Genomic DNA, 57,671 nt, shown 5'->3' with positions numbered 1-57,671 from the left:
GGGTGTCCGGCTGGACGACACCCCGGCCTCCCTGGAGGCCCTGGACCAGATGGTGCCGCGCTGGCGCGACGACGCCGAGACGCTGCCCTGGCTGGGCAACGACGCGGGGCTGTATCTGGGCACGGTCGTGGTGCGGACCGTGCCCGGCGCCGTGTGGGCGATCCGCGCGGACGGCGAGCCCGTCGTACGCCTCGCCTCCGGCCGGGAGGCCGAGGTGGTGCCGGCCGGGCAGGAGTGGGCCGCGAGCGGTGTTCCCGAGCTGTCCCAGCTGTACGCGGAGATCGCCGAATCCTGAGACCGCGGGTCCACGACAGTCTCCCGATGGCGTAAATACGGCTAATGCCCGAAAAGTGCGTGTCGTCCACCTGCTCCACTGTTGTCTGGATAGTTTGCGGCAACCACGACACAGCTGAGAGCGAGTAGGGCTGCGGATGGCCGTCGATCCGTTGATCGAACTGCGGAACGTCAACAAGTACTACGGGAAACTGCATGTCCTCAGGGACATCGACCTCACCGTCGGCAAGGGGGAGGTGGTCGTGGTCATCGGCCCTTCGGGGTCGGGCAAGTCGACGCTGTGCAGGGCGGTCAACCGGCTGGAGACCATCGCCTCCGGCACCATCACGCTCGAAGGGCGGCCGCTGCCCGAGGAGGGCAAGGCCCTCGCCCGGCTCCGGGCCGAGGTCGGCATGGTCTTCCAGTCCTTCAACCTCTTCGCCCACAAGACGGTCCTGCAGAACGTCTCTCTCGCCCAGGTCAAGGTCCGCGGCCGCAAGAGGGACGACGCCGACCGCCGTTCCCGCGAACTCCTGGACCGGGTCGGTCTGCTGAACCAGGCCGACAAGTACCCGGCACAGCTGTCCGGCGGCCAGCAGCAGCGCGTGGCGATCGCCCGCGCCCTCGCCATGGGCCCCAAGGTGATGCTCTTCGACGAGCCCACCTCCGCCCTCGACCCGGAGATGATCAACGAGGTGCTGGAGGTCATGCGGCAGCTCGCCCGGGACGGCATGACCATGGTCGTCGTCACCCACGAGATGGGCTTCGCCCGCGCCTCCGCCAACCGCGTCGTCTTCATGGCCGACGGACGGATCGTGGAGGACCGCAGCCCGGAGGAGTTCTTCACCAACCCGAGCAGCGACCGGGCCAAGGACTTCCTCTCCAAGATCCTCAAGCACTGACCGGGAGTACGACCCATGTTCCGTACCACCCGTGTGCCGGCCGCCCCGACCACCCGTGTGCGCCGGCCCCTGTGCGCCGCCCTGCTCGGCGCCTGTGCCCTGCTCGCGGCCGGCTGCGGCAAGGACGGCAGCCCGCCCGCCAAGGGACCGGCGGCCGACGAACTCCCCGACTACCGGGTGGCGCGGGACTTCCGCCTGCCCGGCTCCAGGACCTGGACCCGCGCCGAGAAGCGCGGCCACCTCGTCGTCGGCACCAAGGAGGACCAGCCCTACCTCGCCGAGAAGGACCCGGCGACCGGCGGCTACTCCGGCTTCGACGTCGAGATCGCCAAGATGATGTCCGCCTCCCTCGGCTTTCCGCCGAAGACGATCCGATTCCGCACCATCGCCTCGGCCAACCGCGAGACCGCCCTGCAGAACGGCCAGATCGACTACTACGTCGGCACCTACACCATCAACGCCAACCGAAAGAAGCTCGTCGGGTTCGCCGGCCCCTACTACATGGCCGGCCAGTCCCTGCTGGTCCGCAAGGACGAGAAGGACATCCACGGCCCCCAGGACCTCGCCGGCAGACGCGTCTGCTCGGCGGCCGGCTCGACGCCGTACCAGCGCATCAAGGACGACTACCCGAGGGCGGTCCTGGTCGCCTACGACACCTACTCCGTCTGCGTCGACAACCTGCTCACCTACCAGGTCGACGCCGTCACCACCGACGACGCCATCCTCATCGGCTACGCGGCCAAGGCCCCCGACGAACTGAAGGTGGTCGGACGGCCGTTCTCGAAGGAGCCGTACGGCATCGGCGTCCCGCACGGCGACAACGCCCTGCGCTTCGCTCTGGACGACGCGACTCAGGCACGGGAGAGGAACGGCGACTGGAAGAAGGCGTACGACGCCACGCTCGGCCTCTCGGGCGTGCCCGCCCCCCACCCGCCCGCGATCGACCGCTACCCGGCGAGCTGAGCGAGGACGGCATGAACGTACTGAAAGACAACTTCCCGACCTACTGGGAAGGTTTCCTCGGCACGGTCGAACTGACCGTCTACGCCTCCCTGCTGGCGCTGGTACTGGGATTCCTGATGGCGTCCTTCCGGGTCGCCCCGGTCGGCTCCCTGCGGGTCTTCGGCACGGTCTGGGTCACCGTCCTGCGCAACACCCCGCTCACCCTGCTCTTCTTCGCGGTGCTGCTCGGTCTGCCCAGGTTCGGACTCGTGCTGCCCTTCCAGGTGTTCGCGGTGCTCGCCCTCGGCTGCTACACCTCGGCGTTCATCTGCGAGGCACTGCGCTCCGGCATCAACACGGTCCCCACGGGGCAGGGCGAGGCGGCCCGCAGTCTCGGCATGACCTTCGCGCAGACGCTGAACCTGGTCGTGCTGCCGCAGGCTTTCCGGTCCGTGATCCCACCGGTCGGCTCCACGCTCATCGCGCTCGCCAAGAACTCCGCGATCGCGGGCGCCTTCAGCGTCACCGAACTGCTCGGCACCTACAAGACCATCAACGAACTGGGCTACAACATCGTCTGGACCTTCGTCTGGATCGCCGTCGGCTACCTGATCATCACACTCGCCATCAGCGCCCTGTTCAACCTGCTGGAGCGCAAGTGGGGAGCGGCCCGATGACCGAGGCCACCGCCCTCTACGACGTCCCGGGCCCGCGCACCCGGCATCGGCACCTCCTCTACGGCGTCCTGTCCACCGCGGTCATCCTCGCCCTCGTCGCCTGGATCCTGTACCTCCTCTTCAGCACCGGCCAGTTCACCTACACCAAGTGGATGCCGTTCGAGTACAAAGGCATCCAGGAACTGCTGCTGCGCGGTCTCGGCAACACCCTGAAGGCGTTCGCGCTCGCCGCCGTCCTCTCCCTCGCCCTCGGCGGGGTGCTGGCCGCCGGGCGGCTGTCGGACCACCGATGGGTACGCCGGCCGGCCACGCTCGTCGTGGAGTTCTTCCGGGCCATGCCCGTCCTGGTGATGATCTTCTTCATCTTCGTGGCGCTCAAGGTGCAGCCGCTGCCCGCGCTGGTCGCGGGCCTCACCCTCTACAACGGCTCGGTGCTCGCCGAGGTCTTCCGCTCCGGGGTGAACGCCGTCGAACGCGGCCAGCACGAAGCCGCGTTCGCGCTCGGCATGCGCAAGACCCAGGTCATGGTGCACGTCCTGGCCCCGCAGGCGCTGCGGGCCATGCTGCCCGCCATCATCAGCCAGTTGGTGGTCGCTCTGAAGGACACCTCCCTGGGCTTTCTCATCACCTACGAGGAGTTCCTCCACGCCGGGAAGCTCATCGCCTCGAACCTCGACTACGATTTGCCGTTCATCCCCGTGGTGATGGTGATCTCGCCGATCTACATCGGGATGTGCATGCTGCTCTCGTGGTTCGCCGGCTGGGTGTCCCGCCGTGAGCAGCGCAGTCCCAAGACCGAGGCCGTGGCGGTGGCCCCGGCCGGTCCTGGGGCGCTGCTGCCGGGTGGGGAGCCCCCCACGGCCCCGGGACCGTAAGGGGGGCGGCAGTTCAACGGGCCAGGCTCGTCCGGCGGCAGCCGGTGATCACTGCTCGCGCAGCGGGACCGACACGTACGACGGGTCGCCCGGGGGTGAGGAGAAGGTCAGCTGCGCGCCGGACGGGTTGTGCTCGGTGTACAAGGGGTCGACCGTGTCGACCACCAGCGCGAGACGGTGCCCGGCGGGGACGTCGTAGGCCGTGGAGAACAGGTCCAGGTCCAGGCCGAACGGCTCGCCGGGCGTTCGCCCGTACCAGGTGAGGGGCGCGTGCGTGACCAGCTTGCCGAGGCCGAGCGGGCCCACGTCGTACAGGTAGGCGACGAGGGTGCCGCTCTCACTGTTCGGGGTGAGCGTGGTGTGGAGTGTCGCCGTGCCGCGCACCCGCTGGGCCGTGCCGTACCGCTCCGACTGCCACACGGCCGCCCAGCGCCGCGGCAGCAGCGGTATCGAGGCGATCGGCGGCAGCTGGGCCACCTGGTCGAGGATGCTGGAGAGGAAGACGAGCCCGCCGTCCGCCCCGGAGTCGATGTTCGCGTGGATGGTGGTGGAGCCCGCGAGCGCGATCTTCCGCCGCGTGGCGGCGACCGACTTCCAGTCCGGGTAGCCCTCGTATCCCCCCGCGCTACGGGACTTCAGCTGGACCGGCTGCTCCCGGTCGATGCCGTTGGCGGCGCCCTTGAGGTAGTGGTCGAACCAGCGCCGGGTGTCCGTCCACACGTCGTTGGGCAGCCCGAACAGGCCGGTCAGCTCGGCCGTCGCGTGGTCGCCGGGGCGCATCTCGAGCCGCTTGGGGCCGGTCAGCTTCTCGTAGAAGTCGGTGTACTGGTTCGCCGGGAAGACCGTGTCGCCCCAGGCGTTGGCGAGCATGACGGCGGCGCCGTTGCCGTTGAGCTGGTCGACGTAGGTGGTGGCCGAGCGTTTACGGCCCCAGTCGATCATCTCCTGCTCCTTGGCCAGGTTCGAGGAGTACAGGTTGTCGAAGATCTCCCGCAGTTCCGGGCTCTCACGGCCGGTGAGGGTGGCCGCGCCGTCCAGGACGCCGAGGGCCTGTACGTGCTGGGTGCGCCCCGAGTAGATCGAGGCCACCAGGTCCGCCCAGCCGCTGAGCGCGGCCACGACCTTGACGCGCTTGTCGTGGGCGGCGGTCAGCAGGCTGATCCCGGCGCCGTACGACACCCCGGCCATGCCGATGTGCCCCGGGTCGGCCGGGGTGTGCGCGAGGGCCCAGTCGATGACCTTGGAGGCGTCCGCTATGTCCGGCGGACCGGCCACTTCTATCTGGCCGCCGGACTGCCAGAAACCGCGCACGTTGTAGCTGAGCACCACATAGCCGGAGTCGGCGAGCTGCTGTGCCTGGGCGAGGTACTCGACCTGGGGCAGGCCCCAGCTGGTGGGCAGCACGATGAGCGGGTAGGCGTGCGAGCCGTCGGCGCCCGCCGGCGTCAGGACGTTCGCCTTCAGTATCGTGCCGCCGTCGCCCGTGATGTCGACGAAGCGGACGGACGGCGCGGCCTGCGCGACCGGTGCCAGGCCGACGACGGTGCCGGCGACCAGCGCCGCCGAGACGGCTCCCGCGGCCGAGGCGCGCAGAGCGGTGCGACCGTGTCCCATGGGTCACTCCTCACTTGGTTGAGTGCAAAGTGACCCGACGGTAACCGGCCTGCCTTACCGCAAGTAACCCGTCGGTAAGTTACGTGCCGGTAAAGGTTGTTGGTCTTTCACTCGGTTCCGGCGGCGGCGGGTTCGGGCAGCGGGGTCCGCGCCGCGCGCGTCACGTCCGCCACCAGCTCCACCACATCGGGGCCGTAGGCCTCGGAGTTGACCACCTTCAGCAGCAGCGCGAAGGAGCCGGTCCCGTACTTGCGGGCCAGCCGCTCGTGGTGCCGGGCGAGATGGCGGGCGGCGGCCTGGTTGCTGACGGCGGTCTGGCCGCAGAAGAGGAAGACCGGGCGGGCGTCGCGCCGCTCGCCCGCGGTGAGCCGGGCGAGCAGCGCGTACTCGCTCCGGCCGCCGTCCAGGGGGTAGTCGGTGCCGTCGATCCGGAAGGCCCACCGGTCCTGCGCGGCGTCGGCCTCCATGTTCACGCGCACACCCGGCAGCAAGGAGGAGAGATGGGCGGCCATCCGGCGGTTCGAGGCGGGCCCGCCGAGGCAGAACTCCGTGCGCTCGCCGAAGCCCTGCCGGGCGGCGTCGTGCGCCACGACCTGCGCGTGCGCGTGGCAGTCCTTGATGAGCGCGGACAGTTCGAGCAGGGCGAACACGTCGTGCCGCATCACCGACAGCTCCGGTCCGCCCGCGTTGCGGTTGACCACCAGCAGCGACTCGGAATGGTCGGGCAGCCCGAAGAACGCCTGCTGGCGCCGCAGTCCGCGCCGCCACAGGGAGGTGCGGGCGAGCCAGCCGAGTGCGGCGGAGACGCCCGCCGCTATGACCCCCAGCACGATGTTGCGCACGTCGTCGTTCATGGCCGCGCATGCTAGCGGGCCCGGGTGGCGGCTACGTACCCGTGTTCGATGTGTGACGGTCGTGTGGCGGGGAGCCGAGGCGTACTGTCGGTAGGGCACCGATCTGGTTACGCTGCGCGGACTGTCCCGACGGGAGGTACGCATGGGTCGCCCAGGTACGCGGAGACTGGCGGTTCTGGCGGTCTCGGCCGCCGTGGTGTCGGTGGGGGCCGCGGCGCCGCCCGCCGCGACGACGACGAGCCGGCCGGCCGGCAAGGCTCCCGTGGCCGTCGGCTACGGCGGGGCCGTCGCCAGCGTCGACGCGGACGCCTCCGCAGCCGGTATCGAGGTGCTGAAGCACGGCGGCAACGCCGTCGACGCGGCCGTCGCCACCGCCGCCGCGCTCGGGGTCACAGAGCCCTACTCCGCGGGCGTCGGCGGAGGCGGCTACTTCGTCTACTACGACGCGAAGACCCGTACGGTGCACACGATCGACGGCCGGGAGACCGCACCGCTGTCCGCCGACGCCGACCTGTTCACGGAGAAGGGCAAGCCGCTCGCGTTCGCCGACGCCGTCAGCAGCGGGCTGAGCGTCGGCACCCCGGGCACGCCGGCCACCTGGCAGAAGGCGCTGGACGAGTGGGGCAGCAAGCGGCTCGGCACCGTCCTCGGGCCGGCCGAGCGGATCGCCCGCGACGGCTTCACCGTGGACGACACCTTCCGCTCGCAGACCGCGTCCAACGAGACCCGGTTCCGCTACTTCCCCGACACCGCGAAGCTGTTCCTGCCGGGCGGCGGGCTCCCCGTGGTCGGCACCACCCTGAAGAACCCCGAACTCGCCCGCACCTATGAGGAACTGGGCCGCAAGGGCATCGACGCGATCTACCGCGGAGACATCGGCGACGACATCGTCGACACGGTCGAACACCCGCCCGTGGACCCCGCCTCCGGCTGGAACGCCCGCCCCGGCAAGCTCGCCGAGAAGGACCTCGCCGTCTACCGCGCCAAACTGCAGGCGCCCACCAGGACGTCGTACCGCGGCCTGGGCGTGTACTCCATCGCGCCCTCCTCCTCCGGTGGTACGACGGTCGGTGAGGCCCTCAACATCCTGGAGCGGACGAACCTCTCGAAGGCGAGCGAGGTGCAGTACCTGCACCACTTCATCGAGGCGAGCCGGATCGGCTTCGCCGACCGCGGGCGCTGGGTCGGCGACCCCGCCTTCGAGAACGTCCCGACGCGGCAGCTGCTGTCGCAGCGGTTCGCCGACTCGCGCGCCTGTCTGATCAAGGACGACGCGGTGCTCGCCAGCCCGCTCGCCCCGGCGGACCCGCGCCACCCCGCGGCCTGCGGCAAGGGCGGCACGGCGGCTCCGACGACGTACGAGGGTGAGAACACCACCCATCTGACGGCGGCCGACAAGTGGGGCAACGTCGTCTCCTACACGCTCACGATCGAGCAGACCGGCGGCAGCGGCATCACCGTGCCCGGCCGCGGCTTCCTGCTCAACAACGAGCTGACCGACTTCTCCTTCACCCCGGCCAACCCGGCCGTCCACGACCCCAACCTGCCCGGCCCGGGCAAGCGGCCGCGCTCGTCGATCTCACCGACGATCGTCCTGGACCGTCAGAACAAGCCCGTGGTGGCGCTCGGTTCGCCCGGCGGGGCGACCATCATCACCACCGTGCTGCAGACCCTGACCGGGTTCCTCGACCGGCGTCTGCCGCTGGTCGACGCCATCGCCGCACCCCGAGCCAGCCAGCGCAACGCGGCGAAGACGGAGCTGGAACCGGCTCTCTACGACAGCGGCCTGCGGGCGAAACTGGAGGCCATCGGTCACTCCTTCTCGCTGAACCCCGAGATCGGCGCGGCGACCGGTGTGCAGCGGCTGCCGAACGGCAAGTGGCTGGCCGCCGCCGAGAAGACACGGCGTGGCGGCGGCGCGGCGATGGTGGTGGACCCGGCGCCCTAGGCGTCATGACGGCTGCCGCGGTCGCCGTGACGGCTGCCGCGGTCGCCGTGACGGCTGTCTCGGGCGCCGTGAGGGGCTGTCTCGGGCGTCGTGACAGGTACGGCCGGCTGCTCGTCGTGACACGTACGGCTGGGCGTCGTGACGGGTACGGCGAGGCGGTCGTGGGATCCGGCGGCCCGGGCCTCATGACGGAGGTGCGGGCGGCCGGTCCTCCCCGGTGCCTTCCCCCGGGACCTCCCCGGTGCGTTCGCCCCCGCGGTCGCCTCCGCGTTCGCCGGTACCGCTGTCCCCGGCGGCGGGCCCCGGGTGTTCGGCGCCTTGCCCCGTGTGGGCATCGGTGCCGCGCCCGGTGCGTTCGCCGGTGGCCGCCTCGGTGCGGAAGTCCAGCCGTCCTTCCCGCACGTCCACCGTGACCCGGCTGCCCTCGGAGATCGTGCCGTTCAGCAGCAGCCGGGACAGCTGGTTGTCCACCTCCCGCTGGATGGTGCGGCGCAACGGCCGGGCACCGTACTCCGGCTGGTAGCCGCGCTCGGCGAGCCAGTCGACGGCGGCGTCCGTGAACTCGACGCGTACGCCCTGCCCGTCCAGCAGCCGGCGGGTGCTCTCCAGCAACAGGTCGGTGATCTGCCGCAGTTGCTCGCTGCTCAGCTGCCGGAAGACCACGATCTCGTCGATGCGGTTGAGGAACTCCGGCCGGAAGTGCTCGCGCAGCGGCCGGAGGATCTGCTCGCGCCGCGCCTCCTCGTCCGCCTCGGCGCCGCCCGGCCCGAACCCGATCCCGGCACCGCGCCGGGTGATCGCCTCGGAGCCGAGATTGCTGGTCATCACGATGACCGTGTTGGTGAAGTCCACCGTCCGGCCCTGGGAGTCGGTCAGCCGGCCGTCGTCCAGCACCTGGAGCAGGATGTTGAAGACGTCGGGGTGCGCCTTCTCCACCTCGTCGAGCAGGAGCAGCGAGTACGGGTGCCTGCGCACGACCTCGGTGAGCTGCCCGGCCTCCTCGTGGCCGACATAGCCGGGCGGGGCACCGACCAGCCGGGAGACCGTGTGCCGCTCCTGGTACTCGCTCATGTCCAGCCGGACCATGCGGTCCTCGCTGCCGAACAGGGCTTCGGCGAGTGCCCGGGCCAGCTCCGTCTTGCCCACACCGGTCGGGCCGAGGAAGAGGAAGCTGCCGATCGGCCGGTTCGGGCTCGCGAGCCCCGCGCGGGAGCGCAGCACCGCCTCGGTGACCACGGCGACGGCCTCCTCTTGGCCGACCACCCGCTGGTGCAGGTGTTCCTCCAGACCCAGCAGGCGCTCCTTCTCCTCCTGGGTCAGCCGGCTGACCGGGATGCCGGTCTGCCGGGACACCACCTCGGCGATGGCCTCCGCGGTCACCTCCAGCTGCCCCTCGTCCGCCTTGTCCTCCTCGCCCGCCTCCACGATCTGCCGCTTCAGCTCGCCGATCCGGTCGCGCAGCTGCTTGGCCTGCTCGTAGTCCTCGTCCGCGACCGCCTGGTCCTTGTCCCGCACCAGCTGCTCGACCGAGCGCTCCAGCGCGCGGACGTCCGTGCCCTTCGTCCCGGCGCCCAGCCGGACCCGGGCGCCCGCCTGGTCGATCAGGTCGATCGCCTTGTCCGGCAGCCGCCGGTCGGTGAGGTAGCGGTCCGACAGCTCCACGGCGGCGACCAGCGCTTCGTCGGTGTACTGGACCTGGTGGTGCGCCTCGTACCGGTCGCGCAGCCCCCGCAGGATCTCGATCGTGTCCTCGACGGTCGGCTCGGGCACCAGGACCGGCTGGAACCTGCGGGCCAGCGCCGCGTCCTTCTCGATCCGGCGGAACTCCTCCAGCGTCGTCGCGCCCACGATGTGGAGTTCGCCGCGGGCGAGCGCGGGCTTGAGGATGTTGCCGGCGTCCATCGCGCCGCCCTCGCCGCCGGTGCCCGCGCCCACGACCGTGTGCAGTTCGTCGATGAACACGATCAGCCGGTCGGAGTGGGCGCGGATCTCCTCCACGATGTTGTTCAGGCGCTCCTCGAAGTCGCCCCGGTACCGGGTGCCGGCCACGACCCCGGTCAGGTCCAGCGCGACCACCCGCCGCCCGGACAGCACGTCCGGCACGTCACCGTCGGCGATCCGCTGCGCGAGGCCCTCCACGATCGCCGTCTTGCCGACGCCGGCGTCACCGATCAGCACCGGGTTGTTCTTGCCGCGCCGCGACAGCACCTCCACGGTCTGCTCGATCTCCGAGTCCCGGCCGATGACCGGGTCGATACGGCCCTGCCGGGCCAGCTCGGTCAGATCGCGGCCGTACTTGTCCAGGGTGGGCGTGCCCGTGGGCCGCTGCCGCTCCGGGCGGGCCTGCGTGCTGCTCTCCGGAGCCTCGGCCGGCGTGGCGCCTCCGGAGAAGCGGGCCGCGTGCAGGATGTGCCCCGCCGCGGAGTCCGGGTTCGAGGCCAGGGCACTGAGCACGTGCTCCGGGCCGATGTACCCGGCGCCGCTCGCCCGTGCCATGTCGTGGGCGTCCAGCAGGGCCCGCTTGACGGCAGGCGTCAGCGACAGCGAGGTCGGCGGCGGTACCTCGCCGGGCGGGTGCTGGACCGGTCCGGCCCGGCCGTCGATCTCCGTCGCGAGCGAGTCGGGATCCGCCCCGGCCCGGCTCAGCAGGCTGCGGGTGGGCTCGGTGGACAGCGCCGCGCGCAGCAGGTGCTGGGTGTCCAGATCCCGGCTGCCGTGTTCGGCGGCGTACTGGGCGGCCCCTCTGACCAGCTCCCGGGCCGGCTGGCTGAGCAGGCGCCCCATGTCGATGTGGCGGGGCCCCTGCGCTCCGCTCGGGAGCCCGCCGAAGAAGCGGGCCATGAAATCACCGAAGGGGTCAGGAGGGTAGCCGTTGGTCATGGCGTCGAGTTCCTTCGCTGACGATTGGCTTCGCCGGGTGGCCCGATCGGAGCCCACTCATGCCACGATGTCACGATCCATGGGGGCGGGCATGTCGCCTGCTCGGCACCCACCCGACGGCCGCCGGGCGACACGGACCGGCGCGCACGGGTGTGGGCGGCCCAGGGCGGTGTCTCCCGGGCCCCCTCAGGCCCGCGCGCGTCCCGTCGGGATCCGGGCCCCCCTCAGGCCCGCGCGCGTGCCGTCAGGATTCGCGGGCCCTGCTCCGTGATCGCCACCGTGTGCTCGACGTGGGCCGCTCGGGAGCCGTCGATCGTGCGGAGTGTCCAGCCGTCGCTCGCCGTGCAGTACGCGTCGCTGCCGCTCGCGATCAGCATGGGCTCGATGGCGATGACCATGCCCGGCCGGAGCGGGATGCCGCGCCCGGGACGGCCCTCGTTGGGTACCTCGGGCTCCTCGTGCATGCGCCGGCCCACCCCGTGGCCGCCGAAACCGCCCATGATCCCGTACCCGGCGCTACGGCACACGCGGCCCACGGCGTGCGCGATGTCCCCGATGCGGTTGCCGGCCACCGCCGCCTCGATGCCCGCCGCCAGCGCCCGCTCGGCGGTGTCGATCAGCCGGAGGTCCGCCGGGCGCGGGCGGCCCACCACGAAGCTGATCGCCGAGTCGCCGACCCAGCCGTCCAGTTCGGCGCCGCAGTCGACGGAGAGCAGGTCGCCGTCCCGCAGTTGCCGGCCGGTCGGGATGCCGTGCACGATCGCGTCGTTGACCGAGGTGCAGATCACCGCCGGGAAGGGGACCGGTGCGAAGGCGGGGCGGTAGCCGAGGAACGGGGAGGACGCCCCTGCCTCGCGCAGCACCTCTCGTGCCACCTCGTCCAGCTCGCTCAGTGTGACGCCGACGCGCGCGGCCTCCTGTACGGCGGTCAGCGCCCGCCCCACCACCCGGCCGGCAGCGTGCATGGCGTCGATCGACGCGTCCGTCTTGAGTTCCATCATGCCAATTACTATACCGGTATTTGAATGGGGTTGCCGACGCCGGTCGCGCCGACGGCCGGAACGCGGCCGTGGCCCGGTATTAGAATGGGTGCCATGGTGCGCACCCCCCTCACTCCGGAAGAGCACGAACGCGGCGAGCGCCTCGGGCGGCTGCTGCGTGCGGCGCGCGGCGACCGGAGCATGGTCGAGATCGCCGCCGAGGCCGGCATCTCGGCGGAGACGCTGCGCAAGATCGAGACGGGGCGTGCGCCGACGCCGGCCTTCTTCACGGTCGCCGCGCTGGCCCGGGTGCTCGGCCTGTCCATGGACGAACTCGTCACCCGGTGCGCGCTGGTGCCCGTCTGAGGCGCCGGCCCGGCCGCCGGAGACGCTCCGCCGTGGGCGTCCCGAACCGGCCACGGTCCACGACCGGGCGTCCGCGTGCTGCCGGAAAACTGTGCGTAGCAGCCCCGTAACACAAGTGGTGTTGCCTACCCACCGGAGTGCTGGCGGTCGGGCGGGAGCTGGGCGATGGCTGTGGATCGACTCCCCGGCGGGGCAAGGGAGTTCGCGAGCTACCTGGACGGGCTCCTGGCGCGTCTCGACCAGGGCTGCGGCTGGTCCGGGGTCTTCTGGCGGCGCGACCCCGAGGGCATGCGCGCCTGCCTCGACGGGCGCGAGGTGCCGCCGTGGGACGTCGTCGAGGCGCTCCTGCAGGATTTCGGAGCGGCCCGCGGTCCCGCGGCCGCGACGGCCGAGCGGCGGCGGGCCCGTACGCTGCACGCCGCCGCGCTCACGGCCCACGACGCCCGGCCGGGCGCCCGGGACGACGTGGCCGGCCGTCTCGGCGCCATGCTCCGCGAGCAGCGGTACGCCGCCGAGCGCCGGGACGAACTGAGCCGCCTGCTGTCGGCGCCGGCCTCCCGTGAAGACGTCGAGTCTCTCCGCCTCGACCTCGCCTGGGCTCATGACGACCACGAGCGGGCGACGGCGCGCTGCACCGAACTCCGGGCCAGACTGCGCGAGTTGGACTCCCGGGCGATGGCTCGCACCACCGGCGCCGCACCACCGCCCGGTCCGGCCGCGGCTCACCCCGCCACGTACCCGCCTCCGGTCCCGGCGCCCCCCACCGCGAACACGCTCTCCGACCCAGGTCACCCCACCGCGAACACGCTCTCCGACTCAGGCCACCCCACCGCGAACACGTCCTCGGGCCCGGCCGGGCCCCGTAGACGTCGCCGTGGCAGTGCCCGGTTCGCCGGGCTGGCCGAGGACGAGGCCGGCGTGGTCGTGCGGCGGGCGCCGGTGGACGTGCCGGCCGACGACGACGGCGGCGGGCTCAGCGCGCCGCGCGGGGCCCGGTTCGCCGGCGCCGCCGCGCCGGACCGGCCGGTACCGGTCCCCGTGGAGTCGCCGGACGCCGGGGCGGCCGAGGCGGTCGGCGAGCTGGTGGACCGGCTCGCCCGGCTGCGGGCCGCGGGGCGCAGTGGGGAGGCGCACGTGCTCCTGGTGGAGGCCACACACTGGCCCACGTCCCGGTTACCGCTGCTCGCCGATGCCCTGCACCGGGCGGGGCTCGGCGCCGACTGGGCCACGCTGCTGTGGGAGGCCGCCGCGCTGCCCGCCGACCGGCTGGTGACCGCCGCCGACGCGCTGGCCGCGGCGGGACGGGCCCACGACGGACGGCAGCTGCTGCGGCAGGGCGTGGCCCGCCCGGCCGAGCAGATCGGCGTGGCCGTGCTGCGGCTGGCCGACGAGGCCCGCGGGCGCGAGGCGCGGGCGCTGCTGGACGCCTGTGTGCGCGTCCGCACCCCGGAGGAGGCCGCCCTCAGTGCGGCCGCCGCCCCCGACCGGCTCGTGCCGCTGCTGCTGGAGGCCGCGCAGGCCGTCTCCGACGAACGGCACTGGGACCTCGTGCACGCCCTGCGGGTCGCGGGACACACCTGGTGACCACGCCGTGCGGGTCGCGGGACACACCTGGTGACCACGCCGTGCGGGTCGCGGGACACACCTGGTGACCGCGCCGTGCGACCGGAACGCCCCGTGGCGCAGCCGCGGGACACGCCTGGTGCCGGCCGGTGTACGAGGGCCGTGCGGGGCCGGAACGCACCCGTGGCGCGGTCGCGGACCGGCTCGTAGGCTCGCAGCGGGTCCGGGCTCACGGTCCGCGGGAGGCCGCGGGCGTGCTCGTCCCGATGTGCCCCGGTCCGCCCCGCGACCGGTGTCCGACGCTCACCCACAGGAGTGTGAAACGTGATCGACTCCGCGGCTTGACGACGATGGTCTTGGCAAGGGCCCCGCGGAGGCTTACTTTCGTCCCTCTACGACCCTGCTCTACGGGCGTAGAGGCTCTGAGGTCGCGTCGAAGGAGCAGCTCATGGCCAACGTCGTCCGCGCCGCTCTGGTCCAGGCCACCTGGACCGGCGACACCGAGTCCATGGTGGCGAAACACGAGGAGCACGCCCGGGAGGCGGCCCGTCGGGGTGCGAAGATCATCGGCTTCCAGGAAGTCTTCAACGCCCCCTACTTCTGCCAGGTCCAGGATCCGGAGCACTACCGCTGGTCCGAGCCGGTGCCCGGCGGGCCGACCGTCCGCCGGATGCGGGACCTCGCCCGCGAGACCGGCATGGTGGTCGTCGTCCCGGTCTTCGAGATCGAGCAGTCCGGGTTCTACTACAACACCGCCGCCGTGATCGACGCCGACGGCACCTACCTCGGCAAGTACCGCAAGCACCACATCCCGCAGGTCAAGGGCTTCTGGGAGAAGTACTACTTCAAGCCGGGCAACCTCGGCTGGCCCGTCTTCGACACCGCCGTCGGCAAGGTCGGCGTCTACATCTGCTACGACCGGCACTTCCCGGAGGGCTGGCGGCAGCTGGGGCTCAACGGGGCGCAGCTGGTCTACAACCCGTCCGCCACGCACCGCGGACTGTCCTCCCACCTCTGGCAGTTGGAGCAGCCCGCCGCAGCCGTCGCCAACGAGTACTTCGTCGCCGCCATCAACCGGGTGGGGCAGGAGGAGTACGGCGACAACGACTTCTACGGCACGAGCTACTTCGTCGACCCGCGGGGACGGTTCGTCGGTGAGACCGGGAGCGACAAGGGCGAGGAACTCCTGGTCCGCGACCTCGACTTCGACCTGATCGAGGAAGTGCGGCAGCAGTGGGCCTTCTACCGTGACCGCCGCCCCGACGCCTACGAAGGGCTGGTACAGCCGTGAACGACCTCTACTCACGCCACCGCAAGGCCCTGCCCGACTGGCTCGCCCTCTACTACGACGACCCGCTGGAGATCACCCACGGCGAGGGACGGCACGTCTGGGACTCGGCCGGCAACCGCTACCTGGACTTCTTCGGCGGCATCCTGACCACGATGACCGCGCACGCACTGCCCGAGGTGACCAAGGCGGTCAGCGAACAGGCCGGCCGGATCATCCACTCCTCGACCCTCTACCTCAACCGGCCGATGGTCGAACTCGCCGAGCGCATCGCCCAGGTGAGCGGAATCCCGGACGCCCGGGTGTTCTTCACCACCTCCGGCACCGAGGCCAACGACACCGCCCTGCTGCTGGCCACCGCCCACCGGCGCAGCAACACCGTGCTGGCCATGCGCAACAGCTACCACGGGCGCTCCTTCAGCACGGTCGGCATCACCGGCAACCGCAGCTGGTCCCCGACCTCGCTGTCCCCGCTGCAGACCCTGTACGTGCACGGCGGCGTCCGCACCCGCGGCCCGTACGCCCATCTCGACGACCGCGCGTTCATCGACGCCTGCGTGGCCGATCTGAGGGACATCCTCGGGCACACCCGGCCGCCCGCCGCGCTGATCGCCGAACCCGTCCAGGGCGTCGGCGGGTTCACGTCCCCGCCCGACGGGCTCTACGCCGCCTTCCGCGAGGTCCTGAAGGAGCACGGCATCCTGTGGATCGCCGACGAGGTGCAGACCGGCTGGGGCCGCACCGGCGAGCACTTCTGGGGATGGCAGGCGCACGACCGCAGCGGTCCGCCCGACCTCGTCACCTTCGCCAAGGGGATCGGCAACGGCATGTCCGTCGGGGGGGTGATCGCCCGCGCCGAGATCATGAACTGCCTGGACGCCAACAGCATCTCGACCTTCGGCGGCACCCAGGTCACCATGGCCGCCGGGCTCGCCAACCTCACCTACCTCCTCGAACACGACCTGCAGGGCAACGCCCGGCGGGTCGGCGGTCTGCTCATCGAGCGGCTGCGGGCCGTCGCCGCCCAGCTGCCCGGTGTGCGCGAGGTGCGCGGACGCGGGCTCATGATCGGCGTCGAGCTGGTGAGACCCGGGACGGACGAGGCCGATCCGCGGGCGGCCGGCACCGTGCTGGAGGCGGCTCGCGAGGGCGGACTGCTCATCGGCAAGGGCGGCGGCCACGACACCAGCGTCCTGCGCGTCGCGCCCCCGCTGTCGCTCACCGTCGCGGAGGCCGAGGAGGGCGCGGCCATCCTCGAAAGCGCGCTGCGGAGCGTGTGACCGCACAGCGAGCCGGCACCACCGAGCGAGGGACACGGCCATGACGACCATCTCGACCGACACGTGGCAGCCGCACGAGCCCGCGCTCTCCGTTCGGCAGGTGCTCAACCTGGAGCGGGTGCTCGCCGGCGAGCCCGAGGTGGTGGCCGGGGCCGGGCAGCTGGACCGGCCTGTGCGCTGGGTGCACGTCGCCGAGGCCGCCGACGTCGGCGTGATGCTCAGCGGCGGCGAGATGGTGCTCACCACCGGAGTCCTCCTCGCCGGGGACGAGGCCAAGCAGGCCGAGTACATCCGCTCCCTGTACCGGGCCGAGGCCGCGGCCGTGGTCCTCGGTCTCGGGCGGGCCTTTCCCACCCCGCCCGCGGTGATGCGGCGGGCCGCCGACCGGTGCGGGCTGCCCATGGTCGTCCTGCACCGGCCCTTCCCCTTCGCCGAGTTGACGGAGGAGGTGCAGTGCCGTCTGGTCCGGCGCAGGTTCGCCGCCGTCAGCCTGTCGGAGACCGTACGCACCGCACTCACCGGGCTGATCACGGCCGGTGCCCCGCTGCAAGGGCTGCTCGACGAGGTCGCCCGGCACAGCGGCTGCCCGGTGGTGGTCACCAACCTCGCCCACCGCGTCCTCGCCACCGCGGGGGAGCGGTCGGCCGCGGACGACGTACTGCGCGACTGGGAGCGGATCGCCCGGCAGGCCGGGGGCAGCGCGGGCGACGGCTGGATCCGCGCCGAACTGGGCGGGCACGGGGAACGGTGGGGCCGGCTGATGCTGTGCGGTTACCGGGGCGACGCGGCCACCGGACGGCTGCTCGCCGACCGCGCCGCCGAGGCCCTGGTGCTGCACCGCATGCTCGGCGGCGGATCCGCGCACACCTGGGAGGAAGAGTCCGCGCAGAGCCTGCTGTCCGACCTGATCTCCGGGATCGTACCGGCCCGTCACCTGCTGCCGCGGGCGCGGGCGGCCGGGCTGCCGGTCAACCGGCGGACCTTCGTCCCGCTCGTGGTACCGGGTGGCGAGCCCGGCCCGCTCGGCCGCGTGCTGCGCATCCTGGGGCTGCCCGGGCTGGTCGCCGAGTCGGCCGGCGGGGCCGCCGCCGTCCTGCTCAGCCTCGCCCGCGACCAGCACGCCGAGGCACTGACCGCGCACTTCGCCACCCGGCTGCGGGCCGAGACCGGTGCGCCGGACACGGTGGTCGCCGCCGCCGACCCGCGCACCGCCTGGGACGACGTACCCGCGGGCCTGCGCGAGGCCCGGCACGTCGCCGACGCCGTGACCGACGCCACCGCCGTCCTCGACCTGCCGGCCGTCGTCCGGCTCAAGGACGTCCACCTGCGCGGGCTGATCCGGCTGCTGCGCGACGACCCGCAGGTGCAGTCCTTCGCCGAACGGGAGCTGGACGGGCTGCTGTGCGACGCCGAACCGGAGCTGCTGGACGTCCTGCGCACCTATCTCGCCACCGGCCGCAACAAGTCCCGTACCGCCCAGCTCCACCACGTCTCCCGGCCCGCCCTCTATCGCCGCCTCGAGGCCATACAGGCCCGCCTCGGCATCGACCTGGACGACTTCGAACAGGCGGCCTCCGTGCACATCGCACTCCTCGCGCACGACGTGCAACAGGGGTGAAACCCGAGACGACCAGCGACAACGGCGGTGAAACATGGGCCCGCACACACGTGACACGGTGGCACGCCCACGGCCCGCAGACGTGACACGCTGCCACTCAAAGGGGACGTGCGGGCTTTCTAGGCTCACGGCACACCGAGCTACCGGAGGCCCCGATGAGCCGAGTGATCCGTGCCGCCCTCTTCCAGACCGCCTGGACCGGCGACAAGGAATCCATGATCCAGGTGCACGAGCAGGCGGCCCGCGACGCCGCCGCACAGGGCGCCCAAGTCCTCTGCTTCCAGGAGCTGTTCTACGGCCCCTACTTCTGCCAGGTGCAGGACAAAGCGTTCTACGAGTACGCCGAGCGGATCCCCGACGGCCCGACCGTCCGGCGCTTCCAGACCCTCGCCCGCGAACTGGGCATCGTCCTGGTCCTGCCCATGTACGAGGAGGAACAGCCGGGCGTGCTCTACAACACCGCCGCGGTGATCGACGCGGACGGCTCCTACCTCGGCAAGTACCGCAAGACCCACATCCCCCAAGTGCAGGGGTTCTGGGAGAAGTTCTACTTCCGGCCGGGCAACAGCGGCTGGCCCGTCTTCGACACGGCCGTCGGCCGGATCGGCGTCTACATCTGCTACGACCGGCACTTCCCGGAAGGCTGGCGGGCGTTGGGCCTGGCCGGTGCCGAGATCGTCTTCAACCCCTCGGCCACCTCGCGCGGGCTGTCCCGCTACCTGTGGCAGCTGGAGCAGCCGGCGGCGGCCGTCGCCAACGAGTACTTCGTCGGAGCGATCAACCGGGTCGGCGTGGAGGACCTCGGCGACAACGACTTCTACGGCACCACCTACTTCGTGGACCCGGAGGCCCGGTTCGTCGGCGAGGTGGCGAGCGACAAGGAGACCGAACTCGTCGTACGCGACCTGGACCTGGCCCGACTCCGCGAGGTCCGCGACCGCTGGCAGTTCTACCGGGACCGGGCGCCCGGGGCGTACGGGCCGCTGACGGCGCCGTAGGAACGCCGGCTCGTACAAGCGCCCTGAAAGGGCGCGGGACCGCATTCGACGTGCGGCCACCGCCGAGCGGGCGCGACCGGCCACACCCGACCCGCACCCACCCAGGAGAGGGACCATGAGCAGTCGTACCGTCATCCGCGGTGGTCTCGTCATCACCGCGTCCGACGAGATCCACGCCGACGTGCTGATCGAGGACGGCCGCATCGCCGCCCTCGCCGCCTCCGGCACCCCCGCCGCCGAGGCGTTCACCGCCGAGCAGGTCATCGACGCCACCGGGAAGTACGTCATCCCGGGCGGCGTCGACGCCCACACCCACATGGAACTGCCGTTCGGCGGCACCTTCGCCTCGGACACCTTCGAGACCGGCACCCGGGCCGCCGCGTGGGGCGGTACGACGACGATCGTCGACTTCGCCGTCCAGAGCGTCGGCCACACCCTGCGCGAGGGCCTGGACGCCTGGCACGGCAAGGCCGAGGGCAACTGCGCCATCGACTACGCCTTCCACATGATCGTCTCCGATGTGAACCAGGAGACCCTCAAGGAGATGGACCTGCTGGTCGAGGAGGGCGTCACCTCGTTCAAGCAGTTCATGGCCTATCCCGGTGTCTTCTACTCCGACGACGGCCAGATCCTGCGCGCCATGCAGCGCTCCGCCGAGAACGGCGGCCTGATCATGATGCACGCCGAGAACGGCATCGCGATCGACGTGCTCGTGGAACAGGCGCTGGCCCGTGGCGAGACCGACCCGCGCTATCACGGCGAGGTCCGCAAGGCCCTGCTGGAGGCGGAGGCCACCCACCGCGCCATCCGGCTGGCCCAGGTGGCCGGAGCCCCCCTGTACGTCGTGCACGTCTCCGCGACGGAGGCGGTGGCCGAGCTGGCACGGGCCCGCGACGAAGGGCTGAACGTCTTCGGCGAGACCTGCCCGCAGTACCTGTTCCTGTCCACCGACAACCTCGCCGAGCCCGGTTTCGAAGGTGCCAAGTACGTGTGCAGCACACCGCTGCGGCCCAAGGAGCACCAGGCCGCCCTCTGGCGGGGACTGCGCACCAACGACCTGCAGGTGGTCTCGACCGACCACTGCCCCTTCTGCTTCACCGGCCAGAAGGAACTGGGACGCGGCGACTTCTCCAAGATTCCCAACGGCCTGCCCGGCGTGGAGAACCGGATGGACCTGCTCCACCAGGCCGTCGTCGACGGGCGCATCTCCCGCCGCCGCTGGATCGAGATCGCCTGCGCCACCCCGGCGCGCATGTTCGGCCTGTACCCGAAGAAGGGCACCATCGCTCCGGGGGCCGACGCGGACGTCGTCGTCTACGACCCGCACGCCGAGCAGCTGATCTCCGCCGAGACCCACCACATGAACGTCGACTACTCGGCCTACGAGGGCAGGCGCGTCACCGGCCGGGTCGAGACCGTGCTCTCGCGCGGTGAGCACGTCATCGACCAGCGGGAGTACACCGGGCGCCCGGGCCACGGCGTGTACACCCCGCGTTCCACCTGTCAGTACCTCAACTAGGAGCGACGCCCATGGACTTCGGACTCGTTCTGCAGACCGACCCGCCCGCCTCCCGCGTCGTCAGCCTGATGAAGCGGGCCGAACGCAACGGCTTCGGCTACGGCTGGACCTTCGACTCCTCCGTGCTGTGGCAGGAACCGTTCGTGATCTACAGCCAGGTCCTCGCCAACACCACGAGGCTGAAGGTCGGCCCGATGGTCACCAACCCCGGCACCCGCACGTGGGAGGTCACCGCCTCCACCTTCGCCACCCTCAACGACATGTTCGGCAACCGCACGGTCTGCGGCATCGGCCGCGGCGACTCCGCGATGCGTGTCGCCGGCCGCGCGCCCAACACCCTCGCCCGGATCAGCGAGGCCATGAAGGTCATCCGTGCCCTCGGCAGCGGCGAGGAGGCCGACCTCGGCGGCACGAAGATCCGGTTCCCCTGGATCAAGGAGGGCGCCGAACTCCCGGTCTGGATGGCCGCCTACGGTCCGAAGGCGCTGAAGATGACAGGTGAGGAGGCCGACGGGTTCATCCTCCAGCTCGCCGACCCGTATCTGACGGAGTACATGGTGAAGGCCGTCAGGGAGGCGGCGGTCGCCGCCGGCCGGGACCCGGCGGAGGTGACGGTCTGCGTCGCGGCTCCCGCCTACGTCACCGACGACGACTCGCCCGAGGCCATCGCCCACGCCCGCGAAGAGTGCCGCTGGTTCGGCGGCATGGTCGGCAACCACGTCGCCGACCTGGTCGCCAAGTACGGCGAGCACTCCGACCGGATCCCCGCGGAACTCACCGACTACATCAAGGCACGGCAGGGCTACGACTACGCCCATCACGGACGCAGCGGCAACCCGGACACCCGGTTCGTGCCCGACGAGATCGTGGACCGGTTCTGCGTCATCGGCCCCGTCGAGAAGCACGTCGAGAAACTGAAGGCGCTGCGCGCGCTGGGCGTCGACCAGTTCGCGGTGTACGACATGCACGACGCGCAGGAGGCCACGATCGACGCCTACGGCCGGCACGTCATCCCCGCCCTCAACGCCTGACCCCCCTCCCGGGTCCGAGTTCCCCCCCCCACGCCCCTCTTGGTCTCCCCTCCCCGCCGTCCCGGGGAGGGGGCTGGTGCCCGCGCGGCCTGTCCCGAACCCTCTCCCCGATTGGCCAGCCCATGACCGACACCGCTCCCACGGCCATACCGACATCCGGCCAAGTCACCCTGCCCGACGGGCGCGTGGAACTCGCCCCCGGCACTCCGCCGCCCAGCGGCCCGTACGCCAACGAGGACCTCCTCCCGGTCCCCGCGGCGGGGCGCACGTGGACGACGTACAACTTCTCCGCCCTGTGGGTCGGCATGGCCCACAACACCGCCTCGTGGACCCTGGCCTCCGGGCTGATCGCGGTGGGCATGGACTGGAAACAGGCCGTGTTCACCATCGCCCTCGCCAATCTGATCGTGCTGGTGCCGATGCTGCTGACCGGGCACGCGGGCCCCAAGTACGGCATCCCCTTCCCGGTGTTCGCCCGCGCCTCCTTCGGCGTGCGCGGCGCCAACCTGCCCGCGGTGGTGCGGGCGTTGGTGGCCTGCGGCTGGTTCGGCATCCAGACCTGGATCGGCGGCGAGGCGATCTACTTCCTCGCCGGCAAGCTGATCGGCGACGGCTGGGCGAACGCCTCGCACATCGGCGGCCACGCGTGGACCATGTGGCTGTCCTTCGCGATCTTCTGGGCCCTCCAGGTCGCGATCATCCACCGGGGCATGGAGACGATCCGCCGCTTCGAGAACTGGGCGGCGCCCTTCGTGATCCTCGGCGCGCTGGTCATGCTGTGGTGGATGAGCAGCAAGGCCGGCGGCGTCGGCCCGCTCTTCGGCCAGCCGTCGGCACTGGGCTGGGGCGCCGACTTCTGGAAGCTGTTCTGGCCCGCCCTGATGGGCATGATCGGCTTCTGGTCCACGCTGTCGCTGAACATCCCCGACTTCACCCGGTACGGAAAGAGCCAGAAGGCGCAGACCTGGGGCCAGGCGCTCGGCCTGCCGACCACGATGACCCTGTTCGCGTTCCTCTCCGTGCTCGTCACGTCCGGTTCGCAGGCGGTGTACGGCAAGCCGGTCTGGGACCCGGTCCAGCTCGCCGCCAAGACGGACAACGTGGTCGGCCTGCTCTACGCCCTGGTCACCGTGCTGGTCGCCACCCTGTCCGTGAACATCGCGGCCAACCTGGTCTCGCCGGCCTTCGACTTCTCCAACCTCGCGCCCAGGAAGGTGAGTTTCCGCGGCGGGGCACTGATCACCGCCGTTCTCGCCGTGCTGATCTTCCCCTGGAAGCTGTACTCCGACCCGCAGGGCTACATCTTCACCTGGCTCGGGCTGGTCGGCGGCCTGCTCGGCACGGTGGCGGGCATCCTCGTCGCCGACTACTGGCTGCTGCGCCGCACCCGCCTCGATCTCGCCGACCTGTACCGCACGGGCGGCCGCTACTGGTACACGGGCGGCTGGAACTGGCGGGCGGTGGCGGCCTTCCTGGTGGGCGGCGTGCTCGCGATCGGCGGCGCCGACTTCGAGCCCCTGATCGACGGCCGTCCCGTTCCCGCGCTGTCCGCGCTCGCCGACTACGGCTGGGCGGTGGGACTCGGCACCTCCCTGGTGCTGTACCTGGCGCTCACCCGGCTCACCGGCGGCAGGACGGCGACAGACTGAAGGGCGGCGGCCTGAGGCCGGTGGCCCGAGGGCCGCGGTCCTTCGGGCGGCGATCCGGGTGCCATGGTCCGCCGTGGTCCGAGGGCCCGTGTCCGCGTCACGGGGGGGGGTCAGCTCGGCTGTCCGCTCCCCAGCGCGCCGACCGCGGCCTTCGCCGCCTTGATGGCCCCCTTGTTGATCTCGTCCGTGCTCGGGGCCTTCTTCGTCTCGAAGTCGCTGCCGTTGAAGGTGACGATCACCAGGGCGTTGGCGGCCCGCACCATCACCACGCCCTCGCGGGTCTGCTGCCTGTCCTCCGTGGTGAGGTCGACGACGGAGTACGCGGAGTCCCCGAGTCCCGGAACGGCCCCGCCGCCGCTCTTCTCGCCGACCCGCTGCTCGTACTCCCGCTTCGCCTCCGGTGCCGAGTCGCTGATCTCGAACGACACGTCCAGCCAGCGGTAGTCGTAGCCCTGGAGCGCGTTCCATGAACAGGTGCGGCGCAGGGCGGTGTCCGTCGAGGGGATCTCCTTACCCGCCGTCTTCGCCCCGGGCACCAGCGACTTGACGGTGCCCGCGGGCACGCTGGAGCACGGGGCGGGCGCGGAGGCGTACACCTTGGCCGCCGCGGTGGACGACGGGGCGGCGGAGGAGGAGCCGGCCGGCTTCTCCTGGGACGCCGGCCGGTGTGCGGCGGCGGGCGGCGCGGCCGGGCCGGACGTCAGCGCCCAGCCGGCGCAGGCCAGGACCGCGACCGGCGTGAGACGCGCGGTGAGGGCGAGCGGCAGAGGAAGAGAACGCACGGCGCACTTCTCGTGGGGGAGGGGGTGGGGAAGGGGTCCGCGGGGTGGACGGGGACGACAGTGTCACACGACTGCCTGTGCGGCGGAAGGGCGAACTCGCTGCGTGCCCGGGCGATCACGACAGCGCGTTCACGAGGTACCGCTCTGCCCCTTATGCCGTCGCGATGCCGTCGAAACGGCGACGCGACGCCGTCGGACGGACGGCCGTCACGGCACTCTCGCCGTCCACTGCGCGGAGGTGAACTTGGTCCGCGCCAGCTCCTCGGCCCGGGCCAGCTCGGCATCGGTGATCTCGCCCTGCGCCAGTCCGTACCGCGCGCGGAACGATTCGATCATCCGGTCGATGACCGCCTCGCGCGGCAGTCCGGTCTGCCGGCGCAGCGGATCGACCCGCTTCTTCGCGCTCCCGGTGCCCTTGTCGGACAGCTTCTCCCGCCCGATCCGCAGCACCTCGACCATCTTGCCGGCGTCGATGTCGTACGACATGGTCACGTGGTGCAGCACGGCACCCGGTGCGCCACCGGGGCCGACGATCCGCTTCTGCGCCGCGCCCGCGATCTTGCCCTGGTCGGTGGCGATGTCGTTCAGCGGCTGGTACCAGGCCCGGATGCCCATGTCGCCCAGGGCGCCCAGCACCCAGTCGTCCAGGTAGGCGTAACTGTCCTGGAACGACAGGCCCTGCACCAGGGACTCGGGCACCGACAGCGAGTAGGTGATCGTGTTGCCGGGCTCCACGAACATCGCCCCGCCGCCGGAGATCCGGCGCACCACCTCGACGCCGTGCCGCGCGGCGCCCTGCGGGTCGACCTCGTTGCGCAGGGACTGGAAGCTGCCGATGATCACCGAGGGGGCGGCCCACTCCCACACCCGCAGCGTCGGCGGCCGGCGGCCCGCGGCGACCTCCGCGGTCAGCACCTCGTCCAGCGCCATGTGCAGGGCCGGGGACTGCGGGCCCTCGTGGATCAGCTGCCAGGCGTAGTCCGTCCAGTCCGTGGCGTGCGCGAGGGCCCGGCGCACCGCGATCGCCACGCCCTCGGCGGTCAGGCCGTACATCACCGTCCCGGTGGGCAGCGCCGCCTCGACGCGTGCGGCGAGCCCCGCCGCGTCGGTGTCCGCCGGAGCACCCTCCAGCGCGCCGTTCATCGCGTCCAGCGCCTCGTCCGGCTCCAGGAAGAAGTCCCCCGCCACCCGCACGCGCCGCAGCACACCGTCCTCGGCGTCCACGTCCACGACGACGAGCTTGCCGCCCGGCACCTTGTACTCACCGTGCACCCTCTGGGCCTCCGTTCCCGCTGTACGAGATCAACGTGGGGCGCGGCGGGGGTGTTCCCGGGCGGCGGCCATGTCCGTACGATCACCCGAAGGACGTACCCGAGCCGAGGAGCGCGCTGTTGTTCACCACCCGGCCGACCCTCCAGGGGACCTTCGGCATGGCGTCCTCCACCCACTGGCTCGCCTCGCAGTCGGCGATGGCGGTCCTGGAGGACGGCGGCAACGCCTTCGACGCCGCGGTGGCCGGGGCGTTCGTGCTGCACGTGGTGGAGCCGCATCTGAACGGGCCCGCCGGCGAGGTGCCGATCCTGCTCGCCCCGGCGGGCGGTGCGGTGCGCGTGCTGTGCGGGCAGGGCGTGGCCCCGGCGGGCGCCACGGCCGCGCACTACCGCGGACTCGGCCTCGACCTCGTCCCCGGCACCGGACCGCTCGCGGCCGCCGTGCCCGGCGCCTTCGACGCCTGGCTGACGCTCCTGCGCGACCACGGCACCAAGTCCCTCGACGACGTCCTGAAGTACGCCGTCGGCTACGCCGAGCACGGGCACCCGCCCGTGGAGAACGTCGGTGCGACGGTGGAGGCCGTACGGGAGCTGTTCGAGACGGAGTGGACGTCGTCGGCGGAGGTCTACCTGCCCGGCGGCCGGGCACCCCGGCCCGGCGAGCTGCTGCGCAACCCCGCCCTGGCGGCCACCTGGAAGCGGCTGCTCGCCGAGACCGCCGGGGCCGGTGGCCGGGAGGCCAGGATCGACGCCGCGCGCGAGGTGTGGCGTTGCGGCTTCATCGCCGAGGCCCTGGTACGGCAGTCCGGGCGGCCCACTCTGGACACCAGCGGCGCACGGCACACCGGCACCCTCACCGAGGCCGACCTGGCCGGCTGGACGGCGGCCTACGAGACGCCGGTGACGTACGACTGGAACGGCTGGACCGTGTGCAAGGCGGGCCCCTGGAGCCAGGGCCCCGCTCTGCTGCAGCAGCTCGCCCTGCTCCCGTCCGAGCTGCCCGCCCACGGCTCCGCCGACTACGTGCACCTGCTGATCGAGGGCTGCAAGCTCGCCATGGCCGACCGCGAGGCCTGGTACGGCGACGCGGCCGACGTTCCGCTCGCCGGCCTCCTCTCGGACGACTACAACGCCGCACGACGGGCCCTGATCGGCGCGCAGGCATCCTACGAGCTGCGCCCCGGCAGTCCCGGAGGGCGCACCCCGCGCCTGCCGGCACTGGCCCACACGCGCGTGGAGCCCGCCGCCGGATTCGACCCGATGGGCGCGGGGGAGCCGACCGTCGCCGAGATCCCCGGCGAGCCGTACGTGGCGGTCGACGGCGCCACCCGCGGCGACACCTGTCATCTCGACGTGGTGGACCGCTGGGGCAACATGATCGCGGCCACCCCGAGCGGCGGCTGGCTCCAGTCCAACCCGGTCGTGCCCGAGCTGGGCTTCCCGCTCGGCACCAGGCTGCAGATGACCTGGCTGGAGGAGGGGTTGCCGAACACCCTCACCCCCGGCCGCCGCCCCCGTACGACCCTCACGCCGTCCCTCGCGCTGCGCGACGGGGTGCCGGTCATGGCGTTCGGCACGCCCGGCGGCGACCAGCAGGACCAGTGGCAGCTGCACTTCCTCCTCGCCGCCGCCCTGCGCGCCCCCGTCCGCGGCGGCCTGGACCTGCAGGGCGCCATCGACGCCCCGAACTGGCACAACGACAGCTTCCCCAGCTCCTTCCACCCTCGCGGCCGCCGCCCCGGCAGCGTGACCCTGGAGTCCCGTACGGACGCAGCCGTGATCGAGGAACTGCGGCGACGCGGCCACGACGTCACCGTCGGTCCAGCCTGGTCGGAAGGCCGCCTGTGCGTGGTCGCGCGGGACCCGGAGACCGGCGTCCTGTCGGCGGCGGCCAACCCGCGCGGGATGCAGGGGTACGCGGTGGGCCGCTGACGCTGCCCGGTTTCTCATGCCGCCGGGCTTCTGAGGAGAGGGCTGCCGGCCAGGCCGGGCTGCGGACGAGGCCGGGCGCTGACGAGGCCGCGCCTTCGATGAGGCCCGGCCCGCGCGGGTCACGTCCGGCCCCGGTCCTTCATCCCGATTCCACCTCGCGTGCACCGGGCGGGCGGGTGTTGTCAGTGCCGCATGTTCTCATGGAGAAATGATCGAAGACATGGAAACCATCGACGAGTTTCTCACCCGCTGCCCGCACGACGTGGAAGAAGCGGTCCGCAAGGCGGCCGCGGCCGAGATCCTGCCCCGCTTCCGCCGCCTCGCCGAGCACGAGGTGGACCAGAAGAGCGGACCGCACGACCTGGTGACGGACGCCGACCGGCTCGCCGAGCTGCGGCTCACCGAGGACCTCCGGTCACTGCTGCCCGGTTCCGTCGTGGTCGGCGAGGAGGCGGTGCACGCCAACCCCGCGACCTACGACGCGCTCCAGGGCGACGCCCCGGTGTGGATCGTGGACCCGGTCGACGGCACCCGCCAGTTCGTGCACGGCGACGACGGCTTCTGCACGCTGGTCGCCCTCGCCCACCGCGGCGTCGTCGTCGCCTCATGGACCTATGCGGCGGCACGCGACCGGTTCGCCACCGCCCTCCGTGGCCGGGGCGCCTTCCTCGACGGCGAGCGGCTGTTCGCGGGCCCGCCCGCGCCCGGCCGGGACCTGGCCGTCGCCACCTCCCACCCCGACTACACGACCGACGAGCAGAAGCGCTCCCTGCGCGCGCTGTGGACCGACGGCGTCGCCCCCCGGCCCTGCGGATCCGCGGGCCTCGAATACCTCGCCGTGGCCCGGGGCGAGTTGGACGCCGTGGCCTTCTCCTGGGAGGCCGCCTGGGACCACGCGGCCGGCCTGCTCCTGGTCGAGGAGGCGGGCGGTGCGCACAGCACGCTCAGCGGCGAGCCGTTCCGGGTGACCGGCGGCAACGCACTGCCGTTCACCGCCGCCCGCGACGCCGCCACCGCCCGCCGGCTGGCCGACCTGCTGCGCACGGCGGTCTGAGGGCATCGGCGCGCCCCCCCCGGGGCGGGAGCCGACGCTCCGGGCGGGCATTCCGCTGGGCCCGTCGGCCGGCCGGGGCGCCGGCCGCGGGCCACCCGGGCCGGGGAGTGCCGGCCCCGCGGCATATCCTGACCGGACTGGCCATCGGCTGACGAAGGGGTCCGAAGGTGCCGTCGATGCTCGATGCGGTCGTGGTGGGAGCGGGACCGAACGGACTGACGGCTGCCGTGGAGCTGGCCCGCCGCGGGTTCTCGGTCGCCCTCTTCGAGGCGAAGCCGACCGTGGGTGGCGGCGCCCGCACCGAGGAGCTGACCCTGCCCGGCTTCCGGCACGACCCGTGCTCGGCCGCCCACCCCCTCGGCATCAACTCGCCCGCCTTCCGCGCCCTGCCCCTGGAGCGCTACGGCCTGGAGTGGCTGCACGCCGAGCTGCCGATGGCACACCCGTTCCTCGACGGCAGCGCGGCCGTGCTGTCCCGGTCGGTGGCCCAGACCGCGGCGTCCTTCGGGCCGCGGGACGCGGGCGCGTACCGCAGACTCGTCGAGCCGTTCCTGCCCCACTGGGACACCCTGGTACGCGACTTCATGTCCCTGCCGCTGACCGCGCTCCCGCGCGATCCCGTCACCCTCGCGCGCTTCGGCCTGGCCGGGCTGCCGCCGTCCACCTGGCTGATGCGCCGATTCAGGGACGACCGGGCCAAGACCCTCTTCGCCGGCCTGGTCGCGCACGTGATGGCTCCGCTCGGCGGCCTGGCCACCGGCGCCATCGGCCTGGTGTTCGCCCTGGCCGCGCACGCGCGCGGCTGGCCGGTGCCCCGCGGCGGCTCGCAGGCGATCTCCGACGCCCTCGCCGCCCACTTCAGGGACCTCGGCGGTGCCGTGCACACCGATTACGAGGTCAAGCGACTGGACGACCTGCCACCGGCCCGCGCCTACGTCTTCGACACCTCACCCACCGCGCTCGCCCGCATCGCCGGCCTCGGCGACCACTACGCGAACTACCGGTACGGCCCCAGCGTCTTCAAGATCGACTACGCGCTGGACGGCCCGGTGCCCTGGACCGCGCCCGAGGCCCGCGCCGCCGGAACCGTCCAGATCGGCGCGAGCAGTGCCGAGATCGGCACCGCCCTGCGCGCCGCCTCCCGCGAGGGCCGCGCCCCGGGCCGCCCCTTCATGATCACCGTGCAGCCCAGCGTCGTCGACCCCGGCCGGGCCCCCGAGGGCAAGCACGTCTTCTGGGCCTACGGCCACGTCCCGAACGGCTGGTCCGGCGACCTCACCGACGCCATGGAACGCCAGCTGGAGCGCTTCGCCCCCGGCTTCCGCGACCGGGTACTCGCCCGCGCCGTGGCCGGCCCCGCCGAGATGGCCGCCCGCAACGCCAACTACGTCGGCGGCGACATCGCCTGCGGCGCGGCCTCCGGACTCCAGCTCCTGCTGCGCCCCAAGCTGTCCCCGTTCCCGTACCACACCCCCCACCCGGCAGTGTTCATCTGCTCCTCGGCCACCCCGCCGGGGCCGGGCGTGCACGGCATGTCGGGGCACAACGCGGCCAAGGCCGTCTGGCGGAGGCTGAGGCAGACATGACCATCACCATCACGCTCGTGCGGGGCGACATCACCCGCCAGCACGCCGACGCGATCGTCAACGCCGCCAACTCCTCCCTCCTCGGCGGCGGGGGAGTGGACGGCGCGATCCACCGCCGGGGCGGCCCCGCCCTCCTCGAGGACTGCCGCAGGCTGCGTGCCTCCCGGTACGGCGGCGGGCTGCCCACCGGGCAGGCGGTCGCCACCACGGCGGGCGAGCTCGACGCCCGCTGGGTGATCCACACGGTGGGCCCGGTCTGGTCCGCCACCGAGGACCGCTCCGACCTGCTCGCCGCCTGCTACCGGGAGTCCCTCCGGGTGGCCGACGAACTCGGCGCCCGCACGGTCGCGTTCCCGGCCGTCTCCACCGGTGTGTACCGGTGGCCCATGGACGACGCGGCACGCATCGCCGTGGGCACGGTCCGTAACACACCGACGGCCGTCGAGGAGGCACGCTTCGTCCTCTTCGACGAGCGGGCGTACGAGGCGTTCGCCCGGGAGGCCGGCGACGGGGCCGGCTGACGGCGCCGCGACCGCTCGCCCCTCACCGGGGTGGACAACAGCCTCAGGCAAAGCCCCGGTTCACCGGATTCAATGTGCCGCGCCGGCACCGGTTTCGGCCCGGGTGGTGTACACGGCGGAGCGCGGGACGCTGTCCGCCGCGGCTTCGGCACCGGTTGCGTGGAACACATCGAAGGAGAGTCCGCAAGACGCGGCCCGGACGCCCTCCGCATGCCGGAACCGCATGAGCAAGCCATCGTCGCCCGCGCAGGGGCCCCGGCTGCCGCGGGCCCCGGGGGACTCCCGCGCGACGCCGCTCGTACCGGGATCCCACGGTTGCAGCACCTATGAGGCGGTATGAGGATGAAAACGTCCGATGCTGGAGGTGCCCCATGTCTGTACACGGTCCGGCCCTCACCGAGCGTGGGCGCGTCATCGAGGAGCGCGGTCCGGGCCCGGTGAGGGTCACCTTGACGGTGAACGGCGCCGAACGCTCCGTGGAGATCGAGCCCCGGGTCAGCCTGCTCGACGCTCTGCGCGAGCACCTCGCCCTCACCGGCGCCAAGAAGGGGTGCGACCAGGGCACCTGCGGCGCCTGCACCGTCTGGGTGGACGGCAGGCGCGTGCTGGCCTGCCTGACGCTCGCTGTGACGTGCGAGGGGCACGAGGTGACCACGATCGAGGGACTCACCGAAGCCGAAGGGGGCGAACTGCACGCCGTACAAGAGGCGTTCATCACCGAGGACGCCTTCCAGTGCGGCTACTGCACACCCGGCCAGATCATGTCGGCCGTGGCACTGCTGAAGGAGGGCCACGCGAACGACGACGCCGAGATCAAGGAGTGGATGAGCGGCAACATCTGCCGCTGCGCCGCCTACCCCCACATACGGGCCGCGATCCGCGCTGTCCGCGACAACGGATCCTAGGAGCTCTGCCGTGCGGCCGATCAGCTACTCCCGAGCCACCGACACCGCGACCGCGGTCGCCGCCGTCAGCGCCGATCCCACCAGCGACTTCCTCGCCGGCGGCACCACCGAGATCGATCTGCTCCGGCAGAACGTCCTGCACCCTCGGCGCCTTGTCGACATCAACGGCCTTCCGCTGACCGGCATCGAGACGACCCCCGAGGGGGGCCTGCGGATCGGTGCCCTCGCCCGGATGAGCGAGGTCGCGGCGTCACCCACGGTGCGCGAACGGTTCCCGCTGATCAGCCAGGCCCTGGAACTCGGCGCCTCGGCACAGTTGCGTCACATGGCGTCCATGGGAGGTAACCTGCTGCAACGGGCGCGGTGTTCGTACTACCGGGACGCGGTGTCACCCTGCAACAAGCGCGATCCGGGCACCGGCTGCTCGGCCGTCGAGGGGTTCAGCCGTGGCCACGCCGTGCTGGGCACCAGTGAGCACTGCATCGCCACCCACCCCTCGGACGTGGCCGTGGCGCTGATGGCCGTCGACGCCCGGGTGCACACGCTGGGACCGCAGGGCGAGCGGGCCTACGAGTTCGACGACTTCTTCCTGCCGCCCGGGGACTCCCCGCACCGTGAGCACCCGATGGAGCACGGCGAACTGATCACCGCGATCGAGGTGCCCGCGATGCCCCTGGCGCGCCACTCGCTCTATCTGAAGGTGCGGGACCGCGAGAGCTACGAGTTCGCGCTCGTCTCGGTGGCGGCGGCGGTGTCCGTGGTGGACGGCACCATCGCGGACGTACGGGTGGCGCTGGGAGGGGTGGCCACGAAACCCTGGCGGGCCCGGCGGGTCGAGGACTTCCTGATCGGGGCGCGGGTGAACCGGGGCAACTTCGCCCAGGCGGCCCGGGTGGAGCTGATCGAAGCCCGGCCGACCCGCATGAACGCGTTCAAGATCGAACTCGCCCAGCGTGCCGTCGTGCGTGCCCTGGAGACCCTGACCGACGGCGACGGCGACGGCGACGGCGACGGCGGCGTCCACGGCGATGCCCACGGCGATGGCGACGGCAGTGGCAGGAGCCCGGCATGACGACCGCGACGGCAATAGGACAGCCCCTCGACCGCGTCGACGGCCGCTCCAAGGTCACCGGCAGCGCCCGCTACTCCGCCGAGATACCGGTCCCCGGCATGGTGTACGCCTGTCTGGTCGGGTCCCGCATCGCGAACGGCCGCGTCACCGGCATCGACACGACCGCCGCCCTGGAGGAGGAGGGCGTGCTCGCCGTCCTCACCCACCAGAACCTGCCGAGGATCGCCGAGCAGCCGCCACTGATCCCCTCGCTGGCCGGCACCGCGGCGCCCGGGCAGACCTTCTTCCCCATGCAGGACGACGTGATCCACTACGCGGGCCAGCACCTCGCGATCGTCGTGGCCGACACCTGGGAGCGGGCCCAGCACGCGGCGAGCGCGGTGCGCGTCCACTACGCGGAGACGCGGCCGGTCACCACGCTGGAGCAGGGCCGTGACCAGGCGTACGTGCCCGATCGCATCTTCGGCGGCTGGCTGCCGGGCCGGGTCGGGCGCGGGGACGTCGAGGCGGGCCTCGCCGAGGCGGACGTACGGGTGGAGGCGACCTTCACGTACGCCGCGAACAACCACAACCCCCTGGAGGCCTCCGGAACCACGGCCGAGTGGGACGGCGACGAGCTGGTGCTGTACGACTCGACCCAAGGGGTCAACGCCACCCAGATCACCGTCGCCCGGCTGCTCGGCGTCCCGCTGTCGAAGGTCCGGGTCGTCAGCCACTTCGTGGGCGGCAGCTTCGGCTCCAAGGCCATGATCCACAACCATGCGGCTCTGGCCGCGATGGCCGCACGGGAGGTCGGCAGGCCGGTCAGACTGGTGCTGACCCGCGAGCAGATGTTCACGTCGGTCGGGCATCGCGAGGAGCAGGAGCAGCACATCGCCCTGGGTGCGACGCGCGACGGCCGGCTGACCGCGATCAGGCATCACAAGCTGTCGCCGACCTCGCACTTCGACGACTGGGCCGAGCCCTCGATCGGTGTCACGTCGGAGATCTACGCCTGCCCGAACTTCGACGGCGTCTACCGGATCTTCCGGGCCAACACGATGACCCCGACGTTCATGCGGGCCCCCGGCGAGGCGACCGGCATGCTCGCGCTGGAGTGCGCGATGGATGAACTCGCCCACGAACTCGGCCTGGATCCCATCGAGTTGCGGCTGCGCAACCACGCCGACGTGAGCCCCTCGTCCGGCCTGCCCTGGTCCAGCAGCGGCCTGCGGGAGTGCTACCGGCGCGGCGCCGCGCGCTTCGGCTGGGAGGGCCGTGACCCTCGGCCGGGCGTGCGGCGCGAGGGTGACTGGCTGATCGGCACGGGTATGGCCAGCGCCGGCTATCCGGTGGCCCCGCCCGCCAATCCGCAGCGCGCGCGGGCCCGCGTGTACGCCGACGGCACCGCCGTCGTCCAGGCCGCCACGCCCGACTTCGGCACGGGTGTCGCCACGGTCATGACCCAGGTCGCCGCCGACGCCCTCGGGCTGCCGGTGGACCGCTGCCGGTTCGAGAACGGCGACACGGACCTGCCGAACATCGCGGCCGCGGTGGGCTCCGCGGGCGCGGGCATGATCAGCGCGGCCGTGCACAGTGCCGGGACCGCTCTGCGCAACCAGCTCATCGGCCGTGCCGTCGCGGACGCGAACTCCCCGCTCCACGGGGCCGACCCGCTCGACGTGGTCGCGCGGGACGGGCTGCTGACCGCCGGGACCGCCGCGGACTCCTACGCCGATCTGCTGCAGCGCAACTTCCAGCCCGACGCCGAGGCGTCCGGGGCGTGGAGTCCGCCGGGCCGGGACCCGGAATTCGCGATGATGACCTTCGGGGCGCAGTTCGCCGAGGTGGCCGTGGACGCGGAGCTCGGACTGGTCCGGGTACGGCGGATGGCCGGGGCTTTCGCCCCCGGCCGGGTGCTCAACCCCAAGACCGCGCGGAGCCAGCTGATGGGCGGCATGCTCTGGGGTCTGGGACAGGCACTGCTGGAGGCCAACCACACCCATCCGCGCACCGGCCACTGGGCCAGCGCCAGCCTGGGGGAGTACCTCGTCGCCGTCAACGCCGACGCCCCCGACGTCGACGTCGACCTGATCGAGGTCGAGGACGACGTGGTGAATCCGCTGGGCGTCAAGGGCGTGGGCGAGATCGGTCAGGTCGGTGCCGCGGCGGCGATCGTGAACGCCGTCCACCACGCGACCGGCAGGCGGATGCGGACCATACCGATCACCATCGAGGACCTGCTGTGAGCTCCGGCGGTCCCGGCGTCCCGGTTCCGCCCGCCCGGTCCCGGTAGCTCCTGCGTTCCGCCCGCCCGGTGACGGTGGCCCCTGCGTTCCGCCTGCCCGGTGACGGTGGCCCCTGCGTTCCGCCTGCCCGGTGACGGTGGCCCCTGCGTTCCGCCTGCCCGGTGACGGTGGCTCCTGCGTTCCGCCTGCCCGGTGACGGTGGCCCCGGGGGCGGGCCGATGCGCACCCCCGGGCCGGGGCGGTCGCGGACCTGGCGCGTGCCCCCTGAACCGGGGCGGCTGCGGACCCTGCCCGCCCCCCCGGCCGGGACGGCAGCCGATCCCGTGCGCCCCGGCCGGGACGGCAGCCGATCCCGTCGCCCCCGGCCGGGACGGCAGCCGATCCCGTCGCCCCCGGCCGGGACGGCGGCGAACCGGTGCCCACCCCTGGGCCGGGGCGTCGGCGGTCCGCGTGGCATCATCGGCCGGGGTCAGGACCACCGTCGTACGAGGAGCACGATGAACCCCGCTCTCACCGCCCCGCCCGACGGGGACACCCCCGGCAGGAACGGAGCCGAGAGCCCGCACCGGACCACCTCCACCTCCTCTGCGCCTGCCGGCCCGCCGCTGTCCACCGGGTTCTCCCTGCTCGACGACTTCTCCCTGGAGATGACCGGCAAGGACGTGCCCCGGCTGGAGGAGGCATGCGACGGCATTCCGCCCGGCACCCGGATCAACATCACCTTCCTCGCCGGTGAGGACCTCGGCACACGGCTGGTGGCGGCCCGCGCGGTCAAACGCCTCGGTTTCGTCCCCGTACCGCACATCTCCGCGCGCCGGCTGCCCTCGCGCTCCGCCCTGGAGGACTTCCTGTCCGGGCTGGCGGCGGACGGCACGGCCGAGAACGTGTTCGTGGTCGGCGGCGACCCGGCTCGCCCCGAGGGCCCGTACGAGGACGCCCTCGCCCTGCTGCGCACCGGCCTGCTGCGGCACCACGGCGTCCGCCACATCGGTGTCGCCGGCTATCCGGAGGGCCACCCGGCGATACCCGCCCCCACCCTGTGGTCGGCGCTCACCGACAAGGCGGCCGCCATCGACGCCGAGCGGTTCGGCGGCGACGTCATCACCCAGTTCGGTTTCGACGCCGACCCCGTCCTCACCTGGCTGGAGGCCGTCCGCGCCCGCGGTGTGCACCTGCCGGTCCGCATCGGCGTCCCCGGCCCGGCGGGCGTACGCCGGCTGCTCGGCTACGCCACCAGGTTCGGCGTCGCCACCAGCACCTCCGTCGCCCGCAAGTACGGCTTCTCGCTGACCAACCTGATGGGGGCGACCGGTCCGGACCGTTTCCTGCACACCCTGGCCCGCCGCTACGACCCCGCGCGGCACGGGCGGGTGAAGGTGCACTTCTACACGTTCGGCGGGCTGCGGACCACCGCCGAGTGGGTCACCCGGTTCCGGCGGGAGGGCCCCGCCTAGGAGCCCCCTTCCCGGGCGCGACCCGGCCCAGCTCACCCCCACGTACGTGTCGGATTCCCGCCAGCGAACGGGGTGGGCGGTGGTCGATGCTGGACGTATGCAGACAGGGATGCACCTCGACCGGGAGCACTGCGTACACGCTGTGCGGTCCAAGGACGCGCGGTTCGACGGATGGTTCTTCACGGCGGTCCTGACCACGCGGATCTACTGCCGGCCCAGCTGCCCGGTGGTTCCGCCCAAGGCCGAGAACATGACGTTCTACCCGAGCGCGGCCGCCTGCCAGCAGGCCGGCTTCCGGGCCTGCAAGCGCTGCCGCCCCGACACCAGCCCCGGCTCCCCGGAATGGAACCGGCGCGCCGACCTGGTCGCCCGGGCCATGCGGCTGATCGCCGACGGCGTCGTGGACCGCGAGGGCGTGCCCGGCCTCGCCGGCCGCCTCGGCTACAGCACCCGGCAGGTGGAGCGGCAACTGCTCGCCGAGCTGGGCGCGGGGCCCCTCGCATTGGCCCGCGCCCAGCGCGCCCAGACCGCACGGCTGCTCATCGAGACCACGCCGCTGCCGATGGCGGAGATCGCCTTCGCGGCCGGCTTCTCCTCCATCCGCGCCTTCAACGACACCGTCCGCGAGGTCTTCGCCCTGTCCCCGAGCGCGCTGCGCGCCCGAGTCCCCGGCGACCGCGTGGCGAACACCCCGGGCAGCCTCTCCCTGCGCCTGCCGTTCCGGGCCCCGCTCAACCCCGGCAACCTCTTCGGGCACCTCGCCGCCACGGCCGTACCCGGCGTCGAGGAGTGGCGCGACGGCGCCTACCGGCGCACGCTCCGGCTGCCCTACGGACACGGCATCGTCGCCCTCACCCCGCGGCCCGACCACATCGCCTGCCGGCTCACCCTGAGCGACCTGCGCGATCTGACCGTGGCGATCAGCCGCTGCCGCCGCATGCTCGACCTGGACGCCGACCCGGTCGCCGTCGACGGCCGGCTGCGCACCGACCCGGTGCTGGCGCCGCTGGTCGACCGGGCCCCGGGCCGCCGGGTGCCGCGCACGGTCGACGAGGCCGAGTTCGCCGTCCGCGCCGTGCTGGGACAGCAGGTGTCCACGGCCGCCGCCCGCACCCATGCCGCCCGCCTGGTCACCGCGCACGGCAAGCCGCTCGACGATCCCGAGGGCGGCCTCACCCACCTCTTCCCGGCCCCTGATGCCCTGGCCGCCGTGGACCCAGGGACCCTGGCCATGCCCCGCACCCGGCGCACCACCCTCACCACCCTCGTCCGGCAACTCGCCGACGGCACCCTGCACCTGGGTGTCGAATCGGACTGGGCCGAGACCCGCGCCCGGCTGCTCGCCCTGCCGGGCTTCGGGCCCTGGACCGTCGACGTCATCGCCATGCGCGCGCTCGGCGACCCCGACGCCTTCCTCCCGACCGACCTCGGCATCCGCCGAGCCGCGGGAGAGCTGGGCCTGCCGTCCACGCCGGCCGCGCTCACCGCGCGCGCCGAGGCCTGGCGCCCGTGGCGGGCGTACGCGGTCCAGTACCTGTGGGCGACCGACAGCCACCCGATCAACTTCCTCCCCGTCTAGGAAGGTTCAGCAGTGAACAGCCACACCGTCATCGACAGTCCGTACGGACCGCTCACCCTCGTCGCCGACGCCGACGGCGCCCTGTGCGGCCTGTACATGGCCGGTCAGCGGCACCGGCCGCCCGAGGAGAGCTTCGGACCGCGCACGAGCGGTCTGCGCTGCTTCGCCCGGGCGGAGGAGCAGCTGTCCGCCTACTTCGCGGGTGAGCTGACCCGGTTCAGCCTCGAACCGGCCCTGCACGGAACCCCGTTCCAGCGCAGGGTCTGGGAACAGCTCACCCGCATCCCCTACGGCGGGACCCTCACCTACGGGGAACTCGCGGACGCCCTCGGCAGTCCCCGGGCCTCCCGCGCGGTCGGGCTGGCCAACGGCCGCAACCCGGTCGGCATCATCGTGCCCTGCCACCGGGTGATCGGCGCCGACGGCGGCCTGACGGGGTACGGCGGCGGCCTGGACCGCAAGCGCCGGCTGCTGGACTTCGAGCGGGGGGCGGCCCTCTTCTAGCGCGCCGGCACGGTTCGGGAGCGCTCAGTCGGCCGTGCCGGTGACACCCTTGCAGGCGTCGGTGCCGTCGGCGGTGCCGGGGACCGCGGCGGCCTTCACGGCGTCGAAGTTGCCGACATAGGCGTCGTGGTAGGCCGAGTCGTCCACCTTGAGCAGCGCCTCGTCGTTCTCCCGGAGCGAGGGGCCCGAGTAGTTGTGGCTCCCGGTCCACAGCACCTTGTTGACCGCACCGTCGTACTTGCCGTCGATCAGCAGGTACTTGGAGTGCACGACCGAGTTGGTGGTGCCGGGGTCGCCGTCCTCGTCCCAGTTGTAGCAGCGCACGGAGGGGCCGCCGGAGGCGTGCAGCGCCTCCCAGGTGCCCGGCGCGCCCGTGCTCGCGGCGCTGTCGGTCTCGGCGTAGACGACGTCGACCGAGCAGCCGGCCTTCTGCAGGGCCGTCAGCTTCTCGGCGACACCCTGCCGGGTCAGCCGGAGCACGGCGACGCGTACCTTGGTCTGCCTGGTGACGCCGCCCGAGGTGTAGCTGCAGGTCACCTTGTCGAGGATGTTCCAGATGGTGTCCTTGCCGTTCCCCGAACCCGGATAGGGGAAGAAGTACACCTTGAACGGGCTCGCCGTGGTCGAACTGTAGGTCCAGGCCCGCCAGTCCATCGCCTTCAGATCGGCGAAGTAGTTCGTGTACGCCGTGTACAGCGGCACGTTGAACGGCAGCAGGAACGCGTTGTTCCACATGCGGCTGTACGCCGAGGGCGACATGTTCGAGGAACTCTGCACCACGAGGTCGGACGCCCCGTCGACCTGGGAGAACAGCCAGAACTTGTTGTGGTTCAGGCCGTTGCTGGGCAGGACGTCCGGGTCACCGAGGCAGGACTGCTTCGGCGGACAGGTGCCGACGAAGGACGACTGGGACCGGTCGGTGCCCAGGGCGTCCTCGAGAATGCCGTACGAGCCGTCGGTGGTCGAGGTGGAGCTCGAGTTGTCCAGCATCACCTGGACGTCGACCCCCCGGGCCGTGTGTGCGTCGGCGAGCGCGCGGGCGACCTCCTCGTCCCACAGGTGGTACATCGCCACCTTGATGTCCGACCCGGGTGCCGCGGTGCCGATGAACGTCAGCAGCCGGGTGCGGATGGCCTGCTGCTCCTCCACGGTGCCGGTCGGCTTGTTGAAGACCGGGCCCTCGGACACGGCGGCGGCGGCCTCCGGAGCGGTGCCCAACTGCAGTCCGGCGGCCAGGACCACGGCGCTGAGCAGCGCGGCGGTCCTGGACGCCCTGAACCGGGACGCGAATCGCATCGAACTTTCCTCCCCAGGTGGACTGACGGCCCTGACCTGGGCATTGGTCCACTGTTCCGGTGTGTCACGGGTGACGCGGAGGGATCTTGTCAGAAGTTCCACGATTACGACAGTGGACGGAACTTGACCTTCCTTTGAACTGGACAGGACATTCCGATGACGCTTAGGGTCCGTCCGCTGTAGCGATTGGTGTACAGCGAACACACAGCCGGCACACCAGCCGCCACCCGGCGCGAGTGGCCGACGTGCGTCGACTCTCGAAGAAAGCTGAGCTGAAGTCTGTGAGACGATTGCGCTCGCGCGGCACTGCCGCGCTGGTCGGGAACGGGCTGCTGGCGGGTCTGCTGTCCGCCCTGGTGCTGGCACCGGCGGCCACGGCGGTCGCCGTGCCCAGGGGTGACGAACCGAGCGTGCGGGCCCGGGCGTTGGACGCTCCGGTCCCGCAGGCCGCGGAACCGACCCTGAAGAAGGCGCCCGAGGCCTCCTGGCCCAAGGCCGTGAAGGCCACGCTCGACCTGCCGACGGGAAGCAAGGGCGCGACGGCGTCCGTGGTGACCGTACGGCCGTCGAAGCCGGGCGGCGCCGACGCGCGGAAGACGCGGGCCGCCGCGGTGGCCAAGCCGGCGGACCGCGCCCCGCGCAAGGTCGAACTACAGGTCCTGGACCGCAAGAAGGCCGAGGCGGCGGGGGGTCTCGGGCTCGCCGTGCGCGTGGCCCGCAGGGACGGTGGCGCGCTGACGGGCGACGTCGACGTGTCCATCGACTACTCCGGCTTCGCCCACGCCTACGGCGGCAACTTCGCCGACCGGCTTCGACTGATCAGGCTGCCCGCCTGTGCCGCGACCACCCCCGGGGCCGAGGCGTGCCGGAAGGCCACGTACGTGCCGGCCCGCAACGACGGCGGCCGGCAGACGCTGACCGCGACGGTCCAGGCGGCGCCGCAGGTCCAGCAGTTGTCCGGCATGTACGCCGCCCCCGAGCCGGCCGTGTACACCCTGACCTCCGGCTCCTCCTCCGACAAGGGTGACTACCGGGCGAGCACCCTGTCGCCGACGGGCACCTGGGACGTGTCGCTGGGCTCGGGCGCCTTCACCTACGCCGTGCCCATCGACATACCGGCACCTCCGATGGGCCAGGCGCCGGAGGTCTCGCTGGGCTACAACTCCCAGGCCATCGACGGCCGTACGTCGGCCTCGAACAACCAGGCCTCCTGGGTGGGCATGGGCTGGGACCTCGACGTCGGCTACATCGAACGGCGTTACAAGAACTGCACCCAGGACGGCCACCCGACCTTCGGCGACCTGTGCTGGGACTCGCCGAACTCCGGCGCCGACCCCAACGGCGCCAACTACGTCATCAACCTCGGCGGCACCACGTCGGAGCTGGTCCAGGACAACACCGGCACGGGCTCCTTCCATCTGAAGGACGACCAGGGCTGGCGGGTCCAGAAGCTCAACGGCGGCTACGGCAGCGACAACACCGACGAGTTCTGGGTCATCACGCACCAGGACGGCACGCGCTACTACTTCGGGTGGGGCCGCACCGAGCGCCTCAACTCCCAGAAGGAGCACGAGAAGACGGGCTCGGTCCTCACCGTGCCCGTGGTCGGTGACGACGAGGGCGAGCCGTGCCACGCCTCCTACCCGAACCCCTGCAAGCAGGCCTACCGGTGGAACCTCGACCGGGTGGTGACCCCGAACGAGGTGGAGAACTCCTACTTCTACAAGAAGGAGACGAACTTCTACCGGTCGGTGGCGGCGGCCGACAAGGCCCGCTCCTACGACTCCGCCTCCTACCTCGAACGCATCGACTACGGCTGGTCCTCCCAGATCCCCGGCGCACAGCTGCCGGGGCAGGTCGACTTCCAGCACGTCAACCGGTGCGTCGAGCGGATGAGCGAGAAGGATCCGCTGGACCACGTCGCCCCGGACTGCCCGACGATCGACGCGAAGCCGGCGTCGTACCCGGACGTGCCCGTCGACCTGATCTGCGACGGCCCGGAGGACGGTGAGACGTGCGTGGGCAAGACGTACTTCCCCACGTTCTTCCAGCGCGGCATGCTCTGGGACATCCTGGTCAAGGTGCGCGACACCGACGCCGCGCCCTGGGACACCGTGCGGCAGTACCAGATGAAGTACGCCCTGATGGACCCGTCCGGAGCCGTCGGCGACCAGCTGTGGCTCGACTACATCCAGCGCCGCGGCTACGCCGGTGACGACGTCACCCTGCCCACACTGAACTTCAACGGCGAGTGGCAGGACAACAAGGTCGGCGACGGCGGGCTGAACTTCCGCCGGCTGAACAAGGTGTTCACCGACACCGGAGCGACGATCAGCGCCACCTACGGGCACGCCACGGACGACGGCGGTGCGATCGACCGCCAGTGCGACCCCGACAGCCTTCCCTCGCAGTCGGACAACCACTACGAATGCTTCTGGCAGAAGTGGACTCCCGAGGGCTCGGAGACCGAACGGTCCGGCTGGTTCAAGAAGTTCGTCGTGACCAGAATGACCGTCGACCCCGGCGACCTGGCCGACGGCGACCCTTCGATGACCACGACCTACCAGTACGACGGCGCCCCGGGCTGGCGCTTCACGGCCGACCCCATCGCCAAGGACGAGGACGAGTCCTGGTCCGAATGGCGGGGCTACGGCAAGGTCCTGGTCACCACCGGCGCCGGCACCAACCGGCATTCCACCTACTACTGGCTGTACCGCGGCCTCGACGGGGACCGGACGGTCAAGACGGACGCGGCGAAGACCCGGACGGCGAAGATCGCCGATTCGGACGGCAAGGAGTGGACCGACTCCCCGTGGCTGGCGGGACGGACGCTGGAGACGTCGAGCCGCGACCAGGAGGACAAGGCGCAGTCCCGGCAGTGGCACGAGTACTGGACACACAACACCGCGCAGTACACGGGCCTGCCGGACGCGCGGTTCGTCCGCGAGGACAGGACCCGCAGCCTGGAGAAGCTGGCGACGTCCTCCGACGACCCGGCGACCTGGCGTGAGCACATCGTCGAGAACGAGTACGACGACGGCGAGACGGCGTCGACGGCGTTCGGCCTGCCGATGCGCATCGACGACTGGGGTGCGACGGACGTCTCCGACAACACCTGCACCGAGTACGGCCGCGCCTACAACACCGACACCCTCGACGGCACCGGAACCAAGCGCTGGATGGTGTACCAGGACGACGAACGGCACTACAGCGTCTCCTGCACCACCCAGGCGGAGGACCAGGCCGCCGGGCAGGACACCCTGCACCAGGACAAGCGCACCGTCACGTTCTACGACCACGCGACCTCGTTCACCGAGAACGACACGAACCTGACCGACGGCAACGCCACGGAGCTGCGCGTCTACACCGACGCCGCGGCCTACCGCACCGCGAGGAGCGACTACGACGACGCGGGACGCCGCACCAAGGCGTGGGACGGGAAGAACAACCTGACCACGACCGCCTACAACCCGCCCACCTCCTGGCCGCTCGAGGGCATCGCGACCACGACCCCCGACCCGGACGGCACGACCGGTCCGGGCACGGCGATGACCAGCACGGAGTACGACTCCCGGTTCTTCGGCCGGCCCTGGAAGACGGTGGACGCCAACGGCAACACCACCCGTGTCGTCTACGACGCCGCCGGACGCCTGTCCAAGGTGTTCAAGCCGACCGAGTCGGCGAACTACCCCGACGGCAGTCCCACGATGAGGTTCGGCTACGAGGTTCCGGTCGCCGCCTCCGCGACGGGCGTGCCCGACGTGGCCACCGGCGCCGACATGAAGACCAGCGGCGAGACACTCCGGTCCGGCGCGACCTACGCCAAGTCCGTCGTCTACAGCGACGGGCTCGGCCGGGAGCGGGAGAAGCAGGAGCCGGCGGCCACCGGCACGGGCCGCACCGTGACGGTGACCCGCTACGACTCCTCGGGCAACGTGGCCGGCACCTCGGCGCCGTTCTACAACTCCGGTGCGACCGGCTCGGGACCGGTGAACCCGGCGGTCGCCGACCTGCCGTCGTACACGGACGCCGAGGCCGACTGGGCCGGGCGCACCACGCTGAGCCAGATCCAGGCCGGCGGCGTGGTGCAGCCGGTCGACAAGACGGTCACCCGATACGGCGGTGCCGACCTGACCACGGTCTTCCCGCCCACCGGCGGGCCCGTCGACACCTACACGGATGTCTTCGGCCGGACCGTCAAGGTGGTCGAGCACATCGGCGCCGAGTCGTACACGACGTCGTACGAGTACACGCGCAGCGGCAACCTCAAGTACATCCACGACTCACGGGGCAACACCACCCACTACACCTACAACCAGGCGGGCGACCGGCTCACCACCGAGGACCCCGACGCCGGCGCCAGTTCCACGACGTACGACGCCAACGGCCAGGTGGAGACCACCCAGGACGCCAACAACACCGTCCTCACGTACGAGTACGACAACCTGATGCGGTCCACCAGGACCAAGCAGGGCAGCACCGTCCTCACCAGCCGGACCTACGACACCGTGACCGGCGGCAAGGGCCTGCCGGCCGCGGCCACCACCTACTCCGGCGGGCAGGCGTACACGACCAGGGTGAACGGCTACGACGCCGGCGGACGGCCGACCTCGAAGTCGGTCACCGTGCCGGACGACGGCGCAGGGCTCCAGGGCTCGTACACCTTCGGTTACGGCTACGACTCCGCCGACCACGTCACCTCGGTGGACTACCCGGCGATCGGTGGCCTGCCCAAGGAGACCGTCACCACCGAGTACACCGCGCAGGGCCGGCTCTCCAAGGTCTCGGGCCTGACCACGTATCTCTCCGGGACCGGGTACGACGCCATCGGCAGGCTCACCTCACGCAGCCTCGGCACCGCGGGCACGGGCACCTCCCTCACCCGCACCTTCGCCTACGACGACGCGAGCGGCACCGGCTGGCTGAGGAACGTCGTCACCGACACCGTGAAGAACGGCACCAGCACCAAGGTGCAGGACGACACCTACGCGCGCGACGCCGCCGGTTCGGTGACCGCTCTGCGTGCCGCGACCGACAACCAGCAGGAGTGCTACCGCTACGACGACCTGAACCGGCTCACGGACGCCTGGACCACCGCGGCGACGAGCTGCGGCGGCACGCCGCAGTCCGACTTCGCGGGACCGGCCCCGTACCAGACGAAGTACAGCTATGACCGGCTGGGGAACATCCAGTCCGTCGTCGACACCACCCAGAGCGGATCGACGACCGAGGACTACGCCTACGCCGGCTACAGCGCCGACGAGTCCTCCTACACGCCGGACCAGCCGCACCCGCACGCCGTCGCCTCGGTGACCTCGCCCTCGGGCAAGGACACCTACGGCTACGACGCCGCGGGCCAGCTGAAGACCCGTACCCGGGGCGGAGTCGCCTCCACGCTCGACTGGAACCCGCAGCGGCAGCTTGCCTCGGTCACCCAGAAGAAGACCGGCGGCGACGAGACCACCCGGTACGTCTACGACCCGGAGGGCAACGTCCTGCTGCGTGCCTCGAAGCAGGAGAACGTCCTCTACCTCGACGGCCACGAGCTGCACAAGGCGGGCACCGCGGCGGCGAAGGCGACCCGCTACTACACCGCGGGCGACGCGAGTCTCGCCATGCGTACCGCCGACGGCTCCGCGAACGGCTTGCTGACCTGGCTGCTCGGCGACGGGCAGGCGTCCACCCAGCTCGCGGTGAGCGTGGCCGGTGTCGTCACCAGGCGCCGGTACACGCCGTTCGGGGCGCAGCGCGGGGCCACCGGCCTGGCGGGCGGCAGCGATCGCGGCTTCCTCGGCAAGGAGGAGGACGACTCGACCGGCTTCTCGCTGCTCGGCGCCCGGATCTACGACCCGGGGCTGGGGCGGTTCCTGTCCACGGACCCCGTGCAGTCACCGTACGAACCGCAGAAGCTCAGCTCCTACAGCTACTCCGCGAACGACCCCGTCAACTACAGCGACCCCACCGGTCTCGACCGGGCATGCCGCTGCGGCCACCGCCCGCCGCTGGTGGTGAACGGCCGGCCGACCGGGCAGCACACGAGCGGCGGCATCCCCAACACCCCGCGTGGCCCGGCGACGGCTCCCGCACCCGGGTGCGACCAGGCGTGCCGTAACGCCCTCAACGCCCTCGTGGTCAACCAGAAGGGGATCAACAAGAGGCTGGCCATCGAGCTGCGCAACTACGTGTACGTCCTCGGCGGCAACATGAAGCCGTGCGTGGAGGGCGCGGAGGTCAGTTCCGGTGTGGCGGCCGGATGCGCCGACCTGCAGGGTCAGACGTCGAACGTCGTCTGGCAGGACGTGCTGCAGAGGTGGCTCGACGGCAAGGGCGGCGCCCTCTCCTTCGGAGCGGGAGCCAAGATCACACAGCAGCTCTCGAACGGCCCGCACAATCGGGAACTCCTCAAGTACGTGTCCAGGGCCGTCGACGCGGACTGGGACCTGCCGCCCTCCATGCTCGGGGGTGACGCTTCCTATAGTGACCCGAAGACGAACATCGCCAAGGACATCTGGGGGATGTACACGGACGGTCAAGGGGGCACGGACACCCCGGACGCCTTCCTCGGGTCGTTCAACGAGGTCTACCAGGTGGTGAACATCGACAAGAAGAAACGTGAGTTCACCGTGGCCGTCGCGGCCTTCAACGACACCGGGACCAAGTCCCTGTTCCATCTGCCGGACTGGACCGGGATCGGCATGGAGCGAGGCCAGGGCAAGCAGATGGCCAGCGTGCACCAGACCTACTACTACACGATGACCGTCCGTGAGTGAGGAGAGCTGACAGAGTGAAGACGACATCCCCGCCGAGCCGGCCGGCCCGGCACATACCGGACCGGGTCCTGCGGGCAGTGGCCCTGCTGGTCCTGCTCGCCGGGATGCTCAGCGGGATGTCGTCCCTGCTGCCCGCCCAGGTCGGCGTGTCCGACCTGGTGCGGGACGCCGGACGCGACGGATCCCCCGTCGTGCACGTCCGGCAGACCGGTCTCCTCGAGGTCCGGGCGAGCTGGTCCACCGGCTTCCTCGGCGACAAGGAGATCACCCACCGCTTCACCGGACTCCCGCCCAGCCCCGGCGGCGTCCGGATCTTCGAGGGCACGGTGCGACGCCAGGCCCGCGCGCAGGGCAGGACGGTCACCTTCGCCGAGGACGACCCCCTGGCGGATCTGGGCGGTCTCTCCCTTCTCCTCCCCGTCCTCCACTGGCAGTTCATCCCGCAGGCGTGGCTTCGCTGGAGCGTGATCGCGTGCGGTCTCGCCGTCCTCGCGGCCATCGCGATGCGTGACCGCCCCCGGGCCAACCCGGGATACTGGTATGTGTCGTGCCTCGTCACGGGGGCCGGATTCCTGACGTACCTGTGGTGCGAACCCCGGCCGCTGTGGCCGCGCACCACCGAAGACCCCCGCCCGCTCGGCGGCGTCCGGGTCACCGTGTACACCCTCGCCACCTCCGCGGCCGTCGCACTGACCATCATCGGCTTGGCGGCACTTCGGGCATGACGGCGAAGCCGGCGGGTGTCCCGGCGACGTCCGGCCGGGCGTCCCGCGTCCGTGGGCGGGAAGGATGCCGCCTCGCCCGTCCGGCGCCCGGCCGTCGTGGTCCGGCTCAGGCCTCCTGACCGCGCAGACGGCCCAGAATCCGGGGCAGGGCGGTGCCGATGGGCTCACGGACCACCTCGTCGGCGATCTCGTCGTACGGCGTCGGTTCGGCGTTGACGATGATCAGCCGGGCGCCGTGGTCGGAGGCGACGCCGACCAGGCCCGCGGCGGGCTGGACCTGCAGACTGCTGCCGACCGCGATGAACACGGTGCACGCCTTGCTGACCGCGAGAGCCTCGCCCAGGACCACCGGGTCCAGCCGTTCGCCGAACATCACGGTGGCGGACTTGAGGATTCCGCCGCACTCGGCACACGCCGGATCCCCTTCGCCGGCCTCCACCCGGGCGAGGGCGTCCTCCATCGGGCTGCGCACATCGCAGCCGGTGCACACCACGCTGCGGGCGCTGCCGTGCAGTTCGAGGACCTTGCGGGCGGGCATCCCGCCGAGCTGGTGCAGCCCGTCCACGTTCTGTGTGATCACCCGGACCGGGACGCCGGACTTCTCCAGGTCGGCGACGGCCACGTGCGCGGCGTTCGGCCGGGCCTCCAGCGTGCGGTGCTCGCGCCGCATCCGCCAGGACCTGCGCCGGATCTCGGAGTCGGCCATGTAGTACTCGTACGTCACGAGCTTTTCGGCCTCGGGATCCCGTCGCCACAGTCCGTCGGGACCGCGGTAGTCCGGGATTCCGGAGTCGGTGGAGATACCGGCCCCGCTGAGCACGGCGACGAGCGGCTTGGTCATGCGGTCGAGGGTAGGCCGGGCCTCCCGGCTCCGGCGAACGGATATCGCCGCGCCCCGCAACGAGCGTCGGGCGGCTGGTCGCGGGTCGAGGGGGACGGGCACGGCTGTCGGCTACGCCGCGGGGTGGCCGTTCTCCAGTTCCAGGGGGCCGATGCCGGTCGTGAGGGCGTCCAGGGCGGCGAGGACGCGGCGGCCGAGGGCGCCGGGCAGGTGGCCGGCGATGTCCTCACGGGAAACCAGCCGCCAGGACAGCAGTTCCTCCTCCTGCAGCCGGATGGCCTTGAGGTCGGCGTCCGCGAGCACACCGCCGTCGTACAGGTACGCCACCAGCGGCGGCCGGCCATCGCCGCGCACCCAGTCCACGGCCAGCAGACGTCCGAGTTCCCTGTCGAGCCCGATCTCCTCCAGCGTCTCCCGGCGGGCGCCCTCGCGCGGGGTCTCCCCGTCGTCGGACTCGATGGTGCCGCCCGGAAGCGCCCAGCCCTCGCGGTAGTTGGGCTCGACGAGCAGCACGCGTCCCTCGGCGTCCCGGAACAGCGCGGCCGCGCCGGCGAGGACACGGGGCAGGCCGGCGATGTACGTGGCGAAGTCAGGCGTCGTGGTCATTGAGAAAGGGTAACCAGCCGCCGGGCGGCTACGGGCCGGCCGTCGCCAGGCGCAGGGTGCGTTCGGCCAGCGCACTGATCCGTACGCCGTCGAAGCCGAACACCGCGCTGCGGACGGTGTCCTCCAGCGGGTCCCTCCACTGGGCCGGGATCGCGGCCGCGCCGTTGCGGACCCCGGCCACCGAGCCGGCCGTCGCCCCGTTGGAGTCGGTGTCCAGGCCGCCGCGCACGGTCAGGGCGATGGTCCGGGTGAAGTCGCCGTCGCCGTACAGCAGCCCGGCGGTGAGCACGGCAACGTTCGGCACCGTGTGGATCCAGCCGAGCCCGGCGGTCTCCGCGGACACCGTGGCCAGGGTCTCCTCCCAGGGCAGCCGTGTCTCGTGCAGAGTGGCCACCCGCCGCACGGTACGGGCCAGGCGGCTGCTCGCCGGGATCAGGCCGAGCGCGCTCTCCAGCGCGTCCCGCACGGTCGGCGCGGTGAAGGCCGCGGAGATCAGCGCGGCCGCGAACATCGCGCCGTACACGCCGTTGCCGGTGTGCGACAGCACCGCGTCCCGGCGGGCCAGGCCGGCGGCGCGGGACGGATCCCCGGGACAGGCCCAGCCGTAGACGTCCGCGCGGATCAAGGCCCCGATCCACTCCTGGTACGGGTTCTCGTACGTCGCCGTCAGCGGCGGCTTCAGTCCGTTCGCGAGGTTGCGGTACGCCGCCCGTTCGGCCGTGAACGTCTGCAGGTACGGCAGCCGGAGCAGCCACAGGTCACCGACCTGCTCGGTGCTGAAGGCGAAGCCGTGGGTCTCCAGCAGGTGCAGCCCGAGGATCGCGTAGTCCACGTCGTCGTCCCGGCAGCTGCCGTGGATCCGGCCGCGTACACACGCGCGCCACTCCGGGCGCAGTACGGCGGTCTCGGCCGCGTCGGCGGGTTCGGGCAGGTAGTCGGTGAGCGGCAGGGCGGCGGCCCGCCGCAGATAGCGGTCGATGCGGGCGCGGGTCCACACCTCGCCCTGCTCGACCGGCTTGCCGAGCATGTTGCCCGCGATCCGGCCGATCCAGCCGCCGTGGATGCGGTCGGCGAGATCGGGCTCGATGTGCCGGAGGGCCGGGGGCGGGGTGGTCATGGCTGGGGTCTACCCGTTTTCACCGGCCCCCTCCCCGCGGCCCGCCGGCGGCTTTCCAGGGTTCGGTCGGGGCATGACGGCGAGGGTGTCCTGAGGTTATGGTCACAGCGGCGCGACTGGCCCTGACGTGCGCGGGGCCCGGAGAGCAAGGGGAAAGCAAGGTGGCGGACGCTGCAGGGGACGAGACCCGTCGGGTGCTCATCGCCGCGGACAAGTTCAAGGGCTCGCTGACGGCCGTGCAGGTCGCCGAGCGGGTGACGGCCGGGCTGCGCCGGGTCGTGCCCGGCCTCCGGGTCGAGGCGCTGCCCGTGGCCGACGGAGGCGACGGAACCGTGGACGCGGCGGTCGCGGCCGGCTTCGAGCGGCGGGAGGTCCGGGTCGCCGGACCGCTCGGCGAGGAGGTCACCGCCGCCTTCGCGCTGCGCGCGGGCACCGCGGTCGTGGAGATGGCCGAGGCCAGCGGGCTCCAGCGGCTCCCGGCCGGTGTCTTCGCGCCGCTGGCCGCCTCCACGTACGGCTCCGGTGAGCTGCTGCGCGCCGCGCTGGACGCGGGCGCGCGGACGATCGTGTTCGGCGTCGGCGGCAGCGCCACGACGGACGGCGGCGCCGGCATGCTGTCGGCGCTGGGAGCGCGGTTCCTGGACGGGAACGGCGAGCCGGTGGCCCCGGGCGGCGGCGGGCTGGCCGGACTGGCCCGCGCGGACCTGACCGGTCTGGACCCCCGGCTGTCCTCGGTCGAACTGGTGCTGGCCAGCGACGTCGACAATCCGCTGACCGGGCCGAAGGGTGCGCCGGCGGTGTACGGCCCGCAGAAGGGGGCATCGCCGCAGGACGTGGAGACCCTGGACGCGGCGCTCGCGCACTACGCCGAGGTCCTTCAGGCCGAGGTCGGGCCGAGGGCGGCGGAGTACGCGGCGTCGCCGGGGGCCGGCGCGGCGGGCGGCATCGGCTACGGCGCCCTGCTGCTGGGCGCCCGCTTCCGGCCCGGAATCGAGGTCATGCTGGACGTCCTGGGCTTCGCGCCCGCCCTGGAGCGGGCCTCGATGGTCATCACCGGGGAGGGCTCGCTGGACGAGCAGACGCTGCACGGGAAGGCGCCGGCGGGAGTGGCCGCGGCGGCGCGTGCGGCGGGCAAGGACGTGGTGGCCGTGTGCGGGCGGCTCGCGCTGCCGGAGGAGGCGTTGCGCGGGGCCGGGATCGGCCGGGCGTATCCGTTGACGTCGGTCGAGCCGGACGTGGCCAAGTGCATCGCCGATGCCGGGCCGATCCTGGAGCGGGTCGCCGCCCGCATCGCGCAGGACCGCTTCAGCTGACGCCCCTGGGGGCTCCGCCCCCAGCCCCCCGGGTTCCCCCGCCCACCCACCGCCCGACCCGGTAGGCCGAACAGCCCCCGCCCAGCCGGCCTGGACGCACCGTCCGGCCAGCTTCCCGCCCGGCCGACCACGAGCGCTACGATGCCTTCGCACCCGGCCGACCACGAGCGCTTCGGTGTCTTCGTGCCCGGCCGGGGCGGACCGGTGATTCGGTGCCCTCGCAACCGACCGGGATGGGCGGGTGGGTGGGTGGGTGAGCGAGGGGGGCCGGAGGGCGGAGCCCCGGGTGGGGAGAACAGCGAGGGGCCCCGAACCCGTCCCGGGTTCGGGGCCCCTCGGCGTTCACGCCTACGGCACCTGCGCGCGCGCCTCGCGACGGTTGTCGCGGAAGTTGTTCACCCGGCGAGCCGTGGCGAACAGCGGGATCACCGCGCCCATGACCAGCTGCAGGGCGCAGCCCGTCTGGAGCAGCAGCTGCCCGCTGGGGGCGTCGAAGGCCCAGGCCGCCAGCAGCCCCATGGACAGCACGATCCAGGAGAGCATCGCGCCGGCGAGCCGGCCCCGCGGCTTCGGGTACTCCACCCGGCTGACCATCAGCCACGCCGTGCCGAGGATCGCCAGCAGCGTCGCCACGAAGGGCAGCTCCAGCAGCACGATCGAGACGACCGTCAGCGCGCCGAACGGCGAGGGCATGCCCTGGAACATGCCGTCCTTCATGGTCACGCAGGAGAAGCGGGCCAGACGCAGGACGACGGCCAGGAGCACCACGATCGCCCCGAGCGCCGCCATTCTCTGGTGCGCGTCGTCCGCGACCATGCCGTAGACGAGGACGAAGTACGCGGGCGCCAGTCCGAAGCTGATCAGGTCGGACAGGTTGTCCAGCTCCGCGCCCATGGGGGAGGAGCGCAGCTTGCGGGCCACCAGACCGTCGAACAGGTCGAAGACCGCCGCGCAGAGCATCAGGATGACCGCCGTGGCCGCGCTGTGGCGGGCCATGCCGGACTCCTGGCTGCCGGTGAGGTGCGGGATCAGGATGCCGGTGGTGGTGAAGTACACCGCCATGAAGCCGCACGTGGCGTTGCCCAGCGTGAGGGTGTCCGCTATCGACAGGCGGAGAGAGAGGGGCATCTCCTCTTCGTCGTCCACGTCGTCGGCCTCGGGCACCCAGCCCGCCTGGGTCTCCGGATCAATCACGGTCAATGCGAGTCACCCCAGCCACGGTCTTCTGACCGACCTCGACCGCGACCTCCACGCCCTCGGGCAGGTAGAGGTCGACACGCGAGCCGAAGCGGATCAGACCGATGCGGTCGCCCTGCTCGACCTTCGAGCCCTCGGGGATGTAGGGCACGATGCGACGGGCCACCGCGCCAGCGATCTGGATCATCTCGATGTCGCCGAGTTCGGTGTCGAAGTGCCAGACTACGCGCTCGTTGTTCTCGCTCTCCTTGTTGAAAGCCGGAACAAAGCCGCCAGGGATGTGCTCGACCGACGTCACGGTGCCTGCGAGGGGCGCGCGGTTGACGTGGACGTTGAGCGGGCTCATGAAGATGGCGACGCGGGTGCGGCCGTCCTTCCACGGCATGATGCTCTGCACCACACCGTCGGCGGGAGAGATGACGCGGCCCGTGGCGATCTCGCGCTCAGGGTCGCGGAAGAACCACAGCATGCCCGCCGCGAGCGCGGTGGCGGGCACGGCGACGGCCTTGGCTGCGCCCGAGCGGCGGGCGCGGACCAGGCTGAGGGCTGCGGTGGCGACGGTCGGGAGGAGCCACGGCGATGCTCCGCGCGCGAGGCGTGCGCCTACCAGGCTGTCGCGGTGTGCAGAGGTTTGGCTGTGGGGCATGGATGACCTTCGTAGCGGATGATGCCGCGCGGTGACGGGGGACGGCGGCTTTCCCGGGATCGTACCGGTCGCAGGCCACAACTGGGCAAGCCAGGCAGCCGAGTCGGCGGCCGAAGAGGGTCTACGGGGTGTGATCTTCTTCTCGAAGAAAACACCCCGTATCCGGACAATCAGCCCTGGAATCGATACTCTTCGAGCAACCTGCGCCCGATGATCATTTTCTGGATCTCGGCGGTACCTTCACCGATGAGCAGCATCGGCGCCTCCCGGTAGAGGCGCTCGATCTCGTACTCCTTGGAGAAGCCGTAGCCGCCGTGGATCCGGAAGGCATCCTCCACGACCTCCTTGCAGTACTCGGAGGCGAGGTACTTCGCCATCCCCGCTTCGAGGTCGTTTCGTTCCCCGGAGTCCTTTTTGCGTGCCGCGTTGACCATCATGGCATGCGCGGCCTCGACCTTGGTGGCCATTTCGGCCAGCTTGAACTGGATGGCCTGGTGCTGGGCGATCGCCTTGCCGAAAGTGTGCCGCTGCTGGGCATACCGGACGCCCAGTTCGAAGGCACGCTGGGCGACGCCGCAGCCACGCGCCGCCACGTTGACGCGGCCGACCTCGACGCCGTCCATCATTTGGTAAAAACCTCGGCCGGTGACGCCGCCGAGCACCCGATCGGCCGGCACGCGCAGGCCGTCCATGATCAGCTCGGTCGTGTCGACGCCCTTGTAACCCATCTTGTCGATCTTGCCGGGAATGGTGAGGCCGGGACGCACCTCGCCGAACCCGGGCTCCTTCTCCACCAGGAAGGTCGTCATCGACTTGTGCGGGGCCGTGCCCTCGGGGTGTCCTTCGTCACTTCGGACGAGAACGGCCACGAGCGAGGACGTGCCGCCGTTCGTCAGCCACATCTTCTGGCCGTTCAGGACGTACTCGTCGCCCTCCTTGACCGCCTTGGACGTGATCGCCGACACATCGGAGCCCAGGCCCGGCTCGGACATCGAGAAGGCGCCGCGGATGTCGCCGGCGGCCATGCGGGGCAGGAAGTGGTCCTTCTGCTCCTGCGTACCGTGCTGCTTGAGCATGTACGCCACGATGAAGTGCGTGTTGATGATGCCGGACACCGACATCCAGCCCCGCGCGATCTCCTCCACGCACAGCGCGTAGGTGAGCAGCGACTCGCCCAGGCCCCCGTACTCCTCGGGGATCATCAGACCGAACAGGCCGAGTTCCTTCAGGCCGTCCACGATCGCTTGCGGGTACTCGTCGCGGTGCTCCAGCTCGGTCGCGACCGGGATGATCTCCTTGTCGACGAAGTCCCGGACGGTGGAGAGGATCTCCTGCTGTACGTCGGTCAGACCGGCGGTCTGGGCGAGGCGCGCCATCACTTCTCCGTCTTTTCCGTAGGTGCGTTCAGCTCCGGGCGGCCGGGCTGCTCGCCGCCGCGCTCCTTGATGTAGGTCTCGGTGGGCACCATGACCTTGCGGCGGAAGACGCACACCAGAGTGCCGTCCTGCTTGTAGCCCTTGGTCTCGACGTAGACGATCCCGCGGTCGTTCTTCGACTTCGACGGCCACTTGTCGAGGACGGTCGTCTGGCCGTAGATCGTGTCGCCGTGGAAGGTCGGCGCCACGTGCTTGAGCGACTCGATCTCCAGGTTGGCGATCGCCTTGCCGGAGATGTCCGGGACGGACATGCCGAGCAGCAGCGAGTAGACGTAGTTCCCGACGACGACGTTCTTGCCGAAGTCCGTCGTGCTCTCCGCATAGTTGGCGTCCATGTGGAGCGGGTGGTGGTTCATGGTGAGCAGACAGAAAAGGTGGTCGTCGTACTCCGTGACCGTCTTGCCCGGCCAGTGCTTGTACGTCGCCCCGACCTCGAACTCCTCGTACGTGCGTCCGAACTGCATCGCGCTCAGGCCTCCGGGATCTCGAACTTGCCGGTGCGCCGCATGCCCGCGGCGCGCCCCTTGCCCGCGATGACCAGGGCCATCTTGCGGCTGGCCTCGTCGATCATCTCGTCGCCGAGCATCGCGGAGCCCTTCTTGCCGCCGGCCTCGGAGGTGTAGTACTCGTACGCGTCCAGGATCAGCTCGGCGTGGTCGTAGTCCTCCTGGGACGGCGAGAAGATCTCGTTGGACGCCTCGACCTGGCCCGGGTGCAGCACCCACTTGCCGTCGAAGCCGAGGGCCGCGGCGCGGCCGGCCACCTCGCGGTAGCCGTCGACGTTGCGGATCTGCAGGTAGGGGCCGTCGATCGCCTGGAGGTCGTTGGCGCGGGCGGCCATCAGGATCTTCATCAGGATGTAGTGGTAGGCGTCCGCCGGGTAACCGGGCGGCTGCTCGCCCACGACGAGCGACTTCATGTTGATGGAGGCCATGAAGTCGGCCGGCCCGAAGATGATCGTCTCGACGCGCTGGGACGCCTGCGCGATCTCGTTGACGTTGTTCAGGCCCTGCGCGTTCTCGATCTGCGCCTCGATGCCGATCCGGCCGACCTCGAAGCCCATGGTCTTCTCGATCTGGGTGAGCAGCAGGTCCAGCGCCACGACCTGCTGGGCGTTCTGCACCTTCGGCAGCATGATGCAGTCGAGGTTCTGGCCGGCGCCCTCGACGACCGTGACGACGTCGCGGTACGTCCATTCGGTCGTCCAGTCGTTGACCCGCACCACGCGCGTCTTGCCGGTCCAGTCGCCCTCGTTGAGGAACTTGACGATGGTGTGCCGCGCCTCGGGCTTGGCCAGCGGCGCGCACGCGTCCTCCAGGTCGAGGAAGACCTGGTCCGCCGGGAGGCCCTGCGCCTTCTCCAGGAAGCGCGGATTGCTTCCCGGGACCGCCAGGCAGGAGCGGCGGGGGCGAAGGCGGTTGACGGTCGTCATGCGGGGACCTCCAGGGGGTCGAGCTTGTTCGCTTTCCGGATCTCGTCGACGATGCGGCCGATGATCCCGGTGATGTCGAAGTCCTTCGGGGTGAACACCGCGGCCACACCGGCGGCCCTGAGCTGTTCGGCGTCACCGTTCGGGATGATGCCACCTGCGATCACGGGTATATCTGTGGCACCCGCCACACGCAGCCGCTGGAGTACGTCCGGGACCAGCTGGGCGTGTGACCCGGAGAGGATCGACAGGCCGACCGCGTGGACGTCCTCCGCCAGGGCCGCGTCCACGATCTGCTCGGGGGTGAGCCGGATGCCCTGGTAGACCACCTCGAAGCCGGCGTCGCGCGCGCGGACGGCGATCTGCTCGGCACCGTTGGAATGCCCGTCCAGGCCCGGCTTGCCGACCAGGAAGCGGAGTTTGCCGACGCCCATGTCGCGGGCGGTGGTGTCGACCTTGGCGCGCACCTCGGCGAGCGCCGAGCCGGCCTCGGCCGGGACGGCCACCGGCGCGGAGGAGACCCCGGTGGGCGCCCGGAACTCGCCGAACACCTCGCGCAGGGCCCCGGCCCACTCGCCGGTCGTCACTCCGGCGCGGGCGCACTCCAGGGTGGCCTCCATCAGGTTGTCGGTGCCCTTGGCCGCCTCCTTCAGCCGCTCCAGCGCCTTGCAGGGGCGCGGGTGGTTGAAGGGCGGCTGGTAGCGGGTGTCCCGCCAGCGCCCGAGGGACTCGATGACGCGGGCCTCGACCGCCGGGTCGACCGTCTGGATCGCGGTGTCCAGGTCGGCGGTGAGCGGGTTCGGCTCGGTGCCCTCGAAGGCGTTGACGCCGATGATCTTCTCCTGGCCGGACTCGATCCGGGCCCGGCGCTCGGCGTGCGAGGCGACCAGCTGCGACTTCAGGTAGCCGGACTCGACGGCGGCCATCGCGCCGCCCATCTCCTGGATGCGGTCCATCTCCGCGAGGGACTCCGCCACGAGGGCGTCCACCTTCGCCTCGATGACGTGCGAGCCCTCGAAGATGTCCTCGTACTCCAGCAGGTCGCTCTCGTAGGCGAGCACCTGCTGGATGCGCAGCGACCACTGCTGGTCCCAGGGGCGGGGCAGGCCGAGGGCCTCGTTCCAGGCGGGCAGCTGCACGGCACGCGCGCGTGCGTCCTTCGACAGGGTCACGGCCAGCATCTCCAGCACGATCCGCTGGACGTTGTTCTCCGGCTGCGCCTCGGTCAGGCCGAGGGAGTTGACCTGGACGCCGTAGCGGAAGCGGCGCTGCTTGGGGTTCTCGATGCCGTACCGCTCGCGGGTGACCTGGTCCCAGATGCGGCCGAACGCCCGCATCTTGCACATCTCCTCGACGAAGCGGACGCCCGCGTTCACGAAGAAGGAGATCCGTGCGACCACGTCGCCCATGCGCTCCCGGGGCACCTGGCCGGAGTCGCGCACGGCGTCGAGGACGGCGATCGCGGTGGACATCGCGTACGCGATCTCCTGCACCGGCGTGGCCCCGGCCTCCTGCAGGTGGTAGCTGCAGATGTTGATCGGGTTCCACTTCGGGATGTGGGAGACCGTGTACGCGATCATGTCCGTCGTCAGGCGGAGCGACGGGACCGGCGGGAAGACGTGCGTCCCGCGGGACAGGTACTCCTTGACGATGTCGTTCTGGGTCGTGCCCTGGAGCTGGGTGATGTCCACGCCCTGCTCCTCGGCGACGACCTGGTAGAGCGCCAGCAGCCACATGGCCGTGGCATTGATCGTCATCGAGGTGTTCATCTGGTCCAGGGGGATGTCCTGGAACAGCCGGCGCATGTCACCGAGGTGCGCGACGGGCACGCCGACCCGGCCGACCTCGCCGCGGGCGAGGATGTGGTCGGAGTCGTAGCCGGTCTGCGTCGGCAGGTCGAATGCCACCGACAGACCGGTCTGGCCCTTGGCGAGGTTGCGCCGGTACAGCTCGTTGGACGCCTCGGCCGTGGAGTGACCGGCGTACGTGCGCATGAGCCACGGCCGGTCCTTCTGACGCTCAGTCATCTATGACCTCGGGTGTCCTCAGATGTTGCGGAAGCGGTTGATGGCGTCGATGTGCCGGTCGCGCATCTCCTGGTCGCGCACGCCGAGGCCCTCCTCGGGTGCGAGGCACAGCACGCCGACCTT

44 protein-coding genes (1 of these 44 running past the window's edge) are annotated in these 57,671 nt (G+C 71.6%); 28 read left to right on the top strand and 16 right to left on the bottom strand.

All coding sequences use genetic code 11. The features are described from left to right. The 5 genes from ACGFT2_RS20660 to ACGFT2_RS20640 form a co-directional block, all read left to right on the top strand. Window positions 1-295, top strand: the 3' portion of a protein-coding gene (locus tag ACGFT2_RS20660) for a DUF6278 family protein (RefSeq protein ID WP_393280177.1). Its footprint begins 125 nt before the window's first position; the window shows 295 of its 420 coding nt (coding positions 126-420); its start codon lies beyond the left edge, outside the window; the stop codon is at window positions 293-295. A 136-nt stretch (window positions 296-431) separates the two neighbouring features. Continuing rightward, window positions 432-1,175, top strand: coding sequence for an amino acid ABC transporter ATP-binding protein (locus ACGFT2_RS20655; RefSeq protein ID WP_393280175.1), 744 nt, complete (start codon window positions 432-434; stop codon window positions 1,173-1,175). A 15-nt stretch (window positions 1,176-1,190) separates the two neighbouring features. Then, entirely contained in the window at window positions 1,191-2,138 is a 948-nt protein-coding gene (locus ACGFT2_RS20650; RefSeq protein WP_393280173.1) for a glutamate ABC transporter substrate-binding protein, read from the top strand. A gap of 11 nt (window positions 2,139-2,149) precedes the next feature. Beyond that, window positions 2,150-2,794: an amino acid ABC transporter permease gene (locus ACGFT2_RS20645; RefSeq protein ID WP_393280170.1), complete on the top strand. Its 645-nt coding sequence runs from the start codon at window positions 2,150-2,152 to the stop codon at window positions 2,792-2,794. Next, entirely contained in the window at window positions 2,791-3,669 is an 879-nt protein-coding gene (locus ACGFT2_RS20640; RefSeq protein WP_393280168.1) for an amino acid ABC transporter permease, read from the top strand. Before ACGFT2_RS20645 ends, ACGFT2_RS20640 begins: the two co-directional genes overlap by 4 nt. 48 nt (window positions 3,670-3,717) lie before the next feature. Here ACGFT2_RS20640 and ACGFT2_RS20635 read toward each other — a convergent pair whose 3' ends face one another. Both ACGFT2_RS20635 and ACGFT2_RS20630 read right to left on the bottom strand, forming a co-directional pair. Next, the gene (locus ACGFT2_RS20635; protein ID WP_393280166.1) at window positions 3,718-5,283 is read right to left on the bottom strand and encodes a CocE/NonD family hydrolase; all 1,566 of its coding nucleotides are present in this window, start codon (window positions 5,281-5,283) and stop codon (window positions 3,718-3,720) included. A gap of 107 nt (window positions 5,284-5,390) precedes the next feature. Next, window positions 5,391-6,137 (bottom strand): hypothetical protein, encoded by a 747-nt coding sequence (locus tag ACGFT2_RS20630; protein WP_393280163.1) that lies wholly within the window; start codon window positions 6,135-6,137, stop codon window positions 5,391-5,393. A gap of 142 nt (window positions 6,138-6,279) precedes the next feature. Between ACGFT2_RS20630 and ggt the strand changes: the two genes are divergently transcribed. Then, entirely contained in the window at window positions 6,280-8,085 is a 1,806-nt protein-coding gene (gene ggt / locus ACGFT2_RS20625; protein WP_393280161.1) for a gamma-glutamyltransferase, read from the top strand. Between the two features lie 183 nt (window positions 8,086-8,268). On the opposite strand, the gene ACGFT2_RS20620 is transcribed toward ggt, so the two are convergent. Both ACGFT2_RS20620 and map read right to left on the bottom strand, forming a co-directional pair. Next, on the bottom strand, window positions 8,269-10,965 hold the full coding sequence (locus ACGFT2_RS20620; RefSeq protein ID WP_393280159.1) for an ATP-dependent Clp protease ATP-binding subunit: 2,697 nt from the start codon (window positions 10,963-10,965) through the stop codon (window positions 8,269-8,271). Between the two features lie 224 nt (window positions 10,966-11,189). Further along, window positions 11,190-11,966, bottom strand: coding sequence for a type I methionyl aminopeptidase (gene map, locus ACGFT2_RS20615; RefSeq protein WP_393280157.1), 777 nt, complete (start codon window positions 11,964-11,966; stop codon window positions 11,190-11,192). A 93-nt stretch (window positions 11,967-12,059) separates the two neighbouring features. Here map and ACGFT2_RS20610 point away from each other — a divergent pair, with 93 nt between their 5' ends. The 9 genes from ACGFT2_RS20610 (at window position 12,060) to ACGFT2_RS20570 (ending at window position 23,257) form a co-directional block, all read left to right on the top strand. Continuing rightward, window positions 12,060-12,311, top strand: a complete 252-nt coding sequence (locus tag ACGFT2_RS20610) for a helix-turn-helix domain-containing protein (RefSeq protein ID WP_393280154.1) — start codon at window positions 12,060-12,062, stop codon at window positions 12,309-12,311. A 165-nt stretch (window positions 12,312-12,476) separates the two neighbouring features. Beyond that, a complete protein-coding gene (locus ACGFT2_RS20605) occupies window positions 12,477-13,895 on the top strand; it encodes a hypothetical protein (RefSeq protein WP_393280151.1) in 1,419 nt (472 codons plus the stop codon). A gap of 427 nt (window positions 13,896-14,322) precedes the next feature. Further along, window positions 14,323-15,165: a nitrilase-related carbon-nitrogen hydrolase gene (locus ACGFT2_RS20600; protein ID WP_393280148.1), complete on the top strand. Its 843-nt coding sequence runs from the start codon at window positions 14,323-14,325 to the stop codon at window positions 15,163-15,165. Continuing rightward, window positions 15,162-16,442: an aspartate aminotransferase family protein gene (locus ACGFT2_RS20595; protein ID WP_393280146.1), complete on the top strand. Its 1,281-nt coding sequence runs from the start codon at window positions 15,162-15,164 to the stop codon at window positions 16,440-16,442. Before ACGFT2_RS20600 ends, ACGFT2_RS20595 begins: the two co-directional genes overlap by 4 nt. 40 nt (window positions 16,443-16,482) lie before the next feature. Beyond that, window positions 16,483-18,060, top strand: coding sequence for a PucR family transcriptional regulator (locus ACGFT2_RS20590; protein ID WP_393280143.1), 1,578 nt, complete (start codon window positions 16,483-16,485; stop codon window positions 18,058-18,060). Window positions 18,061-18,215: 155 nt separating this feature from the next. Further along, window positions 18,216-19,058 carry a nitrilase-related carbon-nitrogen hydrolase gene (locus ACGFT2_RS20585; protein ID WP_393280140.1) on the top strand — a complete coding sequence of 281 codons (843 nt, stop codon included), beginning with the start codon at window positions 18,216-18,218 and terminating at the stop codon, window positions 19,056-19,058. A 115-nt stretch (window positions 19,059-19,173) separates the two neighbouring features. Then, window positions 19,174-20,577, top strand: coding sequence for a dihydropyrimidinase (gene hydA, locus ACGFT2_RS20580; protein ID WP_393280137.1), 1,404 nt, complete (start codon window positions 19,174-19,176; stop codon window positions 20,575-20,577). 11 nt (window positions 20,578-20,588) lie between these two features. Then, window positions 20,589-21,608 carry a TIGR03842 family LLM class F420-dependent oxidoreductase gene (locus tag ACGFT2_RS20575; RefSeq protein ID WP_393280133.1) on the top strand — a complete coding sequence of 340 codons (1,020 nt, stop codon included), beginning with the start codon at window positions 20,589-20,591 and terminating at the stop codon, window positions 21,606-21,608. A 122-nt stretch (window positions 21,609-21,730) separates the two neighbouring features. Further along, complete coding sequence (locus ACGFT2_RS20570) at window positions 21,731-23,257, top strand: NCS1 family nucleobase:cation symporter-1 (protein WP_393280130.1); 1,527 nt, start codon at window positions 21,731-21,733, stop codon at window positions 23,255-23,257. Window positions 23,258-23,367: 110 nt separating this feature from the next. Here the strand turns inward: ACGFT2_RS20570 and ACGFT2_RS20565 are convergent, their stop codons facing one another. After that, window positions 23,368-24,039 (bottom strand): hypothetical protein, encoded by a 672-nt coding sequence (locus ACGFT2_RS20565; protein WP_393280127.1) that lies wholly within the window; start codon window positions 24,037-24,039, stop codon window positions 23,368-23,370. Between the two features lie 207 nt (window positions 24,040-24,246). Continuing rightward, complete coding sequence (locus ACGFT2_RS20560) at window positions 24,247-25,311, bottom strand: biotin/lipoate A/B protein ligase family protein (protein WP_393280124.1); 1,065 nt, start codon at window positions 25,309-25,311, stop codon at window positions 24,247-24,249. A 119-nt stretch (window positions 25,312-25,430) separates the two neighbouring features. Here ACGFT2_RS20560 and ACGFT2_RS20555 point away from each other — a divergent pair, with 119 nt between their 5' ends. The 10 genes from ACGFT2_RS20555 (at window position 25,431) to ACGFT2_RS20510 (ending at window position 38,145) form a co-directional block, all read left to right on the top strand. Continuing rightward, entirely contained in the window at window positions 25,431-27,242 is a 1,812-nt protein-coding gene (locus ACGFT2_RS20555) for a gamma-glutamyltransferase family protein (RefSeq protein WP_393280122.1), read from the top strand. A 208-nt stretch (window positions 27,243-27,450) separates the two neighbouring features. Beyond that, entirely contained in the window at window positions 27,451-28,296 is an 846-nt protein-coding gene (locus ACGFT2_RS20550) for an inositol monophosphatase family protein (protein ID WP_393280119.1), read from the top strand. Window positions 28,297-28,472: 176 nt separating this feature from the next. Beyond that, window positions 28,473-29,882, top strand: a complete 1,410-nt coding sequence (locus ACGFT2_RS20545; RefSeq protein WP_393280116.1) for a phytoene desaturase family protein — start codon at window positions 28,473-28,475, stop codon at window positions 29,880-29,882. Next, a complete protein-coding gene (locus ACGFT2_RS20540; protein WP_393280113.1) occupies window positions 29,879-30,403 on the top strand; it encodes an O-acetyl-ADP-ribose deacetylase in 525 nt (174 codons plus the stop codon). The genes ACGFT2_RS20545 and ACGFT2_RS20540 overlap by 4 nt, the downstream gene beginning before the upstream one ends. Before the next feature lie 371 nt (window positions 30,404-30,774). Further along, window positions 30,775-31,308, top strand: coding sequence for a (2Fe-2S)-binding protein (locus ACGFT2_RS20535; protein ID WP_393280110.1), 534 nt, complete (start codon window positions 30,775-30,777; stop codon window positions 31,306-31,308). Between the two features lie 10 nt (window positions 31,309-31,318). Then, the gene (locus ACGFT2_RS20530; protein WP_393280108.1) at window positions 31,319-32,380 is read left to right on the top strand and encodes an FAD binding domain-containing protein; all 1,062 of its coding nucleotides are present in this window, start codon (window positions 31,319-31,321) and stop codon (window positions 32,378-32,380) included. Next, window positions 32,377-34,608, top strand: coding sequence for a xanthine dehydrogenase family protein molybdopterin-binding subunit (locus tag ACGFT2_RS20525; protein ID WP_393280105.1), 2,232 nt, complete (start codon window positions 32,377-32,379; stop codon window positions 34,606-34,608). The genes ACGFT2_RS20530 and ACGFT2_RS20525 overlap by 4 nt, the downstream gene beginning before the upstream one ends. A gap of 647 nt (window positions 34,609-35,255) precedes the next feature. Beyond that, the gene (locus tag ACGFT2_RS20520; RefSeq protein WP_393280952.1) at window positions 35,256-36,062 is read left to right on the top strand and encodes a methylenetetrahydrofolate reductase; all 807 of its coding nucleotides are present in this window, start codon (window positions 35,256-35,258) and stop codon (window positions 36,060-36,062) included. 97 nt (window positions 36,063-36,159) lie between these two features. Further along, window positions 36,160-37,641, top strand: coding sequence for an AlkA N-terminal domain-containing protein (locus ACGFT2_RS20515; RefSeq protein WP_393280103.1), 1,482 nt, complete (start codon window positions 36,160-36,162; stop codon window positions 37,639-37,641). 12 nt (window positions 37,642-37,653) lie between these two features. Beyond that, the gene (locus ACGFT2_RS20510) at window positions 37,654-38,145 is read left to right on the top strand and encodes a methylated-DNA--[protein]-cysteine S-methyltransferase (RefSeq protein ID WP_393280100.1); all 492 of its coding nucleotides are present in this window, start codon (window positions 37,654-37,656) and stop codon (window positions 38,143-38,145) included. Window positions 38,146-38,169: 24 nt separating this feature from the next. Here the strand turns inward: ACGFT2_RS20510 and ACGFT2_RS20505 are convergent, their stop codons facing one another. Continuing rightward, window positions 38,170-39,441, bottom strand: coding sequence for a phospholipase D-like domain-containing protein (locus ACGFT2_RS20505; RefSeq protein ID WP_393280097.1), 1,272 nt, complete (start codon window positions 39,439-39,441; stop codon window positions 38,170-38,172). A gap of 281 nt (window positions 39,442-39,722) precedes the next feature. On the opposite strand from ACGFT2_RS20505, the gene ACGFT2_RS20500 reads away from it, so the two are divergent. Together ACGFT2_RS20500 and ACGFT2_RS20495 are read left to right on the top strand one after the other, a co-directional pair. After that, window positions 39,723-46,211 carry an RHS repeat-associated core domain-containing protein gene (locus ACGFT2_RS20500; RefSeq protein ID WP_393280093.1) on the top strand — a complete coding sequence of 2,163 codons (6,489 nt, stop codon included), beginning with the start codon at window positions 39,723-39,725 and terminating at the stop codon, window positions 46,209-46,211. Window positions 46,212-46,225: 14 nt separating this feature from the next. Continuing rightward, window positions 46,226-46,936: a hypothetical protein gene (locus ACGFT2_RS20495; protein ID WP_393280090.1), complete on the top strand. Its 711-nt coding sequence runs from the start codon at window positions 46,226-46,228 to the stop codon at window positions 46,934-46,936. Between the two features lie 106 nt (window positions 46,937-47,042). Here ACGFT2_RS20495 and ACGFT2_RS20490 read toward each other — a convergent pair whose 3' ends face one another. The 3 genes from ACGFT2_RS20490 to ACGFT2_RS20480 all read right to left on the bottom strand — a co-directional run bounded on the left by ACGFT2_RS20490 (window position 47,043) and on the right by ACGFT2_RS20480 (window position 49,500). After that, window positions 47,043-47,777, bottom strand: a complete 735-nt coding sequence (locus ACGFT2_RS20490; RefSeq protein ID WP_393280087.1) for an NAD-dependent deacetylase — start codon at window positions 47,775-47,777, stop codon at window positions 47,043-47,045. 111 nt (window positions 47,778-47,888) lie between these two features. Continuing rightward, a complete protein-coding gene (locus ACGFT2_RS20485; RefSeq protein ID WP_393280084.1) occupies window positions 47,889-48,383 on the bottom strand; it encodes an NUDIX domain-containing protein in 495 nt (164 codons plus the stop codon). Window positions 48,384-48,411: 28 nt separating this feature from the next. Further along, the gene (locus ACGFT2_RS20480; protein ID WP_393280081.1) at window positions 48,412-49,500 is read right to left on the bottom strand and encodes an ADP-ribosylglycohydrolase family protein; all 1,089 of its coding nucleotides are present in this window, start codon (window positions 49,498-49,500) and stop codon (window positions 48,412-48,414) included. A gap of 161 nt (window positions 49,501-49,661) precedes the next feature. Between ACGFT2_RS20480 and ACGFT2_RS20475 the strand changes: the two genes are divergently transcribed. Beyond that, complete coding sequence (locus tag ACGFT2_RS20475; protein ID WP_393280078.1) at window positions 49,662-50,813, top strand: glycerate kinase; 1,152 nt, start codon at window positions 49,662-49,664, stop codon at window positions 50,811-50,813. A 348-nt stretch (window positions 50,814-51,161) separates the two neighbouring features. On the opposite strand, the gene pssA is transcribed toward ACGFT2_RS20475, so the two are convergent. The 6 genes from pssA to ACGFT2_RS20445 all read right to left on the bottom strand — a co-directional run bounded on the left by pssA (window position 51,162) and on the right by ACGFT2_RS20445 (window position 57,548). Further along, window positions 51,162-51,977 (bottom strand): CDP-diacylglycerol--serine O-phosphatidyltransferase, encoded by an 816-nt coding sequence (pssA, locus tag ACGFT2_RS20470; RefSeq protein WP_393280948.1) that lies wholly within the window; start codon window positions 51,975-51,977, stop codon window positions 51,162-51,164. Between the two features lie 22 nt (window positions 51,978-51,999). After that, window positions 52,000-52,656 (bottom strand): phosphatidylserine decarboxylase, encoded by a 657-nt coding sequence (locus ACGFT2_RS20465; RefSeq protein ID WP_393280076.1) that lies wholly within the window; start codon window positions 52,654-52,656, stop codon window positions 52,000-52,002. Between the two features lie 170 nt (window positions 52,657-52,826). Beyond that, on the bottom strand, window positions 52,827-54,032 hold the full coding sequence (locus ACGFT2_RS20460) for an acyl-CoA dehydrogenase family protein (protein ID WP_393280074.1): 1,206 nt from the start codon (window positions 54,030-54,032) through the stop codon (window positions 52,827-52,829). After that, entirely contained in the window at window positions 54,032-54,556 is a 525-nt protein-coding gene (locus tag ACGFT2_RS20455) for a MaoC family dehydratase (protein ID WP_393280072.1), read from the bottom strand. The genes ACGFT2_RS20460 and ACGFT2_RS20455 overlap by 1 nt, the downstream gene beginning before the upstream one ends. 5 nt (window positions 54,557-54,561) lie before the next feature. Then, entirely contained in the window at window positions 54,562-55,524 is a 963-nt protein-coding gene (locus ACGFT2_RS20450; protein ID WP_393280070.1) for an HpcH/HpaI aldolase/citrate lyase family protein, read from the bottom strand. Beyond that, entirely contained in the window at window positions 55,521-57,548 is a 2,028-nt protein-coding gene (locus ACGFT2_RS20445) for a protein meaA (protein WP_393280067.1), read from the bottom strand. Before ACGFT2_RS20445 ends, ACGFT2_RS20450 begins: the two co-directional genes overlap by 4 nt. Between the last annotated feature and the right edge of the window lie 123 nt (window positions 57,549-57,671).

The sequence above is a fragment of the Streptomyces sp. NPDC048514 genome (assembly GCF_043199955.1).
Classification (GTDB): Bacteria; Actinomycetota; Actinomycetes; order Streptomycetales; family Streptomycetaceae; genus Streptomyces.
Note: the sequence above shows the minus strand (reverse complement) of the source record. Positions and strands in the feature narration are given on the sequence as shown.

Coding starts and splice junctions, on each gene's coding strand:
- ACGFT2_RS20655 (WP_393280175.1), top strand. CDS start 432: ATGGCCGTCGATCCGTTGATCGAACTGCGGAACGTCAACAAGTACTAC.
- ACGFT2_RS20650 (WP_393280173.1), top strand. CDS start 1,191: ATGTTCCGTACCACCCGTGTGCCGGCCGCCCCGACCACCCGTGTGCGC.
- ACGFT2_RS20645 (WP_393280170.1), top strand. CDS start 2,150: ATGAACGTACTGAAAGACAACTTCCCGACCTACTGGGAAGGTTTCCTC.
- ACGFT2_RS20640 (WP_393280168.1), top strand. CDS start 2,791: ATGACCGAGGCCACCGCCCTCTACGACGTCCCGGGCCCGCGCACCCGG.
- ACGFT2_RS20635 (WP_393280166.1), bottom strand. CDS start 5,283: ATGGGACACGGTCGCACCGCTCTGCGCGCCTCGGCCGCGGGAGCCGTC.
- ACGFT2_RS20630 (WP_393280163.1), bottom strand. CDS start 6,137: ATGAACGACGACGTGCGCAACATCGTGCTGGGGGTCATAGCGGCGGGC.
- ggt (WP_393280161.1), top strand. CDS start 6,280: ATGGGTCGCCCAGGTACGCGGAGACTGGCGGTTCTGGCGGTCTCGGCC.
- ACGFT2_RS20620 (WP_393280159.1), bottom strand. CDS start 10,965: ATGACCAACGGCTACCCTCCTGACCCCTTCGGTGATTTCATGGCCCGC.
- map (WP_393280157.1), bottom strand. CDS start 11,966: ATGATGGAACTCAAGACGGACGCGTCGATCGACGCCATGCACGCTGCC.
- ACGFT2_RS20610 (WP_393280154.1), top strand. CDS start 12,060: ATGGTGCGCACCCCCCTCACTCCGGAAGAGCACGAACGCGGCGAGCGC.
- ACGFT2_RS20605 (WP_393280151.1), top strand. CDS start 12,477: ATGGCTGTGGATCGACTCCCCGGCGGGGCAAGGGAGTTCGCGAGCTAC.
- ACGFT2_RS20600 (WP_393280148.1), top strand. CDS start 14,323: ATGGCCAACGTCGTCCGCGCCGCTCTGGTCCAGGCCACCTGGACCGGC.
- ACGFT2_RS20590 (WP_393280143.1), top strand. CDS start 16,483: ATGACGACCATCTCGACCGACACGTGGCAGCCGCACGAGCCCGCGCTC.
- ACGFT2_RS20585 (WP_393280140.1), top strand. CDS start 18,216: ATGAGCCGAGTGATCCGTGCCGCCCTCTTCCAGACCGCCTGGACCGGC.
- hydA (WP_393280137.1), top strand. CDS start 19,174: ATGAGCAGTCGTACCGTCATCCGCGGTGGTCTCGTCATCACCGCGTCC.
- ACGFT2_RS20575 (WP_393280133.1), top strand. CDS start 20,589: ATGGACTTCGGACTCGTTCTGCAGACCGACCCGCCCGCCTCCCGCGTC.
- ACGFT2_RS20570 (WP_393280130.1), top strand. CDS start 21,731: ATGACCGACACCGCTCCCACGGCCATACCGACATCCGGCCAAGTCACC.
- ACGFT2_RS20550 (WP_393280119.1), top strand. CDS start 27,451: ATGATCGAAGACATGGAAACCATCGACGAGTTTCTCACCCGCTGCCCG.
- ACGFT2_RS20545 (WP_393280116.1), top strand. CDS start 28,473: ATGCTCGATGCGGTCGTGGTGGGAGCGGGACCGAACGGACTGACGGCT.
- ACGFT2_RS20540 (WP_393280113.1), top strand. CDS start 29,879: ATGACCATCACCATCACGCTCGTGCGGGGCGACATCACCCGCCAGCAC.
- ACGFT2_RS20535 (WP_393280110.1), top strand. CDS start 30,775: ATGTCTGTACACGGTCCGGCCCTCACCGAGCGTGGGCGCGTCATCGAG.
- ACGFT2_RS20525 (WP_393280105.1), top strand. CDS start 32,377: ATGACGACCGCGACGGCAATAGGACAGCCCCTCGACCGCGTCGACGGC.
- ACGFT2_RS20520 (WP_393280952.1), top strand. CDS start 35,256: ATGACCGGCAAGGACGTGCCCCGGCTGGAGGAGGCATGCGACGGCATT.
- ACGFT2_RS20515 (WP_393280103.1), top strand. CDS start 36,160: ATGCAGACAGGGATGCACCTCGACCGGGAGCACTGCGTACACGCTGTG.
- ACGFT2_RS20505 (WP_393280097.1), bottom strand. CDS start 39,441: ATGCGATTCGCGTCCCGGTTCAGGGCGTCCAGGACCGCCGCGCTGCTC.
- ACGFT2_RS20490 (WP_393280087.1), bottom strand. CDS start 47,777: ATGACCAAGCCGCTCGTCGCCGTGCTCAGCGGGGCCGGTATCTCCACC.
- ACGFT2_RS20485 (WP_393280084.1), bottom strand. CDS start 48,383: ATGACCACGACGCCTGACTTCGCCACGTACATCGCCGGCCTGCCCCGT.
- ACGFT2_RS20480 (WP_393280081.1), bottom strand. CDS start 49,500: ATGACCACCCCGCCCCCGGCCCTCCGGCACATCGAGCCCGATCTCGCC.
- ACGFT2_RS20465 (WP_393280076.1), bottom strand. CDS start 52,656: ATGCCCCACAGCCAAACCTCTGCACACCGCGACAGCCTGGTAGGCGCA.
- ACGFT2_RS20460 (WP_393280074.1), bottom strand. CDS start 54,032: ATGGCGCGCCTCGCCCAGACCGCCGGTCTGACCGACGTACAGCAGGAG.
- ACGFT2_RS20455 (WP_393280072.1), bottom strand. CDS start 54,556: ATGCAGTTCGGACGCACGTACGAGGAGTTCGAGGTCGGGGCGACGTAC.
- ACGFT2_RS20450 (WP_393280070.1), bottom strand. CDS start 55,524: ATGACGACCGTCAACCGCCTTCGCCCCCGCCGCTCCTGCCTGGCGGTC.
- ACGFT2_RS20445 (WP_393280067.1), bottom strand. CDS start 57,548: ATGACTGAGCGTCAGAAGGACCGGCCGTGGCTCATGCGCACGTACGCC.